Annotated in this window: 60 protein-coding genes (1 of these 60 running past the window's edge); 24 read left to right on the top strand and 36 right to left on the bottom strand. The window is 72.4% G+C overall.

The features are described from left to right. From ABD140_RS20435 to rimP, 4 genes are all read right to left on the bottom strand, one after another. Nucleotides 1-382: translation initiation factor IF-2 N-terminal domain-containing protein (locus ABD140_RS20435; protein ID WP_425544137.1), on the bottom strand; the 382-nt coding region annotated here is incomplete at its 3' end. A gap of 109 nt (nt 383-491) precedes the next feature. Next, nucleotides 492-734 carry a YlxR family protein gene (locus ABD140_RS20430; RefSeq protein ID WP_344242493.1) on the bottom strand — a complete coding sequence of 81 codons (243 nt, stop codon included), beginning with the start codon at nt 732-734 and terminating at the stop codon, nt 492-494. 34 nt (nt 735-768) lie between these two features. Beyond that, the gene (gene nusA, locus ABD140_RS20425) at nt 769-1,797 is read right to left on the bottom strand and encodes a transcription termination factor NusA (protein WP_344242488.1); all 1,029 of its coding nucleotides are present in this window, start codon (nt 1,795-1,797) and stop codon (nt 769-771) included. Further along, nucleotides 1,787-2,335, bottom strand: a complete 549-nt coding sequence (gene rimP / locus ABD140_RS20420; protein WP_344242487.1) for a ribosome maturation factor RimP — start codon at nt 2,333-2,335, stop codon at nt 1,787-1,789. Before rimP ends, nusA begins: the two co-directional genes overlap by 11 nt. 156 nt (nt 2,336-2,491) lie before the next feature. On the opposite strand from rimP, the gene ABD140_RS20415 reads away from it, so the two are divergent. Continuing rightward, entirely contained in the window at nt 2,492-2,974 is a 483-nt protein-coding gene (locus tag ABD140_RS20415) for a hypothetical protein (protein ID WP_344242486.1), read from the top strand. Next, nucleotides 2,971-3,405: a ferritin-like domain-containing protein gene (locus ABD140_RS20410; protein ID WP_344242485.1), complete on the top strand. Its 435-nt coding sequence runs from the start codon at nt 2,971-2,973 to the stop codon at nt 3,403-3,405. Before ABD140_RS20415 ends, ABD140_RS20410 begins: the two co-directional genes overlap by 4 nt. A gap of 106 nt (nt 3,406-3,511) precedes the next feature. Here ABD140_RS20410 and ABD140_RS20405 read toward each other — a convergent pair whose 3' ends face one another. The 3 genes from ABD140_RS20405 to ABD140_RS20395 form a co-directional block, all read right to left on the bottom strand. Then, a complete protein-coding gene (locus ABD140_RS20405) occupies nt 3,512-4,552 on the bottom strand; it encodes a TRM11 family SAM-dependent methyltransferase (RefSeq protein WP_344242484.1) in 1,041 nt (346 codons plus the stop codon). Between the two features lie 9 nt (nt 4,553-4,561). Further along, nucleotides 4,562-6,127, bottom strand: a complete 1,566-nt coding sequence (locus tag ABD140_RS20400; RefSeq protein ID WP_344242483.1) for a hypothetical protein — start codon at nt 6,125-6,127, stop codon at nt 4,562-4,564. A 190-nt stretch (nt 6,128-6,317) separates the two neighbouring features. Then, the gene (locus ABD140_RS20395) at nt 6,318-6,629 is read right to left on the bottom strand and encodes a hypothetical protein (RefSeq protein ID WP_344242482.1); all 312 of its coding nucleotides are present in this window, start codon (nt 6,627-6,629) and stop codon (nt 6,318-6,320) included. 184 nt (nt 6,630-6,813) lie between these two features. Here ABD140_RS20395 and ABD140_RS20390 point away from each other — a divergent pair, with 184 nt between their 5' ends. Next, a complete protein-coding gene (locus ABD140_RS20390; protein ID WP_344242481.1) occupies nt 6,814-7,992 on the top strand; it encodes a hypothetical protein in 1,179 nt (392 codons plus the stop codon). Here ABD140_RS20390 and ABD140_RS20385 read toward each other — a convergent pair. Beyond that, nucleotides 7,961-8,641: a peptidyl-tRNA hydrolase gene (locus ABD140_RS20385; RefSeq protein WP_344242480.1), complete on the bottom strand. Its 681-nt coding sequence runs from the start codon at nt 8,639-8,641 to the stop codon at nt 7,961-7,963. The genes ABD140_RS20390 and ABD140_RS20385 overlap by 32 nt on opposite strands. 33 nt (nt 8,642-8,674) lie before the next feature. Here ABD140_RS20385 and ABD140_RS20380 point away from each other — a divergent pair, with 33 nt between their 5' ends. From ABD140_RS20380 to ABD140_RS20370, 3 genes are all read left to right on the top strand, one after another. Further along, nucleotides 8,675-9,205, top strand: coding sequence for an NUDIX domain-containing protein (locus ABD140_RS20380; protein ID WP_344242479.1), 531 nt, complete (start codon nt 8,675-8,677; stop codon nt 9,203-9,205). Between the two features lie 79 nt (nt 9,206-9,284). Next, nucleotides 9,285-10,334 (top strand): Rv1352/Rv1906c domain-containing protein, encoded by a 1,050-nt coding sequence (locus ABD140_RS20375; protein WP_344242478.1) that lies wholly within the window; start codon nt 9,285-9,287, stop codon nt 10,332-10,334. A gap of 71 nt (nt 10,335-10,405) precedes the next feature. Next, nucleotides 10,406-10,795 (top strand): VOC family protein, encoded by a 390-nt coding sequence (locus ABD140_RS20370; protein ID WP_344242477.1) that lies wholly within the window; start codon nt 10,406-10,408, stop codon nt 10,793-10,795. 202 nt (nt 10,796-10,997) lie between these two features. On the opposite strand, the gene ABD140_RS20365 is transcribed toward ABD140_RS20370, so the two are convergent. The 11 genes from ABD140_RS20365 to ABD140_RS20315 all read right to left on the bottom strand — a co-directional run bounded on the left by ABD140_RS20365 (nt 10,998) and on the right by ABD140_RS20315 (nt 20,758). Next, nucleotides 10,998-11,681, bottom strand: a complete 684-nt coding sequence (locus ABD140_RS20365; protein WP_344242476.1) for a helix-turn-helix domain-containing protein — start codon at nt 11,679-11,681, stop codon at nt 10,998-11,000. Nucleotides 11,682-11,699: 18 nt separating this feature from the next. Then, nucleotides 11,700-12,695, bottom strand: a complete 996-nt coding sequence (locus tag ABD140_RS20360; RefSeq protein ID WP_344242475.1) for a LacI family DNA-binding transcriptional regulator — start codon at nt 12,693-12,695, stop codon at nt 11,700-11,702. Continuing rightward, a complete protein-coding gene (locus ABD140_RS20355; RefSeq protein WP_344242474.1) occupies nt 12,692-14,071 on the bottom strand; it encodes a GH1 family beta-glucosidase in 1,380 nt (459 codons plus the stop codon). The genes ABD140_RS20360 and ABD140_RS20355 overlap by 4 nt, the downstream gene beginning before the upstream one ends. Continuing rightward, entirely contained in the window at nt 14,068-14,889 is an 822-nt protein-coding gene (locus tag ABD140_RS20350; protein ID WP_344242473.1) for a carbohydrate ABC transporter permease, read from the bottom strand. The genes ABD140_RS20355 and ABD140_RS20350 overlap by 4 nt, the downstream gene beginning before the upstream one ends. After that, entirely contained in the window at nt 14,886-15,833 is a 948-nt protein-coding gene (locus tag ABD140_RS20345; RefSeq protein WP_344242472.1) for a carbohydrate ABC transporter permease, read from the bottom strand. Before ABD140_RS20345 ends, ABD140_RS20350 begins: the two co-directional genes overlap by 4 nt. Nucleotides 15,834-15,893: 60 nt before the next feature. Continuing rightward, entirely contained in the window at nt 15,894-17,189 is a 1,296-nt protein-coding gene (locus tag ABD140_RS20340; RefSeq protein ID WP_344242471.1) for an extracellular solute-binding protein, read from the bottom strand. 550 nt (nt 17,190-17,739) lie between these two features. Next, on the bottom strand, nt 17,740-18,390 hold the full coding sequence (locus ABD140_RS20335; protein ID WP_344242470.1) for a TetR/AcrR family transcriptional regulator: 651 nt from the start codon (nt 18,388-18,390) through the stop codon (nt 17,740-17,742). Between the two features lie 89 nt (nt 18,391-18,479). Continuing rightward, entirely contained in the window at nt 18,480-18,773 is a 294-nt protein-coding gene (locus ABD140_RS20330; protein ID WP_344242469.1) for a Dabb family protein, read from the bottom strand. 22 nt (nt 18,774-18,795) lie between these two features. Continuing rightward, complete coding sequence (locus ABD140_RS20325; RefSeq protein ID WP_344242468.1) at nt 18,796-19,365, bottom strand: hypothetical protein; 570 nt, start codon at nt 19,363-19,365, stop codon at nt 18,796-18,798. Between the two features lie 145 nt (nt 19,366-19,510). Next, nucleotides 19,511-20,095 (bottom strand): hypothetical protein, encoded by a 585-nt coding sequence (locus tag ABD140_RS20320; RefSeq protein ID WP_344242467.1) that lies wholly within the window; start codon nt 20,093-20,095, stop codon nt 19,511-19,513. 72 nt (nt 20,096-20,167) lie between these two features. Next, complete coding sequence (locus ABD140_RS20315; protein ID WP_344242466.1) at nt 20,168-20,758, bottom strand: hypothetical protein; 591 nt, start codon at nt 20,756-20,758, stop codon at nt 20,168-20,170. A gap of 274 nt (nt 20,759-21,032) precedes the next feature. Between ABD140_RS20315 and ABD140_RS20310 the strand changes: the two genes are divergently transcribed. Then, the gene (locus ABD140_RS20310; RefSeq protein ID WP_344242465.1) at nt 21,033-22,202 is read left to right on the top strand and encodes a serine hydrolase domain-containing protein; all 1,170 of its coding nucleotides are present in this window, start codon (nt 21,033-21,035) and stop codon (nt 22,200-22,202) included. A 108-nt stretch (nt 22,203-22,310) separates the two neighbouring features. Here the strand turns inward: ABD140_RS20310 and ABD140_RS20305 are convergent, their stop codons facing one another. Next, nucleotides 22,311-22,682 (bottom strand): SCO4225 family membrane protein, encoded by a 372-nt coding sequence (locus ABD140_RS20305; protein WP_344242464.1) that lies wholly within the window; start codon nt 22,680-22,682, stop codon nt 22,311-22,313. A gap of 88 nt (nt 22,683-22,770) precedes the next feature. On the opposite strand from ABD140_RS20305, the gene ABD140_RS20300 reads away from it, so the two are divergent. After that, the gene (locus ABD140_RS20300) at nt 22,771-23,490 is read left to right on the top strand and encodes an endonuclease V (protein ID WP_344242463.1); all 720 of its coding nucleotides are present in this window, start codon (nt 22,771-22,773) and stop codon (nt 23,488-23,490) included. On the opposite strand, the gene ABD140_RS20295 is transcribed toward ABD140_RS20300, so the two are convergent. After that, entirely contained in the window at nt 23,426-24,823 is a 1,398-nt protein-coding gene (locus ABD140_RS20295) for an amidase (protein ID WP_344242462.1), read from the bottom strand. The genes ABD140_RS20300 and ABD140_RS20295 overlap by 65 nt on opposite strands. A gap of 65 nt (nt 24,824-24,888) precedes the next feature. Between ABD140_RS20295 and ABD140_RS20290 the strand changes: the two genes are divergently transcribed. Beyond that, entirely contained in the window at nt 24,889-25,467 is a 579-nt protein-coding gene (locus ABD140_RS20290; RefSeq protein WP_344242461.1) for a TetR/AcrR family transcriptional regulator, read from the top strand. A gap of 58 nt (nt 25,468-25,525) precedes the next feature. Here ABD140_RS20290 and ABD140_RS20285 read toward each other — a convergent pair whose 3' ends face one another. Continuing rightward, entirely contained in the window at nt 25,526-25,990 is a 465-nt protein-coding gene (locus ABD140_RS20285) for a CBS domain-containing protein (protein ID WP_344242460.1), read from the bottom strand. A 162-nt stretch (nt 25,991-26,152) separates the two neighbouring features. On the opposite strand from ABD140_RS20285, the gene ABD140_RS20280 reads away from it, so the two are divergent. After that, nucleotides 26,153-26,785: a PaaI family thioesterase gene (locus tag ABD140_RS20280; protein WP_344242459.1), complete on the top strand. Its 633-nt coding sequence runs from the start codon at nt 26,153-26,155 to the stop codon at nt 26,783-26,785. Here ABD140_RS20280 and ABD140_RS20275 read toward each other — a convergent pair. Then, nucleotides 26,772-27,650 carry a TIGR03619 family F420-dependent LLM class oxidoreductase gene (locus ABD140_RS20275; protein ID WP_344242458.1) on the bottom strand — a complete coding sequence of 293 codons (879 nt, stop codon included), beginning with the start codon at nt 27,648-27,650 and terminating at the stop codon, nt 26,772-26,774. The two genes, ABD140_RS20280 and ABD140_RS20275, sit on opposite strands and share 14 nt — an antisense overlap. Before the next feature lie 89 nt (nt 27,651-27,739). Here ABD140_RS20275 and ABD140_RS20270 point away from each other — a divergent pair, with 89 nt between their 5' ends. The 5 genes from ABD140_RS20270 (at nt 27,740) to ABD140_RS20250 (ending at nt 31,417) form a co-directional block, all read left to right on the top strand. Then, nucleotides 27,740-28,786 (top strand): hypothetical protein, encoded by a 1,047-nt coding sequence (locus tag ABD140_RS20270; protein ID WP_344242457.1) that lies wholly within the window; start codon nt 27,740-27,742, stop codon nt 28,784-28,786. Between the two features lie 166 nt (nt 28,787-28,952). Next, complete coding sequence (locus ABD140_RS20265; RefSeq protein WP_344242456.1) at nt 28,953-29,411, top strand: hypothetical protein; 459 nt, start codon at nt 28,953-28,955, stop codon at nt 29,409-29,411. Between the two features lie 16 nt (nt 29,412-29,427). Beyond that, nucleotides 29,428-30,174 carry a HipA family kinase gene (locus tag ABD140_RS20260; protein ID WP_344242455.1) on the top strand — a complete coding sequence of 249 codons (747 nt, stop codon included), beginning with the start codon at nt 29,428-29,430 and terminating at the stop codon, nt 30,172-30,174. Nucleotides 30,175-30,209: 35 nt separating this feature from the next. Then, a complete protein-coding gene (locus ABD140_RS20255) occupies nt 30,210-30,593 on the top strand; it encodes a DUF3037 domain-containing protein (RefSeq protein ID WP_344242454.1) in 384 nt (127 codons plus the stop codon). Then, nucleotides 30,590-31,417, top strand: a complete 828-nt coding sequence (locus ABD140_RS20250) for an NAD(P)H-binding protein (protein WP_344242453.1) — start codon at nt 30,590-30,592, stop codon at nt 31,415-31,417. Before ABD140_RS20255 ends, ABD140_RS20250 begins: the two co-directional genes overlap by 4 nt. Here the strand turns inward: ABD140_RS20250 and ABD140_RS20245 are convergent. Genes ABD140_RS20245 through ABD140_RS20215 form a run of 7 tightly spaced genes read right to left on the bottom strand, consistent with a single transcriptional unit; the run spans nt 31,401 to nt 36,659 of the window. Continuing rightward, on the bottom strand, nt 31,401-32,414 hold the full coding sequence (locus ABD140_RS20245; protein ID WP_344242452.1) for an SDR family oxidoreductase: 1,014 nt from the start codon (nt 32,412-32,414) through the stop codon (nt 31,401-31,403). The two genes, ABD140_RS20250 and ABD140_RS20245, sit on opposite strands and share 17 nt — an antisense overlap. Next, entirely contained in the window at nt 32,411-32,968 is a 558-nt protein-coding gene (locus tag ABD140_RS20240; RefSeq protein WP_344242451.1) for a TetR/AcrR family transcriptional regulator, read from the bottom strand. Before ABD140_RS20240 ends, ABD140_RS20245 begins: the two co-directional genes overlap by 4 nt. 44 nt (nt 32,969-33,012) lie before the next feature. Then, nucleotides 33,013-33,861 (bottom strand): ABC transporter permease subunit, encoded by an 849-nt coding sequence (locus ABD140_RS20235; RefSeq protein ID WP_344242450.1) that lies wholly within the window; start codon nt 33,859-33,861, stop codon nt 33,013-33,015. Further along, complete coding sequence (locus tag ABD140_RS20230) at nt 33,858-34,823, bottom strand: ABC transporter ATP-binding protein (protein WP_344242449.1); 966 nt, start codon at nt 34,821-34,823, stop codon at nt 33,858-33,860. The genes ABD140_RS20235 and ABD140_RS20230 overlap by 4 nt, the downstream gene beginning before the upstream one ends. After that, on the bottom strand, nt 34,820-35,905 hold the full coding sequence (locus tag ABD140_RS20225) for a hypothetical protein (RefSeq protein WP_344242448.1): 1,086 nt from the start codon (nt 35,903-35,905) through the stop codon (nt 34,820-34,822). Before ABD140_RS20225 ends, ABD140_RS20230 begins: the two co-directional genes overlap by 4 nt. Beyond that, nucleotides 35,889-36,416 carry a sigma-70 family RNA polymerase sigma factor gene (locus ABD140_RS20220; RefSeq protein ID WP_344242447.1) on the bottom strand — a complete coding sequence of 176 codons (528 nt, stop codon included), beginning with the start codon at nt 36,414-36,416 and terminating at the stop codon, nt 35,889-35,891. The genes ABD140_RS20225 and ABD140_RS20220 overlap by 17 nt, the downstream gene beginning before the upstream one ends. 57 nt (nt 36,417-36,473) lie before the next feature. After that, nucleotides 36,474-36,659 carry a hypothetical protein gene (locus tag ABD140_RS20215; protein WP_344242446.1) on the bottom strand — a complete coding sequence of 62 codons (186 nt, stop codon included), beginning with the start codon at nt 36,657-36,659 and terminating at the stop codon, nt 36,474-36,476. Nucleotides 36,660-36,935: 276 nt separating this feature from the next. Here ABD140_RS20215 and ABD140_RS20210 point away from each other — a divergent pair, with 276 nt between their 5' ends. Continuing rightward, a complete protein-coding gene (locus ABD140_RS20210) occupies nt 36,936-42,389 on the top strand; it encodes an ATP-binding protein (RefSeq protein ID WP_344242445.1) in 5,454 nt (1,817 codons plus the stop codon). 245 nt (nt 42,390-42,634) lie between these two features. After that, entirely contained in the window at nt 42,635-43,312 is a 678-nt protein-coding gene (locus ABD140_RS20205) for an HAD family hydrolase (RefSeq protein WP_344242444.1), read from the top strand. A 28-nt stretch (nt 43,313-43,340) separates the two neighbouring features. On the opposite strand, the gene ABD140_RS20200 is transcribed toward ABD140_RS20205, so the two are convergent. Continuing rightward, nucleotides 43,341-44,312, bottom strand: coding sequence for a TIGR03620 family F420-dependent LLM class oxidoreductase (locus ABD140_RS20200; protein ID WP_344242443.1), 972 nt, complete (start codon nt 44,310-44,312; stop codon nt 43,341-43,343). 105 nt (nt 44,313-44,417) lie between these two features. Between ABD140_RS20200 and ABD140_RS20195 the strand changes: the two genes are divergently transcribed. After that, nucleotides 44,418-45,029 (top strand): TetR/AcrR family transcriptional regulator, encoded by a 612-nt coding sequence (locus ABD140_RS20195; protein WP_344242442.1) that lies wholly within the window; start codon nt 44,418-44,420, stop codon nt 45,027-45,029. Between the two features lie 223 nt (nt 45,030-45,252). Here ABD140_RS20195 and ABD140_RS20190 read toward each other — a convergent pair whose 3' ends face one another. From ABD140_RS20190 to ABD140_RS20180, 3 genes are read right to left on the bottom strand one after another with little or no spacing between them, the layout of a single operon-like run. Further along, on the bottom strand, nt 45,253-45,459 hold the full coding sequence (locus ABD140_RS20190; RefSeq protein ID WP_344242441.1) for a DUF397 domain-containing protein: 207 nt from the start codon (nt 45,457-45,459) through the stop codon (nt 45,253-45,255). Beyond that, nucleotides 45,456-45,839 (bottom strand): Scr1 family TA system antitoxin-like transcriptional regulator, encoded by a 384-nt coding sequence (locus ABD140_RS20185; protein ID WP_344242440.1) that lies wholly within the window; start codon nt 45,837-45,839, stop codon nt 45,456-45,458. Before ABD140_RS20185 ends, ABD140_RS20190 begins: the two co-directional genes overlap by 4 nt. Further along, entirely contained in the window at nt 45,836-46,138 is a 303-nt protein-coding gene (locus tag ABD140_RS20180) for a helix-turn-helix transcriptional regulator (RefSeq protein ID WP_344242439.1), read from the bottom strand. The genes ABD140_RS20185 and ABD140_RS20180 overlap by 4 nt, the downstream gene beginning before the upstream one ends. 161 nt (nt 46,139-46,299) lie before the next feature. Here ABD140_RS20180 and ABD140_RS20175 point away from each other — a divergent pair, with 161 nt between their 5' ends. After that, complete coding sequence (locus ABD140_RS20175; protein WP_344242438.1) at nt 46,300-46,737, top strand: ATP-binding protein; 438 nt, start codon at nt 46,300-46,302, stop codon at nt 46,735-46,737. Between the two features lie 68 nt (nt 46,738-46,805). Here the strand turns inward: ABD140_RS20175 and ABD140_RS20170 are convergent, their stop codons facing one another. Beyond that, nucleotides 46,806-47,975 (bottom strand): hypothetical protein, encoded by a 1,170-nt coding sequence (locus ABD140_RS20170; RefSeq protein ID WP_344242437.1) that lies wholly within the window; start codon nt 47,973-47,975, stop codon nt 46,806-46,808. A gap of 203 nt (nt 47,976-48,178) precedes the next feature. Here ABD140_RS20170 and ABD140_RS20165 point away from each other — a divergent pair, with 203 nt between their 5' ends. The 3 genes from ABD140_RS20165 (at nt 48,179) to ABD140_RS20155 (ending at nt 50,933) form a co-directional block, all read left to right on the top strand. After that, entirely contained in the window at nt 48,179-48,631 is a 453-nt protein-coding gene (locus tag ABD140_RS20165) for a hypothetical protein (protein WP_344242436.1), read from the top strand. Further along, nucleotides 48,618-49,406, top strand: coding sequence for a DUF3995 domain-containing protein (locus ABD140_RS20160; RefSeq protein ID WP_344242435.1), 789 nt, complete (start codon nt 48,618-48,620; stop codon nt 49,404-49,406). Before ABD140_RS20165 ends, ABD140_RS20160 begins: the two co-directional genes overlap by 14 nt. Nucleotides 49,407-49,514: 108 nt before the next feature. Further along, nucleotides 49,515-50,933 carry an aldehyde dehydrogenase family protein gene (locus ABD140_RS20155; protein ID WP_344242434.1) on the top strand — a complete coding sequence of 473 codons (1,419 nt, stop codon included), beginning with the start codon at nt 49,515-49,517 and terminating at the stop codon, nt 50,931-50,933. Between the two features lie 174 nt (nt 50,934-51,107). On the opposite strand, the gene ABD140_RS20150 is transcribed toward ABD140_RS20155, so the two are convergent. Further along, nucleotides 51,108-52,016, bottom strand: coding sequence for a trypsin-like serine peptidase (locus ABD140_RS20150; protein ID WP_344242433.1), 909 nt, complete (start codon nt 52,014-52,016; stop codon nt 51,108-51,110). 81 nt (nt 52,017-52,097) lie between these two features. Between ABD140_RS20150 and dxr the strand changes: the two genes are divergently transcribed. Both dxr and ispG read left to right on the top strand, forming a co-directional pair. After that, nucleotides 52,098-53,315 carry a 1-deoxy-D-xylulose-5-phosphate reductoisomerase gene (dxr, locus tag ABD140_RS20145; RefSeq protein WP_425544136.1) on the top strand — a complete coding sequence of 406 codons (1,218 nt, stop codon included), beginning with the start codon at nt 52,098-52,100 and terminating at the stop codon, nt 53,313-53,315. 4 nt (nt 53,316-53,319) lie between these two features. Further along, a protein-coding gene (gene ispG, locus ABD140_RS20140; protein WP_344242431.1) for a flavodoxin-dependent (E)-4-hydroxy-3-methylbut-2-enyl-diphosphate synthase crosses the window boundary here: on the top strand, nt 53,320-54,233 show its 5' portion. 262 nt of this gene lie beyond the right edge of the window; 914 of the gene's 1,176 nt are visible here — the first part of the coding sequence; its start codon is at nt 53,320-53,322; its stop codon lies beyond the right edge, outside the window.

Raw genomic sequence — 54,233 nt, 5'->3', positions numbered from 1 at the left:
CCCCGTACAAGGGCAGGAACAAACCCGCAGGCCAGAAGCAGGCCAACCGCTCCCATGCCAAGCTCCGCGGGCCCGGCTTGGGCGCCGGAGCCGCGGGGCCGGGGCGCGGGCCCGGCTTGGGGGCCGCCGACTGCGCGGGGCCCGGCTTGGGCGCCGCGGGACCCGGCCGGGGGCCGGGACGCGGCGCTGCGGGACGGGGGCCGCCCTTGGGGCCACCCGAAGGAGACTTACCGAACGCCTCGGTGAGTCGACGTACTACGGGCGCCTCGATCGTCGAGGACGCCGACCGGACGAACTCGCCCATCTCCTGGAGCTTGGCCATGACGACCTTGCTCTCGACACCGAACTCCTTGGCGAGTTCGTACACCCGGACCTTGGCCACTGCACTCCCAATCTGGCCCGGGGCGTGTCTCCGGGCCGTCGCTAACCAGTCATCGCGTACTGCTCATCGAGCGCTCATAGCAATCTCGACCTGCTTCCGACTAGATCTCTTACTCATTCGATGCTGCCTCGTAGAAACGCAGCAGACCAGAAGTATCGGGCATAGCTCCCAAGCGCAAGGCCCGGGAGAAGGCCCGACGGCGAATCGCCTGCTCCAGACATCCGGGATCGTGGTGCAGCCAGGCACCACGCCCCGGAAGTCGCTTGCCGGGGTCGGGGAGGAGCGCGCCCTCCACCGCCACGACGCGCAACAAGTCAGCTCGGGCCGCACGGACCCGGCAGCCCACGCACATGCGCTGCGGGGCCGAGTGGCCACCATCCACCAGTCTACCCCGCCGGAGCCTCGGCGGGGTCGGCGGTCCCTTCGCCCGGCCCCGGAGGGGTGTCCGGGCGGATGTCGATCCGCCAACCGGTGAGACGGGCGGCGAGCCGCGCGTTCTGGCCTTCCTTGCCGATCGCCAGCGAGAGCTGGTAGTCCGGCACGATCACCCGCGCCACCCGCTGCTCGGCGTCGACGACCTCGACACTGTTAACCCGCGCGGGCGAGAGCGCATTCCCGACGAACGCCGCCGGGTCCTCCGACCAGTCGACGATGTCGATCTTCTCGCCGTGCAGCTCGGTCATGACGTTGCGCACCCGGCTGCCCAGCGGGCCGATGCAGGCGCCCTTGGCGTTCACCCCGGGCTTGCGCGAGCGCACCGCGATCTTGGTGCGGTGGCCGGCCTCGCGGGCGACCGCGGCGATCTCGACGGTGCCGTCGGCGATCTCCGGGACCTCCAGCGCGAAGAGCTTGCGCACCAGGTTCGGGTGGGTGCGGCTGAGCATCACCGACGGGCCGCGGTGGCCCTTGCGGACCTGGACCACGTAGGCCTTGAGCCGCTCGCCGTGCTCGTAGGACTCGGTCGGCACCTGCTCCTGGGGCGGCAGCACCGCCTCCAGCTTGCCCAGGTCGACCTGGACGTTGCGCGGGTCCTTGCCCTGCTGGATCACGCCGGCGACGATGTCGCCCTCGCGCCCGGCGTACTCGCCGAAGGTCAGCTCGTCCTCGGCGTCCCGCAGCTTCTGCAGGATGACCTGCTTGGCGGTGGTCGCCGCGATCCGGCTGAAGTCGTCCGGGGTGTCGTCGTACTCGCGGGGGGCGCCGCCCTCGGCCCCCTCGCCCTCCTCGGCGGCCTCGGTGGCCCACACCGTCACGTGGCCGCTCGCCCGGTCCAGCTCCACCCGGGCCCGCGTCGCGGCGCCCTCGGTGCGGTGGTAGGCGATCAGCAGGGCGTCCTCGATCGCCCTGACCACGACCTCGAACGAGATGTCCTTCTCCCGCTCCAGGCTGCGCAAAACGTTGATGTCAATGTCCATGAGGCTCCCCGTCCCCACCTTCCTCTTCGTCGTGGAGCAGGTCATCTGCCTCGATACGGCGGAACTCCACCTGCACCCGGCCGGGACCCGCGGACGGCAGCGGATAGGCCCGCTCCTCGCCCGACACCTCCAGCCGGATCTCCTCCTCGTCCGCGCCGAGCACCCGTCCCTGCACCTCGGCGCCCTCCGCGGTGGTGAACTTCACCAGACGCCCCGCCGCCCGGCGCCAGTGGCGCGGCTGCGTGAGCGGGCGGTCCACTCCCGGAGAGGTGACTTCGAGCACATACGGGCTGCCGCCCAGGACGTCCGCCTCGTCGAGCGCCGTCGAGACCTCGCGGCTGATCACCGCGATGGCGTCGAGGTCGACGCCGCCGTCGGCGTCGACGACCACCCGGACCACCCGGCGCCGGCCCGCCTGCGAGACGGAGATGTCCTCCAGATCGTAGCCGGACGCCTCGATCACCGGCGTCAACAGCTCGACCAGCGCGGCCCTGTGGCGGTCCCCCCGGACGCTTCCGTCTCGCGCTGCCGCACTCACGGGACCTCCCTATTGGCTCTTTCGGGCGTTATACCTACGCTCTGACCAGACAAGACTATCGACAGCCCGACCCCAGGGTGTGTATTCACGCACTCCGACCCCCTGTGTGGGATGCTGTTCGCCGCCTTCAGAACGGTCTTTTCGAGGGAGTGCCGCTTGCCCGTCACCGTCTCCCGCCGCGCCTTGCTGGGCGGCGCGGCCGGGCTGGTCTGCCTGTCGGGCTGCGCGGAGCCCGCGCCGCGGGACCTCGCGCCCGGTCCCGAGGTCGCCGTCCTGCTCGGCGCGATCGCCGACGAGGAGCGCCTGATCGCCCTCTACGAGCAGGTCACCACCGCCTACTCCGGCCTGTCCAGCGCCTTCACCGACGCCCTGCGCGACCACCGTGAGCATCTGGAGGTCCTTCGCCGCCACTACGTGCCCGGCACCGGCGGCGCCACCGCCACCCCGACGCCCTCGGGCACCCCCCTCACCCCGCCCTCCGGCGCGTCCGAGGCGGTCCCGGCGCTGCGCGCCGCCGAGAAGGCCGCGGCCGCCGCGCGGGTCGCGGACATGGCGGGGGCTCCGGCGGGCCTGGCGCAGCTGCTGGCCAGCATCGGCGCCTGCGAGGCCGGCCACGCCACCGCCCTGGGGCTGGCATGAGCGACCTCGGCCTCCTGCAGGCGGTCCTGGCCGCCGAGCACCGGGCGGTCTACGGCTACGGGCTGACCGGCGCCCGCCAGAGCGGCGCGGCCCGCCGGCAGAGCACCGCCCTGTGGCAGGCGCACCGCGCGCGCCGCGACCGGATCGCCGAGATGATCACCGAGCGGGACGGCGAGCCCGTCGCCGCCGAGCCCTCCTACCTGCTGGGCGAGGGCGTCCCCGCCCAGCTCGCGGTCGGGCTGGAGGAGGCGCTGCTCGCCGCCTACCTGGGCCTGGCCGGGGCCTCGGACGCGGCGCTGCGCCGGTTCGCCGCCCAGGCGATGCAGGAGGCGATGACGCGCCGCGTGCGCTGGGCGCGCACCAGCCCGCCCAGCGCCTTTCCCGGCCTGCCCGAGGGGCGCCTCTCCCCCGGCACCGAAGCGGGCTCCTGAGCCCGTCCAGGGCCCGGCCCCGCCGAGGCCCGGACCGGTCAGGACCTGAGCCCGGTCAGGACCTGAGCCCAGTCAGGGCCTGAGCCCGTCCGGGGTCTGAACCCGCTCAGGGTTTGCGGGCGACGATCACGTCGCGGACGATCGCCTGGTCGACGCGGTGGCGGAACTTCAGGTAGGGGCCCTCCTCGAGCGGCTCCAGGCCGGCCGCCGCCAGGGCCTCCACCGCCTCCTCGCGGCCGGTGACGCAGGTGTTCCAGGAGATGCCGACGGCGCCTCCCGGGCGCAGCAGCCGCACCCAGCCCGGCAGGGCGCGGGTGAGCAGCTCCAGGGGGCTGCGGGTCAGCGCCTCGCGGTTGCGCGCGCCGTGCTGGACGCCGTAGGGGGCGTCGGTGGCGATCACGTCGAAGGACTCCGCGGCGAAGAACTCCGCGGCCCGGACGGTGTCGGCGTTGACCACGGTGAGCCTGTGCCTGTCGCCGGACCTGTACTCCTCCTTGGACAGGCCGTAGACGACGTCGAGCCGGCGGCCCACGACCTTGCGGTCCCGCCGGACGGGGGAGGTCTCCGCGGTGTGCTTGAGCCGCTTGCGCTTCAGCCAGGTGCGCAGGAAGCCCGCGTACGCCTCGAAGTCCTTGCCGTCGATGTCCACGCCGTCGGCGTCGTAGCCGTACATCATCGCCTGGTTGAGGGTCGTGCCCCGGCCGCACATCGGGTCCAGGACCCGCAGCCTCCGGTCGGTCATGTGCGGTCCGGAGGCCGAGGACCACAGGGTGACGTTCAGCAGCAGCTTGGTGAAGTACTCGTTGGTCTTCCCCGCGTACTTCTGGATGGTGAGCAGGTCGTCGTCGAGCCGCTCCAGCGGGTTCAGCCCCACCGGGTGCAGGGCCGTGCCCTCCCCCAGGCGGAACAGCGCGTAGAGGGAGGAAAGGTTCGACAGGAGGGCGACGTCGCGCTCGGACAGGCCGTCGGCGGAGAAGGTCAGGTAGGGGACGCCGCCGATGGTGCGGCTCGCCACGTCCCCCACCCTGCCGCCGAGGAGCGTCCGGTCGAGCACCTCCAGCTCCGCCTCCAGGAGGGCCACCGACGACTCGGCGTACACCCGGTTGGCGGACGGCCTGATGAGGATCCCGAAACGCTGCGTGTTCACCGGAGAATTCTAGGGAGTCCGGACCCCGTCCCGGACGGCCACGAGCCCGCCGACCACGCCGATGTAGGCGGTGCCGTCGGGGCCGAGGTTGATCGGCGCCCAGTTGTTGTCGAACAGCTTGCCGGTACCGGCCAGGACCTTGTAGACGGTGCGTCCGGTGTGGAAGTCGATCGCCGTCAGGTACCAGGCGTCGATGCGGTCCTCGCGCGGCTCCTTGGTGTAGGCGTAGACGAGGCCGGCCGCGACGCTGGCCTTGGCGACGGTGGAGGGGCTGCGCTCCTTGCTCGTCCAGACCGTGCGGCAGCCGTCCTCGGTGACGTCGACGCGGCTCATCCCGCCCACGGAGGAGCCGCCCGCCGGCAGCTTGAGGAAGTTGGCGTAACCGGAGTTGTTCTCCACGACGAGGCTGCGACCGAAGCCGATCAGGGAGTTGTCGGTGGCCGAGGCGCCGTCCTGGAACACCGGCTCCCGGCAGACGACCTCGCCGTCGCTCGCCCGGTGGACCTGCACGTTCATGCGGGGCTCGGCGTTGTCGGTGATGGCCACGTACTCGCCGTCCAGGAACGTCGGGGTGCTGCCGGAGCCCTGGTCGAGCTGGCCGGACTTGCGGCCGGTGCCGCGGTCGTAGGTCTTGCGCCAGAGGATCTCGGGCTTGCCCTTCGCGTCGGCCTTGAGCTGGTAGAGGGCGTGGTTGCTGACGACGGAGACGCCGTCGCGGCTGGCCGCGAAGGAGTTCTGGATCTCCTCGCCGTCGAGCCTGATCACCTGGATCCGGCCGGTGCCCGGGTCGATGGTGCCGATGCGGCCCTGGCGGGTGACCCACCAGATATTGCCCTCCCAGTCGGGCTGCACCGAGGTGACCGGGTCGCACTCGCCCTTCGGCCGGGGCCTGGTCCACGTCGGGCAGTCGTTGGGGACGTACTCGCGCAGGTCCCAGTCGTCGGTGACCTGGAAGCTCCACTTGCCGTCCTTCTTCACGTGCGCGAAGCGGCGGACGTGGAAGGCGGAGTCGGCCAGGACCGCGCGGTCGCGGTCGTCGAGGTAGAAGTAGGCGCCGCCGGACGTGTCGGACATGATCTTGTCGAAGTCCAGGCCGGTCACCGCGGTCACGGTGGAGGAGCGGGCCGGGAGCTCGTGAACGGCCAGGTCCTTGAGGGTCACCGGGTCGATCAGGCGCAGGGCGAAGGTGCTCGCCCTGGTGCACTGGGCGACGATCAGGCCGGTGCTGCGGGCGTAGTTGACGGTGGAGCACATGCCCGGCAGGCCGAAGGCCTTGGCGTCGGAGAGCACCTGCGGGTCGCGGCCCAGCGGACCGAGGAACGGGTAGGTGTCGGAGGCGTAGCTGTCGGCGTGCATGGCCGCGTACCCGGGCGCGGCCATGTGCGGGTTCGCCGGCACCGGGTCGCCCGGAATGGGGTTCGGCACGGCGGGCGCGCCCAGATAGGCGGGCACCTTCTTCGCCCCCGGCCCTCCGGGCACCGGTCCGGCGGCCTGCGCCGCGGCGGGCAGGGAGCACAGCGCCAGTACGGCGGCCGCGGCTCCCAGGCCGCTCCTTCTCCAGATCGGCTTCATCATCCCGTCCTCCCTCCCCCCGAGCACGATCGGTCGCACCACACGTCCCCTGGGGAACGCGCGGTGTGGCCAATCTAACAAGCGATCGCTTGGTTACAAGAGGGACGGAGCAACGAAAAGCGGCGATGAGCCATGAAAACGCGGTGTTCCACCACTGCGCACGTTCCGTGCCCGTGGAACACCGCTTCTCACTTCACGTGACGGGACTCGCCGCGAGTACTTGCGCGACCCGGTCCGCGGCGGCAGGGACGTCGTCGGCCGCCGAGATGCGCTCGGCCCACGACCACCAGAACCACCAACCGTCCACACCGCGCTCCGCGAGGATGTTCTCCGTCAGAGCCGACGCTTCCGGATTCATCACGTGCAGGCAGGGCGCCGTGCCGAGCGGCATGGTCAGCCTCACCCTCAGACCGCGCCCGACGAGTTCGTCGCCGAGCCGTTCCAGATAATCGATCCGCGTCTGCATGGACTGCAGGGGCGCGGTCGTTCCCGTGTCGTCAGGCATTCCCGTTGCTCACTTTCGCAGGGATCGCGTGGCCCGACGGGATTCACCCTTCCCCGCCGCCCGGCGGCCCGCAAGGGGCAGCACCGGATCTAGTCCGGCGACTGTCCTTATGGACTAGATCGCCATGCCGTCCCTTGGGGATCGGGATAGATTTTCCACTAGCCGACGATGAGAGGTATGGACGATGCCGCAGGACCCGTACACCACCCGGCGGGACTTCGCCCTGCCGGGCCAGGCCTCGCCCGACGCGGCGGAGGGCGGGCAGGACGGGTCCGACGTGACGCCGCCCCTGGGCGCCGCCTATCCCGAGCAGCGTCCGCCCGCCATCGACTTCGCGCAGACCGTGCGCGACCCGGCGCCCTCCGCCGGTGACGCGGAGGACGCCGGCGACGCCGGGGACTCCGGAGGCGAGCAGACGCTGCTGGACCGGACCCGGCCCGTGCCGCTGCCGCAGCAGGACCAGACCGTCGCCGACGTGCCGCGCGACGTCCCCGTCGCCCCGCTGCCGCTCCCGCAGTCCCAGGCCGCGCAGGAGCCTCCGCCCGCGGCGCCCCGGGCCCCGCGGTCCCAGCCCCCGCAGCAGCCCGCTCCCGCACAGGCTCAGCCCGCACAGGCTCAGCCCGCGCAGCCGCAGGCTCCGCAGCAGGCGCAGCCCGCGTACGCTCCGCAGGGCTTCCCGCCGCCGCAGGCACCTCCGCAGCAGGGCTTCCCGCCGCAGGGCCACCTTCAGCCGCCCGCGCCTCCGCCCGCGCCTCCGGCGGCGCAGGGCGGCGCCTGGCACCGGCAGCACTACGCCGTCGGCGTCTTCCTGGTGCTGTACGGGCTCGTCAACCTCGCCACCGGCCTGCTGGGCTTCAGCAACCGGAAGGTGGAGGCGGCCGTCTACTTCGGCGACGGGCTCGCCGCGCCGATCCTCATCGCCGTCAAGTGCGCGGAGGCGCTGCTGCTGGCGGTCGCCGCGGCGGGCCTGCTGCGCAGGCGCGACCTGTGGTTCCTGCCCGCGCTGCTGAGCTGGGTCGCGGGTTTCGCCGTGCTGTGCGTTCTGGACGTCGTCAAGGGCGAGTTCCTCGCCCTGGCCGAGCACGCCGTCTACACGCTGCTCTTCGGCTTCCTGCTGTTCCTGTCCTACGCGCTCAGCGCCAAGGTGCGCGCCGCCCGGCTGCAGGCGGCCACCGCGCCGGGGCAGCCCGCTCCCCCGGCCCAGCCCGGCGCTCCCGGTGCTCCCGGCATGCCCGGCGCACCCGGCGCTCCCGTTCCGATGGCGCCTCCCCAGCCGGGCGGCACGCCGCCCGCGGGCCTGTCGCGCACCCAGGAGATCGCGCTCAACACCCTCAACCGCTGGCAGCGTCCGGGCGGCCGGTGACCAGCCAGGCCACGGCCGTCATCGTGCCCGGCGCGACCTCGGTGTAGCCGGCGTCGCGGATGCGCACGGCCGCGCGGGCGACGGCGTCGCGCCACGGCACGTCCGCCAGGTGCACGGGCGCGCCGTTCGCCAGCCAGTCCGCGCGTTCGGCGGGGGCGAGCGAGCGGTAGAGCAGGTGCGCGGCGTGCCCGGACTGGGCCGCGGCCTTGCCGGTGCTCATCCCCGCGCCGGGATTGAGCACGACCGCCGCGTACGTCCCCTCGGGCGCCGCCTCCGTGCCGTGCTCCAGGTCGGTGCCCGCGACCTGGAGCTTGGCGATGGCCGCCGGCACCTCGGTCACCGGGCCGGGCGCGAACGCGCGGGCCTCGGCACCCCGCCAGGAGACGGTGACGCCGGGCAGCTCCTGCGCTTCCTTCCAGCGCGCTCCCCTGGCCCGCCGCACGACCTTGCGGATCCGCCCGTCCTCCCAGCGCCGCACCTCCTCGGCGAAGTCCGGGTCGGCCAGCAGCCGCACGACGGCGCCGGCCGCGGCCTCGCAGACCGCCTCGTGCGCGGGGGGCCCGGACTTCTCGACCCGTACGGCCAGCTGCAGTGCCCAGGGCGCCTCGTCCACAGGGTCGTCGTGCACGATGGGCGGATGCTCGATCATGGATGGAAGGCTAGCCACAACGGGGAGGGCGCGATGCAGCCGGTTTCGTCGCGGGAGGTGTACCGCAACCAGTGGATGAGCCTGCGGGAGGACGAGATCAGGCATCCGGACGGGTCGCCGGGGCTGTACTCGGTGGTGGACAAGCCCACGGCCGCGTGCGTCATCCCCTACGAGGACGGAGGCTTCCACCTCATCGAGCAGTACCGCTATCCGCTGCGCCGCCGGTCGTGGGAGTTCGTGCAGGGCACCTGGCCCGGTGACGGCCCGCCCGGGGAGGAGCTGGCCCGCGCGGAGCTGGCCGAGGAGACGGGGCTGCGCGCCGCCTCTCTCGTGCCGCTGGGGCGGGTCGCCATCGCCCCGGGGCTGACCAGCCAGGAGTGCGACGTCTTCCTGGCCACGGGGCTGTCCCGCGGCCCGCTGGCCCGCGAGCACACCGAGCAGGGCATGGAGCAGCGCTGGTTCGCGCGCGCGGAGTTCGAGGAGCTCGTCCGGGACGGCGGCGTCTTCGACTCCGTCACGCTCGGCGCGTTCACCCTGTTCCTGCTCTCCGGTGAGCGAGTCTGAATCGCCGGTCATATTCCGGCCGTCCCCGGGTAGGTCACCATGCGACGCCGGGTGGCGCGATCGGGAGCGGAGCGGGCTGGTGACTCTCACGCACACGATCCCCGGTACGGGGACGTATTTCGTCGGCATCGACATGCCTGCCGGCAGATACCGCTGCGACGACGGGCGCGGCGGCTGGTGGGTGCTGTTCCAGGGCGAGGCGGGCGCCCGGCCGGTGGGCGCATGGCCGCTGGACCCGGGTCCGGCGGAGGTGGACATCGCCCCCGGCGACTTCGCGTTCGAGACGCACGTGCCGTCCTCCTGGACGCTGGTGGCCCGCACGGGCGAGCCGGCCGGCACGCCGCGCGCGGTGGCCGATCCGACCCTGCGCACCGAGCTGGACTCGGTGGTGGCCCGGCGCGGCCCGCTGCTGCGGATCGCCCCGGCCGCGGCGGTCGCCGCGAGCACCGCGGCGTTCCTGCCGCTGGGCGGTTTCTGGCCGTGGCTGGTCCTGCCGCTGGCGGCGGCGGCCTTCGGCTCGCGGCGGCTGCTGGACGACGTGCGCCGCGCCCGCGCGCTGGGCGACCGCGCCGACCGCTACCTGGTGCCGGAGGACTTCGACGCCGAGGCCGCGGCGCTGCTGGTGCGCGTCCAGCGGGCCGTGGAGCAGGTGTGCGACGCCCAGGTGGTGCGCGAGGGCGTGCTGGAGGGGCTCGACGCCGAGGTGGAGCTGCCCCGCCAGGAGTGGGAGATCGCCCAGGTGCTGGCCCGCCACTCCCGGCTGCGCCGCGACGCCGAGGCGCTGCGTTCGGCCGCCTCCGCCGAGCTCGCCGAACTGCAGGCGGCCCAGCGGGAGAAACTGCAGATCTCGATCCGCGCCGTCACCCGCAGGGTGGAGGCGCTGGAGCGCTACGCGCGCAGCACGCTGGAGGCCGACGCCGCCCACCGCGCCTGCCGCCTCCTGGAGGATATGGCCGACCACGACCGGGAGTACGACGAGCTGCTCGCCGCCACCGTGCGGGACGAGCTGGCGGTTCCCGCCATCGAGCGCCTCGCCGCGCAGAGCGACGAGCTGCTGGCGAGCCTGCGGCACCGGCTCGACGAGGCGGCCGAGGCGGCCCGCGACACGCTTCCCTCCGAGCACGGATGAGAGCCCGCCGATCTCCTCCGATGTCTGTTTCCTTCAAGGCTTCGGAGAGGCGGTCGCCTTAGCGTGGAGCCATGAAGCCGCAACTCGATCTCATCGGCCTCGTGGTCGCCGACATGGCCGCCTCGCTGGCCTTCTACCGTGCCCTGGGCCTGGACCTCCCGGCGGAGGCCGACGCCGAACCGCACGTGGAGACCACTCTGCCCGGCGGCCTCCGCCTCGCCTGGGACCGCGTCGACGTGATCCGGAGCTTCCACCCGGACTGGACCGCCCCGAACGGCTCGGCCCGCGTCAGCCTGGCGTTCCTGTGCGGCTCCCCCGCCGAGGTCGACGCCGTCTACACCCGCATGGCCGCCGCCGGACACGCCGGCTTGGAGCCGTGGGACGCCCCCTGGGGCCAGCGCTACGCCGTCCTCCACGACCCCGACGGCAACGCCGTCGACCTGTTCAGCCCGCTGACCTGAACGCCGAGCGTTCGGTCGGCCGGCTGAAGCCGGAAGTTCAGCCCGCCGGCCTGAACACCGCAAGTCCAGTCGGCCGGCCTGGAGCCGAAGGTTCGGCCCACTGGCCTGAACACCGCAAGTCCAGTCGGCCGGCCTGGAGCCGAAGGTTCAGCCCACTGGCCTGAACACCGAAAATCCAGTCGGCCGGCCTGAAGCCGGGAGTTCAGCCCGCCGGTCGGAACGCCGAGGGCGGGGCGCCGGTCAGGGACCTCAGTTCGCGGGCGAGGTGCGCCTGGTCGGCGTATCCCGCCAGGAAGGCGGTCTCGGCCTGCGGGGTTCCGGCCGAGAGGAGCTCGGTGGCGCGGGCCATCCGCCGGATGCGGGCCAGGGTCTTGGCGCCGTAGCCGAAGGCGTCCAGGCAGCGCCGGTGCAGTTGGCGCTCGCTCAGCCCCGCCCTTCCGGCGATCATGTGCACGGGCTCGCCCGCGTCGGTGCCGGCCAGCACCGCCTCGACCACCGGGTCGGCGTGGCCGGATGCGGCCAACCGCGCGCCCGCGGCCTCCACCAGGACGCGGCCGGGCGCGTCGGACGCCTCCAGCAGGCCGGTCAGCCGCCGTGCCGCCGCGCCTCCCCACACGTCCGCCAGCGCGACCCTGCGGTCGGTGAGCTCCCGCGCCGGGACGCCCAGGACGCGCGGGCCCACGCCCGAGGCCAGCCGCAGCCCGGTGTAGGTCTCGCCCGCGCTCTCCCCCGGCCGGGGGCCGGTGTCGGGCCCGGCGACGAACACCTCGCCGCCCGCCCAGACCAGGTCGAGGCAGCCGTCGGGCAGGACCCGGTAGGGGCCCGGCGGCAGCCGGTTGCGCCAGAGCGTCCCGCGGACCTCCGGCACCGCGCGCTCGGTGTACATGCCCCCAGTCTGCCCCGGTCAGCTGGACTCGCGGACCACCAGCCGGGTGTCGAGGACGATCACCATGGACTCCGGCTCGCGGCCCTGGATGCGGGCGACCAGCAGTTCGGCCATCGCCCTGCCCATCTCCTCGACCGGCTGGTGCACGGTGGTCAGGGGAGGCTCGGTGTGGCGCGCCATCTGGGAGTCGTCGAAGCCGACCACCGCCACGTCGCCGGGGACGCTGCGGCCCGCGGCGCGCAGCGCGCGCATCGCGCCGATCGCCATCGGGTCGGAGGCGGCGTACACCGCGTCGAGCCCCGGGTCGCGCTCCAGCAGCTCGCGCATGGCCGCCGCGCCGCTCTCCTCGGAGAAGTCGCCCTGGGCGACCAGGTCGGGGCCCGGGTTGAGCTCCCGGTAGCCCCGGAGGCGGTCCACACCCACCTGCATGTCCTGCGGGCCCGCGATCGCCGCGATCCGCCGCCTGCCCCGGTCCACCAGGTGCTGGACGGCCTGGCGCGCGCCGGCCCTGTTGTCGGCGTCCACGCAGGCCACCGGGGTGCTGCCGAGCTGCGAGCCCGCCATCACCGTCGGCAGGCCGCGCTCCTCCAGCCGCCGGGGAAGCGGGTCGTCGCCGTGCAGCGACAGCAGCAGCGCCCCGTCCACGTGGTGGCCGGTGAGGTAGTGCTCCAGCCGTTCGTGCTCGGCCGCGGTCTGCGCCATGGCCAGCAGCAGCTGGAGGCCGGTCTCCGACAGGCCCGCGCTGATGCCGCGGATGATGCCCGCGAAGAACGGCTCCCCCCAGACCCGCTCCTCCGACTCCGAGACGACCAGCGCGACGGTGTCCGTCCGCCGTGTCACCAGTGTCCGGGCCGCCGGGTTGGGGACGTACCCCAGTTCCTCGATCGCCTGGAGCACCGCCTCGCGGGAGCGTTCGCTGACCTTGGGGGAGCCGTTGATGACCCGGGAGACGGTGCCGCGCCCCACACCTGCGCGCGCGGCCACCGCCTCGAGGGTCGGGCGCTGTTCAGTCACGGCAGACCATTTTGCCGTGCCGCGCGGCCGTACCAGAGGGCGCTGCTCTTGGGCGTGCGCTTCTGGGTCTCGTAGTCGACGTGGACCAGCCCGAACCGCTTTCCGTAGCCCCAGCCCCACTCGAAGTTGTCCATGAGGGACCAGGCGAAGTAGCCCTTCAGCGGCACCCCGTCGGCGATCGCGTCGCGGCAGGCGGCCAGGTGCGCCTCGATGTAGGCGACGCGTTCGGGGTCGTCGACCGCGCCGTCCACGACGGTGTCGACGTACGCCGCGCCGTTCTCGGTGATGTAGAGCGGCACGGACGGGTACTCCTTGGCGACCCAGGTGAGGATCTCGTGCAGCCCGCCGGGGTCGACCTCCCATCCCATGTCCGTCACGGGGCGTCCGCCGTGCACGAACGACACGTGCGAGGCGCCGGGCCAGGGCGAGGCCGAGGCGAACGGCGAGGTGGCGACCAGGCCGCCGTCGCTGCTCGCGCTGACGGTGTGGCGGGAGTAGTAGTTGACGCCGAGGTGGTCGAGCGGGCCCCCGATCAGCTCCATGTCCCCGTCCTGGATCACCTCCTGGAACCCGAACGGCGCGAGGTCCTGCAGGACGTCGGCCGGGTAGGAGCCGCGCAGCAGGGCGTCCAGGAAGAAGCGGTTCTGCAGGCCGTCGATGCGGCGGACGGCGTCGAGGTCGGCCTCGTCGTCGCTCGCCGGCGAGACCGCGTACAGGTTGGGCGCCGCACCCGCCAGTCCCCCGCCGCCGCGCAGGAGCGGGGCGGCCAGGCCGTGCGCGAGCAGCAGGTGGTGGGCGGCGCGGACCGACAGCTCCGGCGAGCGCAGGCCCGGCGCGTGGTCGCCGGAGGCGTAGCCGAGGAAGGCCGCGCACCACGGCTCGTTCACGGTGAACCAGTGCTTGACGCGGTCGCCGAGCGCCTCGTGGACGGCCGCCGCGTACTCGGCGAACCGGTACGCGGTGTCGCGGGCGGGCCAGCCCCCGGCGTCCTCCAGCTTCTGCGGAAGGTCCCAGTGGTAGAGGGTGGCGAACGGGGTGATGCCCTCCTCCAGGAGGGCGTCGACCAGCCGCCGGTAGAAGTCCAGGCCGCGCTGGTTGACCTCGCCGCCGCCGTCGGGCATGACCCGCGGCCAGGAGATGGAGAAGCGGTAGGCGCCGAGGCCCAGTGAGGCCATGAGCGCCACGTCCTCGGCGTAGCGGTGGTAGTGGTCGTTGGCGACGTCGCCGTTCTCGCCGTTCATCACCCTGCCCGGCGTGTGGGCGAAGGTGTCCCAGATGGACGTGCCGCGCCCGTCGGCGGCGACGGCGCCCTCGATCTGGTAGCCCGAGGTGGCGGTCCCCCAGGTGAAGCCGTCCGGAAACCCCCGAGTGGTCATGCCTTCACGGCTCCTTCCATGATGCCGCCGATGATCTGGCGGCCGAAGAGAACGAAGATGGCGATCAGCGGGACGGTCGCCAGCGCGGTCCCGGTGAACACGAGCGTGTAGTCCTGGAAGTGGGCGCCGTTCAGCGCCGAGATGGAAAGCTGGACCGTCGGGTTCGACTGGTTCAGCACGGCCATCGGCCAGATGAACTCGTTCCAGGTCTGCATGAAGGTGAACAGCGCCAGCACCGCGACGGCCGGGCGCAGCGCCGGCAGCACGACGCTCCAGTAGATGCGCAGCGTGGAGCATCCATCGACGCGCGCCGCCTCGATGAGCTCGTCGGGCACCGCCTGGACGGCGTACTGGCGCATCAGGAACACCCCGAAGGCGTTCACCAGGAACGGCATGATGACGGCCTTGAGCTCGCCGACCCAGCCGAACTTCACCATCATGATGTAGAGCGGGATGATGCCCATCTGCTGGAGCGGCACCATCATGCTGATCAGGACGGTCAGCAGCAGCCCGTCGCGGCCGCGGAACCGCAGCTTGGCGAAGGCGAACCCGGCGAGGCTGCTGAGGATGACGACCGACAGCGTCACGGTCGTCGCCACGATCGCGGAGTTCAGCATGCCCGTGGCGAAGTTGGCGTCCTCGGTGGCGAACAGCCGCTCCAGGTTCTCGCCGAGGTTGCCGCCCGGCAGCATCGGCGGCGGGATCATGCCGACGACGTCGTTGGAGCGGGTGGCGACGACGAACATCCAGTAGATGGGGAACGCCGACAGGATGAGCGTGACGACGAGCGTCGCGCGAGTGAGCAGGTTGGCCTTCACTTCTCGCCCCCGATCCGCCTGGTGAACAGGAAGCTGAAGAAGCACACCAGCAGGATCATCATGAACAGCATCCAGGCGACCGCCGAGGCGTAGCCGTAGTCGAAGTGCCGGAACGCGTTCTCGTACATGTACATGGCGACGGTCTGGAACTGGCCGAGCGAGCCGCCTCCGACGTCGCCCTGGGCGAACATCACCGGCTCGGTGAACAGCGACAGGCCGCCGATGGTGGAGGTGATCGTGGTGAAGACGATCGCGGGCTTGAGCATGGGGATGGTGATCTGCCAGAACTGCCGTCGGGAGGAGGCGCCGTCGATCGAGGCGGCCTCGTACAGGTCGCGCGGGATGGCCTGCATGGCGGCCAGGTAGATGAGGGCGTTGTAACCGGTCCAGCGCCAGTCGACCATCACGGAGATCGCCGTCCAGGAGCTCCACTTGTCGGCCGTCCAGTCCAGGCCGTCGGTGCGCAGCAGCCAGTTGACGAACCCGTAGTCGCGGGCGAACAGCTGGCCGAAGACGACCGCCACCGCGACGACCGAGGTGACCATCGGGACGAGGACGCCCAGCCGGTAGAGCAGGCGGAGGCGCATGCGCTTGTTGAGGGCGTTGGCCAGCATCAGCGCGAGGATGAGCTGCGGGATGGTCGCCAGGACGAACATGCCGACGGTGTTGAGGACCGAGTTCCAGAACTCGCCGTCCTGGAGCAGGGCGGTGTAGTTCTCCAGGCCGATCCACTCGCGGTCGCCGGCCAGCTCCCAGTCGTGCAGGGACACCCAGACGGTGAAGCCCAGCGGGAAGAGGCCGAAGACCGAGAAGAGGATGAAGTACGGGGAGACCAGCAGGTAGGGGGTGGCCTTGAGGTCGAACCAGGTGGACCGGCGGGACCTGGGCGCCTTGTCGGCCGGCGGTGCGGGCGCAGCGGCGGGGCGCTTGCTCACGTCGAGCATGGGACTGCCTTTCGAGGGCGGGGGCGGCGCCGCCGGTGCGGCGCCGCCTCGCGGAATCGTCTATTCGGCCTTGTCCCGGCCGTCCTCGACGGCCTTCTTCCACGCCTCGTCCGCGCTGAGCTTGTCCTGGCCGAGCGCGACCAGGATGTCCTCGAACACGGTGCGCACGTCGACGTTCTTCACGCCGAGCTGGACCGGCTGCAGCGACGTCGCGGTGGTCGCGAAGATCTCACCGACCGGCGCGTCGTTGAAGTACTCGTTCTTGGCGTCCTTGACCTCCGGGTCGGCCAGCGCCTCGGGGGAGGTGGGCAGCGCGTTGACCGCCTTGAACGCGGTGATCTGCGACTTGGCGCTGGTCAGGAACTTGGCGAGGTCGGCCGCCTCCTTGGGGTGCTCGGACTGCTTGGGCACCGCCAGGAACGAGCCGCCCCAGTTGCCGCCGCCGCCGGGCACCGCCGCGACGTCCCACTTGTCGTCGTAGGTGTCGCCGGAGTTCTCCTTGATCACGCCGAGCATCCAGGCCGGGCAGGCCATGGTGGCGAAGGAGTCCTTCTTGAAGCCGGTCTGCCACTGCGGGGTGAAGCTCTTCAGGCCCGCCGACAGCTGCTGCTCGTCGAGGCCGGAGACGAAGTCGAACGCCGACTTCACCGCCGGGTTGGTGTCGGCGATGTACTTGTCGGAGGCGTCGAAGTAGGTGACGTTGCCGTTCTTGGGCGCCTCCTGGGACAGGACGGCGTTGAAGAGCGTGGTCAGGCCGTCCACGAACTTGGTGTTCGGGACCTTCTCCTGGAACTTCTTGCCGGTGTCGACGTAGGACTCCCACGTCGGCCACAGCTTGGCGACCTCGGTGCGGTCGGTGGGCAGGCCCGCCTTCTCGAACAGGTCGGTGCGGTAGCACATGGCCAGGCCGCCGACGTCGGTGCCCAGGGCCATCAGCGACTTGCCGTCCAGGCTCTGGCCCAGGCTCCACTTCCACGGCAGGAAGTCGTCCTTGAGCTCGGCGCCGCCGTACTGGTTGAGGTCGACGAACTTGGTCGCCTGGCCGCGCAGGTTGGTCAGCACGCCCTCCTCCAGCGCGACGACGTCGCCCGCGCCGCTGCCGGTCTCCAGGTACTTCAGGAGGTTGGGCACGTAGACCTTCTCGTGCTCCTTCTCGTTGCGGTGCTCGATCTTGATGCCGGGGTTGTCCTTCTCGTACTGCGTGAAGAGCTCTTCGTAGCCGAAGCTGCCGAAGGTGTCGACGGTCAGGGTGATCTCCCCGGACCCGCCGGAGTCGTCGGACGAGCAGGCGGTGCCGGCGGCGAGCACGCCGGCGAGGACGGCAGCGATCGCGGCGGATCGGCGCGTGGACTTCATGGTCGTTCCTCCCAGGAAGGGGGTGGGGAGAAGCGGGCTCTTCGTCGAGCCCTCGGGGGGGTTGTGGGAGCGCTCCCACGCATCTCAGCTCCGGGCGCACCACCTCGTCAAGTCCTCGAAACACAACCGTTATGCACAGTTCACCCGGAACGGCTGCCGAAAAGAGACCAAGCAAGCGCTTGCGTATGAAAGGTTTTCGGGTTAGCTTTCCTGACATACCACCGGGAGCACTCCCCCTTCCACCTGCGCTCCCGGTCCGGAGCCCGCCGCCGGGCGGGAGGGATCGCGCCCCCTCCCGTTCGGCAGCGTCGGCGCACGCCGAAGAGCCGGCGCGGTGACCGCGCCGGCTCATGGCGGAAGATCTCGCACGCCCGACCCGCGCTCGGCGCGCGCCGAGCCACGGCGAACGCACCGCCGACCGAACGTGTCCCCGTGCGTCGCGCAACGCGTCAGCGTACGTCAGGTCACGAGCGGCACGTCACGGGCGTGCTTCAGGGGAACGTGCAGCGCACGTCGGGCCACGGGCGGCATGCCGCCGGGCGTGCGCGCTTCAGTGGATGTGGATGCCGTCGAGCAGGACGTTGAGGTAGTGGGCCGTCAGCGCCTCGGTGTCGAAGCCGTCGGTGTGGAACCAGCGGACGGTGACCCAGATGGTGTCGCGGATCATCCGGTAGGTGAGGCGGGGCTCCAGGTCGGCACGGAAGAGGCCGGCGTCCTGGCCGCTGCGGATGGCCGTGATCCACATCTCCTCGACGTCCTCTTCGGCCTTGATGAGGTAGGCGAAGCGGTCGAGGCCCTTGAGGTAGTTCCAGTCGTTCTGCAGCACCGTGATGGCCGCGCGGTGCGGCTCCAGGGTGCCGAAGGCGATGCGCACCAGGGCGCCGAGCGCCTCGTCGGGGCCGCCCTGCTCGATGGCGGCGCGGTTGGCGGCCTTCAGCTCGGTGTAGAAGTTCGACAGGATCTCGTCCACGATCGACTCCTTGGAGTCGAAGTGGTGGTAGAGGCTGCCGGAGAGGATGCCCGCCTCGTCCGCGATCTCGCGGACCGTGGTCGCCTGGAAGCCCTTCTTGGCGAACAGTTCCGCCGCCAGCCTGACCAGATGGTCGCGGCGTTCGGAAGCCGGGGCCGCGGCGCCCCTGGCGCGCCTTCGGCCACCGCCCTCGCGGGACCGGGCCCGTCCGCTGTTCGTCGTGGTAGTCACCCCTTTATTATGCGCCCCCGCCCAACCGCTTGCTCAGTCACCCAGGTTGTCATCTCGTCAAATTCTGAGCAAGCGCTTGTTACAAACAGTCAACCGTGCAGCCGGTACTGCACCCTGGCCAGGTCCGCGGCGATCGGCGCGACGCACCGGTCGATGAACTCCCGGTGGTCCGGGTGATCGCGATAAGTGACGAAATCCTCATGGTCGTCGAAGTCCGCCACCAGCACGAAGTCCTTGTTGCCGGGGTTGACCCCCGGCCCGTACTCGTACCGCCTGATCTGCGGGATCCGCCCCGGCAGCTCCGCCAGTCCCGCCGGCACCGCCGCCTTCTGCTCCTCGGTGGCCTCGGGGTTCCAGGTGAACATCACCACATGTCTGATCATGCCCCCAGCCTAGGGCGCATCGTCACAGGCGGTGGTAGGTGGCGGTGACGGTGGCGGGCGCCACGGGGTCGGTGAGGGTGGCGGTGAGCTTGAGGGTCTTTCCGGCGCAGGTGAAGGTGTGGCGGGCCGGGACGAACGGGTCGACATTGCCGTTGCGGTAGTGCCCGGCGAGCTTGACCGCGCGCAAAGGCGTCTTGTTGAAGAGGGATTTCACGGTCGCGTCACCGGTGGCCGACCTGCGCTTGAGGGAAAAACTGCCTTTCTTCGCGCCCTTCAGGGTGGATGCGAAGTGGAGCTTCTTCCGGTAAGTACTGGTCATGGTGTATTCGTCGCCATTGTCGGCGCCTTCCGTGACGACTTTCTTCGCCCGGGTGAAATCGTAGGAGAGCGCCTTCTTCGTGATCGAGAGGCGGGCGCCTTCACCGCCTCTGGCGCTGATCACGACGTCCTGCCCGGTCGCCGTCATGCGGTACCGGGTGAGCTTCCAGTCGTCGGTGACGCAGGCCTTGGCCGAGGCCGGAGCGGGCAGGGCCAGGACGGCTCCCGCGGCCAGCGCGGCGGCCGTCAGCAGACGGACCCGGATGGCGGGCAAGTCGACCTCCTCCGTGGGACGGCGGATGATCGTCAAACGTATCCGGCGCCCATGACGGAGGATCGGATTTCGGGAGAATTTCAGCGTGCCGCCCGGCGGGCGCGGGGAGACGTCCGGCGCCCCGCCGGGCGGTCCCGAGCGGCGGTCAGAGGCGCCGGTAGGTCACCACGATCGTGCCGGTGCCGCTCTCGTCCGTGTGCGTCATCCGGAGCCTGGCGGTCCTGGCGGTGCAGGTGTAGGAGGAGCGGAGCGGGGCCACGGGCTCCCATTCCCCCTGGCGGTACACGCTCTGCGCCAGGTTGTAGCTGATGACGGGCGCCCCGTTCCTGACGACGGTGGCGCCGGCGCTCCCCTTGGCGCTCTTCGCCTTGAGCGCGAGGGTCCCCTTCTTGGCGCCCTTCAGGGTGGACTTCAGCGTCAGGCGCTTGCGGTACGTCGTCCTCAACTCGTACTTCTCACCGTCGGAGCGGCCCTTGACGACGAGCTTCCTGGCGCCGTCGAAGTCGTAGGTCACGGACTTCCCGGTGACCGTCAGGACGGTGCCCTGGCCGCCCCGGCCGGTGGCGTAGGACCCGGGGCCCTTGGCGTCGAGGGTGTACCCGGTGAGCTTCCACTTGCCGAGCAGGCAGGACCTGGCCGCGGCGGAGGCGGGGGCGGGGAGCGTGAGGACCGCGGCGGCCAGCGCGGCCGTGAGGGCGGCGGACGCCGTGCGGGGGGTTGCAGCGAACAAGGTCGACCTCCGTGCAGGAATGATCGACAAAAGTACAAGAGGGCGGCGGCGGGAGCCGCCGCCCTCCTGTGTTCAGGAGCGGCGGTATTCGATCCTCACCGTGCTGGTGCCGAAGAAGTCGCGCTTCTTGGCCTGGAGCACCAGGGTGCGGCCGTTGCAGCGGAAGTCGGCGCGCGGCGGGGTGAGCGACACCCATTCGCCGCGGCGGTAGGTCTCGACGATGCTGTACTTGGCGAGCAGCTTCTTCTCCGGCTTCAGCTGGCCGAGCAGCCCGTTGGCGTCGCCGCGGGCGCTGGAGGGCCTGGTGGTCAGCACGCCCGAGCGGGTGCCCCGGAACTTCGACTTCAGCGCCAGCTTGCCCCGGTAGCTGGACCACAGCCCGACCTTCTCGCCCGAGCGGGTGCCGTTGGTGACGGCGGGCTTGGAGCGGTTGAAGTCGTAGACGGCGCCGCCGCGGGTGACGCGCAGCCGGGTGCCCTGGCCGCCGGTGGTGCGCAGCGCGACGTCCTTGCCCTTCAGGTTCATCGTGTACTTGGTCAGCGTCCAGTTCCCCACCAGGCAGGGACCTCTGCCTGGTGCGGCGGCGGCGGAACCGGGAAGCGCGGCCACCGCCCCGGCGGTCAGGGCCGCGGCGATCGCGAGACGGGCGTGATCGATGAGCATCGTCGACCTCCTGGGTTGATTGGTCGACCAAATTACAAGGAAAGAACGCAGAGCCGAGCGGAAACTCCGGTTGTTTTTAAGGTATCTCCGCCACCACCGCCCAGAACCATTCCCATTAATAGTAAGAATTGCGGATTCAAGGGAGATTCCCTACTTGATGGGACCATTCACACCATCACCGAAGTTCCCCCCACCCCGGAGCCGCACGGAAATCCGGCGGCTGCCATGATGTGACGGACCTTTCCTAGGGTTTCTGGTGCTTTGTGGAGGAATGATGGGATCTGGCCAGGTGGTCCAGGGGCACTGCGATCCGGCGTTCCGCGGTGTCCGCGAGGTCTTCGAGGCGCAGTTCGCCCAGGGCCGCAACCTCGGCGCGAGCGTCGCGGTGTTCGCCGGGGGGCGGCCCGTCGTCGACCTGTGGGGCGGAATCGCCGACGCGCGGACCGGGCGCGTCTGGGAGCGGGACACGCCCTGCCTCGCCTTCTCCTGCACCAAGGCCGTGACCGCCGCCGCCGCGCTGCTGCTGGCCGAGCGCGGCGAGGTCGCGCTCGACCGGCCCGTGTCCGGCTGGTGGCCGGAGTTCGGCGCGCACGGCAAGGAGGAGATCACCGGCGAGCACCTGCTCACGCACCGGGCGGGGCTGCCCGCCTTCGCCCGGCCGGTCAGCGCCGAGGAGGCCGCCGATCCCGCCGCGATGGCGGACCTGCTGGCGGGCCAGGCGCCGGAGTGGGCGCCGGGCGACGGGCACGGCTACCACGCCCTCACCTACGGCTGGCTGGCCGGGGAGATCGTGCGGCGCACGGCGGGGATGCCGGTCGGGGAGTTCGTCCGGCGCGAGTTCACCCCGGGCCTGTGGATCGGCACGCCCCCGGAGATCACGGCCAAGGCGGCGAGGCTCTCCGCGACGGGCCGCCCGCCGGCCGGCGCCACCGACCCGCAGCCCGACGAGCGCTCGGGCGCCGACCTGCTGACCCGCCTGGCCGAGGCCTACCTCGACCCTCAGTCCCTGCTCAACCGCGCGCTCCACAACCCCTCCGCCTCCTACAACAAGCCGGTCGTGCTGCAGGGCGGCTGGCCCGCGGCGGGCATGGTCGCCACCTCCCGCGACCTGGCCGCCTTCTACGACGCGCTGATCGGCGGACGGATCCTGCGCAAGGAGACCCTGGCGGAGGGCATCCGGGAACGGGTGCGCGGCGCGGACCGGGTGCTGCTCGTGGAGAGCGCCTTCGGCCTGGGCTTCATGCGCCCCGCCATGACGTTCATGACGCCCGGCGCGGGCAAGGCCACCGCGTTCGGCCACACGGGCGCGGGCGGCGGCATCGGGCTCGGCGACCCGGACAAGGAGCTGGCCGTGGCGTTCATCCCCAACCAGATGGGCGGCGGCATGGCCGGGGACCGGCGCTCCTACGAGCTGGTCAAGACGGCGTACGCGGCCCTGTCCTGACCCCGCCGCAGACGCGAACCGCGCGGCCGGTCCCCGCTGGACGGCTTCGGAAAACCAGCGGGGATGCGGCCGCGCGGCCCTCGTGGAGGGGGAGGCGAACCGCGCCGGTCACGCCCCCCGGTCACAGGAGAGGACGCGCGTCCGCGCCTTCCGGGTGCCTGTCCGGGAGGTGACATCCGGGGTACCCCCCTCCCCTCCCCCGGGTCCGGTCCGCCGGAGCAGCGGGCTGTCGAAGATCCTTCCGGCCAGCCAGACCAGCAGCGCCTGGAGCAGACCCGCCGAGGTCATGGCGGCCAGGAAGACGTCGCGGCTCTCGGGGAGCGGGAGCATCAGGGGCAGGAGCCCGGTCGGGAGGCTCGCCAGCAGCAGCCAGACGCCCTCCAGGCCGGGGTCGGCGCCGGGCGCCGTGTGCAGCCGGTGGGCCAGGAAGAGGATCAGCGCCGCGTACGCCAGGGCCGCGGGGGTGGCGAGCTTGACCATGCTCCGAGGCAACCAACCCGATCACCCCGGGGGTATCCGTAAAAGTACTTAGATCTCGCGTTCCGCGTACTCGGTTACCCTCGCCCCCATGGACATCGAGGACCTCCACCCCTGGCCGTCCTCCGCCGAGGAGGGCCTGGCCCTGCAGGAGCGGCTGCGCGGGCTGGTCCGCGAGGAGCCGGGGCCCGCCGAGGTGCGCACCGTCGCGGGCCTGGACGTCTCCTACGCCGACGACCGGGTGGCCGCGGCGGTCGTCGTCCTGGACGCCGCGACGCTGCTCCCCGTCGAGTCGGCCGTCGCCGTGGAGCGGCCGTCCTTCCCCTACATCCCCGGGCTGTTCGCCTTCCGGGAGCTGCCGGCCCTGCTGTCGGCGCTGCGGAGGCTGGAGACCGTGCCGGACCTGCTCGTCTGCGACGGCCACGGCCGCGCCCACTTCCGCAGGTTCGGGCTCGCCTGCCATCTGGGGCTGCTCACCGGGCTGCCCGCGATGGGCGTCGGCAAGACGTTCCTCGTCGGCGAGCACGTCGAGCCGGGGCGGGAGCGCGGCTCCTTCACCGACCTCGTGCACGAGGGCGAGGTCGTGGGGCGCACCGTGCGGACGCAGACGGGCGTCAGACCCGTCTACGTCTCGGTGGGCCACCGCGTCGACCTCGACGCGGTGACCCGCCACGTCCTGGCGCTCAGCCCGTCCTACCGGCTGCCCGAGACGACGCGGCGGGCCGACCGGCTGTCGCGCGAGGCGCTCAGAGCGCCGGAGTCCGGTCCTGCCAGCGCTCCGCCTCCTGCATCTGCGCCGCCAGGGAGATGAGCTTGGCCTCCTCGCCGTCGTGGCCCAGCAGCTGCGCGCCGATCGGCAGGCCGTCGCGGCTGAAGCCCGCGGGCACGCTCATGCCCGGCCAGCCCAGGACGTTCCACGGCCACGCCAGCGGGCACAGCGCCGCGACGCCCGACTGCGTCCGCTGGTAGCCCGCGCCGTCGAACGCGCCGACCTTCGACGGCAGCTGCGCGGTGGTCGGGGTGAGCACCACGTCGGCGTAGCGGAAGATGGCGCCGACGCGGCGCCGCAGGTACGGGTCCATGCGGCGGGCCAGGGGCAGCAGCCGCCTGCCCAGGGTCCGGCCGATCCGCGCCTCCACCTCGGTGCGCGCCTCGGGCCGCGCGCCGGGGATCGAGTCGAGCCAGTCGGCGACGCCGACCGTGCCGCGCGGGACGAGGCCGAGGGCGACGACCCCGTAGTCGGGGTCGGCGGGGAAGACCTTGTGCCCGAGGTCGGTGAGCAGCCGCGCCGTGCGCTCGACCGCCAGGCGGATCTCGGGGTCGATCCTGCCGGGGACGCCGAGCGCCGTCTTGAAGGAGACGGCGATGCGCAGCCTCCCGGGGTCGCGCCGCGCGGCGTCGGCGAAGGGGGTGCGCGGCGCGTCGAGGCGGTAGGCGTCCTCGGGGTGGCTGCCGGTGAGGACGTCCAGGAGCAGCGCGGCGTCCTCGACCGTGCGGGCCAGCGGGCCCCAGACCGTCAGGCCGTTGAAGGGGTCGGTGTGCGGGTATCCCGAGACGCGGCCGCGCTGGGGCTTGATGCCGACGAGGTTGGTCCAGGCCGCGGGGATGCGGATGGATCCGGCGCCGTCGGAGCCGACGGCGGCCGGGACCATGCCCGCCGCGACCGCCGCGGACGAGCCGCCGGAGGAGCCTCCGGGGGTGAAGCCGAGCTTCCACGGGTTGCGCGCCGCGCCGTAGCCGGGCGACTCGCTGAACGGCCACAGGCCGATCTCGCACGTGCGCGTCTTGCCGACGATGACCGCCCCGGCCTCGCGCAGCCTGCGCACCTGCTCGGCGTCCCGCTTCACCGGCTCGTGGTCGCCCTGGACCGCGAACGGCGTCGTCTCGCCGCACACGTCGGTGTCGTCCTTGACGGCGACGGGCACGCCCAGCAGCGGCAGCCGCTCCCCCGCCGCCAGCCGCCGGTCGGCCTCGGCCGCCTCGGCGCGGGCCGCCTCGTACCGCACGATCCGGAAGGCGCCCACCCGTCGGTCCACCTCGTCGATCCGGGCGAGGGAGGCCTCCACCAGCTCCTTGGCGCTCACCTTCCCCGACGCCGCCAGCTGCGCCTGCTCGGCCAGCCCCTTGTACGCGAGTCCGCTCACCGTCTCCCTTTCTCGTTCGTTCGAACGAACGATAGGCTGGAGCCCGCCGCCTTGGGAAGAGGGTCATGATGAACGAAGCACGCGAGCGCATCCTCGACGCCGCCCTGCGGCTCATCGGCGAGCGGGGCGTCGGCGGGCTCAGCAACCGGGCGGTCGCCGCCTCGGCGGGGGTCTCCCTGGGCACCCTGACCTACCACTTCGGCTCCCAGACCGACCTGCTGCGCGAGTGCCTCGACCGCTTCGTCGACACCGAGCTCGACCGCATCACCCGGACCGCCCTCGCCCTGGCCGGCGACGTCCGCTCCCCCGAGCAGGCCGCCGACGAGGCCGAACGGGCCATCGTCGCCTTCACCAACGAGCCCGAGCAGATAGCCAACCTCGAACTCCACCTGCAGGCGGCCCGTGATCCGGCCCTGCGGCCCGCCGCCGAACGCTCCCTCGCCGCCTACGACCGGCTGGCGACGTCGATCCTCACCGCCCTGGGCGTCCCCGAGCCCGAGCGCCACGCCCCCACGGTCGTCACCCTGCTGTACGGCCTGGCCGTCCGCCGCCTCGCCACCGGCGACGCCGCCGCCACCGGCACCGCCGAGGCCCTGCGCACCGTCCTCACCGGCGTCCTCGCCGAGGCCGCGCGGAGCTCCTGAGAGCCGCCGGGCACGCGGAAGGCCGCGGGCGTGCGCCCGCGGCCTTTCCGCGCCGCTCCTACTTGCCGCCGCCGGCGCCGCGCTTGCCGCCCGCCCGCGCGTAGATGCGGTGGACGAACTCGGCGAGCTGGGCGTCGGGCAGGTTCCGCGCCAGGTCCGCCTCGCTGATCATGCCGACCATGCGGTTGTCCTTGATGACCGGCAGGCGCTTGACCTGGTTCTTCTCCATCACCTCCAGCGCCTCCTGGACGGTGGTGTCCGGGGACACCGAGTACAGGCCGGAGGAGAGGTCCCCCGCGGTCACCTGGGACGGGTCGTGCCCGGCCGCGACGCACTTCACGACGATGTCGCGGTCGGTGACGATGCCCTCGAAGCGCTGGTCCGCGCCCATGATCGGCAGCGCGCCGACGCCCTCCTCGCGCATGAGCTGGGCCGCGCGGTCCAGCGTCTCGTGCGCCGGGATGGTGCAGCAGCTCTCCGTGCTCATCAGGTCGCGGACGTGGTCCTGCATCTTGGTGGTCATGGATCTCCCCCCGAGAACGGTCGTGACACCAGGGGGAGCACTACCCTCAGGAATCTTTACAAAAACACACAAATCACCCAAACCCCACCCACCTCCACGAGCAGGCGGGCGGGTGGTTTTAGAATGATGTTCTAAAACCCCCAGGACCCTGCAGGAGTGCCGATGTCGGGTACCCGTACCCACCCGATCTTCACCATCCAGCCGCGCGAACCCGTGAGCGAGCGGCGCATCGCGCACCTGTCGCGCCTCGCGGCCCGGGTGCGGGAGCTGAACGAGTCGGTCGTCCTCACCGAGCTCCCCGAGGAGGAGCTCGACGAGATCGCCGCGCAGGCGGAGGCGCTGACCGCCCGGCTCCGCACGGCGCGCCGCGCCGCCCCGCCCGTCGTCACCAACGGGGCGGGCGGCATCATGCAGCAGCTCGCCGGCCCCGTCAACGGCGTCCTCAACCCCATCGCCCCGCCCTGCGAGGTCCAGTTCCTCCCGGACGGCACGGTGCGCTCGGAGTTCACCCTCAACTCCGTCTACGAGGGCCCGCCCGGCATGGTCCACGGCGGCGTCAGCGCCATGATCCTCGACCAGCTCCTCGGCATGGTCGCCGACCACAACGGCACCCCCGGCCTGACCGCCTCCCTGGAGCTGCGCTACCGCCGCCCCACCATGCTCGACGAGCCCCTCGTCGCCGAGGCCCGCATCGACCGCGTCGAGGGCCGCCGAGCCCACGCCGCCGGCCGCATCCTCAACACCGAGGGCAAGCCCACCATCGAAGCCACCGCCATGTTCATCATGCCGATGTGAGGTACTTCCGGTAGGAGTCGAGGAGGGGGAGGACCTCTTCGCGGGTGCCGCCCTGGACGCGGAGGACGACCTCCTCGATGCCCAGGGAGGCGTAGTACTCCAGCTTGGCGGGGGTGGGCAGGGTGCCGAAGGGGATGATCGAGAGGGTCGAGGGGTCGCGGCCCGCCTTCTCGCAGGCCAGGCGGAGGCGGGGCTGGGCCTCTCGGATGCCCGCCCCGCCGATCGGGAGCCAGCCGTCGCCGTATTCGGCGATCGCGTCGAACAGCTTCGGGCCGGCCGCGCCGCCGAGGAGGACCGGCACGTCCGCCTTGGGCCAGGCCCAGCTCGGCTCGAAGGAGACGTGCTCGCCGGTGAACACGGCGACCTCGTCCCGCCACAGCGCGCGCATGGCCAGGACGTGCTCGCGTGCCTGGTCGCGGCGCGCCGACCACACGACGCCGTGGTCGGCCGCCTCCTCCTTGTTCCAGCCGAATCCCATGCCCAGCGTGAAACGGCCCCGCGCCAGGTGCTGGAGCGTCGCCACGGCCTTGGCCGTCACCAGGGGCTCGCGCTGGGCCGGCAGCAGGATGCCCGTTCCCAGCGTGATCGTGCTCGTCACCGCGGCCGCCGCGGCCAGCGCCACCAGCGGGTCCAGCGTCCGCGCGTACTCCTCGGGCAGCGTCGCGTCGCCCGAGGTGCCCTTCAGGCGGCCCTCTCCGGTTCCGGACGCCTCCGGGGACGCCGGGGCGGACGTCCGCCGCGACACGGGAATGTGCGTGTGCTCGGGCAGATAGAGGGACGAGAACCCGCGCTCCTCCGCCGCGACCGCCAGCTCGTGCGCCGCCACCGTCCGATCGGTGGCGAACATCGTGATTCCCAGCCGCATGAGTCCCTCCAACGATCTTGACGCCGTTCCGGCGAGCCGAAATCATACGGCGGCACCCCCGACCCCCTTTTCCCCGGAAGGCCGTTCCGTTGGCCCCGCAGCTCAAACGAGCCCTCATCGGCGGCATCGCCGCCCTCTCCCTCGCCGTCTCCGGTGGTTACGCGATCACCCGGATCGACGGGGCTCCCGCCACCATCCAGAACGTCGCCCACCTCAAGGCCAAGCCCGGGCTCGCCGGGCTGAAGCTCGGCAGGCGCAAGCAGATCGGCGGGAAGAAGACCTACGGCACCGTCACGCTCACCTCGCCCGCGCCCATGGGCGGCGTGAAGGTGAAGCTCGCCGCGAAGAGCCCCAAGTACATCAAGGTCCCCAAGTCGGTGACGGTCCCGGCGGGCAAGAAGCGCATGCGCTTCGCCATCGGCACCGCGGCGATCCCCCGGGTCGGCACCGGCGTCGTCGCCGCCGGGCTGAACGGCAAGGTCGTCAAGCGGAAGCTGACGCTCACCCCCCGCCACTACCTCACCCAGCTCACCCTCGACGACTACGTCGTCCGGGAAGGCGACGCCACCGGCGGCACCGTCGCACTGAACAAGTCGGCGCCCGCGGGCGGGGCGATCGTCGTGCTGGCCAGCGGCAGCGCCAAGGCGAAGGTCAAGGCCCAGGTGAAGATCCCGGCGGGCCGCAAGAAGGCGCACTTCCGGATCACGACCGGTGACGTCGGCGCCGAGACCGAGATCAAGATCGCCGCCCGCTACGGGCAGACCCTCGCCGAGAGCTTCGTGCTCGCCCCCAAGGCCGCCGAGGTCACCTACGTGCCGACGAAGTTCACCCTGCACTTCAACGAGTTCGTCGACTCCACGAAGGTCAGGACCCTCGAGGCGCACATCGACATCAACCTGCCCGCCCCCGAAGGCGGCCTCACCGTGCAGGTGACGTCCGACAAGCCGGACCTGCTCGGGCTCAGCAACGGAGGGAAGGTCACCATCCCCGCCGGGCAGACGGCCACGCCCTTCTACATCACCTACAAGGAAGTGAACCAGGTCACCCCGTTCCACTTCACCACCACCTACAACGGCGTGACGGTGAACTCCATCGTGCGCAACCTCGTCCCCAAGGGCTTCGAGGGCGCCTGGTAGGCACCGCCGACGAAGAACGATCTTTACCGAACCACTCCGTCCGGCCGCGCGTCGGACGGAGTGATCGTTTCCGAAGGGACTGCGCTTCGAGAAAAAGGGGAAGATCATCCTCGCTTACCAGTTGTGGACGGCCTGACAGCTTGGTCCGGAAAGGACGAGTACAACCATGAAGAAGAAGATGCGCATCCCCTTGGCGGCCTCGGCCGTGCTCCTGGCACCCCTGCTCGTCGCGGCCCCCGCCCAGGCCGCCGCCGGGAACATCTGCTCGGTGAAGGTGAAGGCGCCCAAGTTCCAGAAGGTCATCGACGTCCGGCCCGGCGGCGTCCGTTCCGTCTCGGCGAAGCGGCCGCACGGCGCGCTCACGGGGCGTTGGGCCAAGTACAAGAAGGCCGAGTACAACGACGGCTACTACCAGCCCTATGGCAGGAAGCACACGCGCGCCTTCGCCGAGAAGGCGACCATCTGCGTCTTCTACACCAGCGCCCAGGGCGGCATCAGCATGCGCAAGACCGGTTTGAAGGGGCTGCGCAAGGCCGTGGACAAGCCGAAGATGAACCCGCAGTGGGGCCTGCGCTTCGACAAGCGCGGAAAGATCACCCTCGCGTTCCAGATCTACCACCCCTGACGGATAGCCTGAGCGCGTGTTGCCTGTAGTCAAAGCCACCCGGTACGTCCTGCCGCTGCGCGAGGGCGGTTCGCTCCCCGGCCTGGTGGAGGCCGCCGACCTGGGCACCTACGTCGCCAAGTTCACCGGGGCCGGCCAGGGGCGCAAGGCGCTCATCGCCGAGATCCTGGCCGGCGCCCTCGCCCGCGAGCTGGGATTCCGCACGCCCGACCAGGTGGTCCTGGAGTTCGATCCGGTGATGGCCCGGCACGAGCCGGACGAGGAGGTGCAGGACCTCCTGGACGCCAGCCCCGGCTGGAACCTGGGCGTGGACTTCCTGCCCGGCTCCCTGGGCTACGACCCGCTCGGCTGGACGCCGGACGTCGGCTTCGCCAGCCGCGTGCTGTGGTTCGACGCCTTCATCGGCAACGTGGACCGCAGCTGGCGCAACCCCAACATGCTGGTCTGGCACGGCGACGTCTGGCTCATCGACCACGGCGCCAGCCTGTACTTCCACCACGCCTGGGCCAGCGCCGCCAAGCTGGTGCACCGCCCCTACGACGTGGACGACCACGTCTTCCAGCCCTACGCCAAGGACCTCCGGGGCGCCGAGGCCGAGCTGCTGCCCCGCGTCACCGAGGAGGTGCTGCGCGGGATCGTCGAGCTGGTGCCCGAGCGCTGGCTGGCGGGCGAGCCCGGTTTCGCCGGGCCGCGCGACGTCCGCGAGGCGTATGTGGCACAGTTGCTCGCCCGTGCCGCGGCGCCGAGGAGCTGGCTGCCGTGAACCAGCCCCGATCCCCCCTATCCCCAACAGAGCCCGTGGAACACACCGAACTGGACCTCTACGAGTACGCGCTGCTGCGGCTCATCCCCGATCTCGAACGCGGCGAATCACTCAATGTCGGCGTGGTCGTCTTCTGCCAGAAGCGCGACTACCTGCAGGTTCGCATCTCGGCGGACGAAAGCCGGTTGCGTTCGTTCTCACCGGGCATGAATCTCGAGCAGCTGCGCCGGGCGCTGAACGGAATCGCCGCCCACTGCGCGGGCGACGACCACGCCGGTGGAGACTCGCTCGGGCGGCGGTTCCGCTGGCTCACCGCGCCGCGCAGCACGATCGTCCAGGCCGGCCCCGTGCATCCGGGCCTCACCGGCGATCCCGGCGCGACCCTCGACCGCCTCTTCGAAAGGCTTGTTCAGCTATGACCCTGAGCCTCGGCGTCACCGGTGCGACCGGTGCCGTGGGCACGGAGACGGTCCGTCTCCTGGTGAAGGAGGGCCACACCCCCCGCCTGATCGTCCGCGACGCCTCCCGCGCGCCCGAGCTGCCCGACTCCCGCGTCGCGCCCGTCGCCGGCGGCTACCTCGACACCGAGGGCATGCGCACGGCGTTCGAGGGCCTGGACGCCGTCTTCCTGGTGTCGGCCGGGGAGTCGCCGGACCGGGTCGCCGAGCACCGCTCGGCCGTGGACGCCGCCGTCGCGGCGGGCGTGCGCCACCTGGTCTACCTGTCGTTCCTGTCGGCGGCCGAGCACGCCACCTTCACGTTCGCCCGCGACCACTGGGCCACCGAGGAGTACATCAAGGCCTCCGGCCTGGACTTCACCTTCCTGCGCCCCAGCCTCTACCAGGACCTGCTGCCCCGCCTCGTCCAGGACGGCGAGATCCGCGGACCGGCGGGCCAGGGCCGCTGCGCCTGGGTCGCCCGCACCGACGTCGCCGCCGTCGCCGCGGCGGTCCTCCCCCGCGCCGACCACCACCGCGGCCGCCGGTACGACGTGACGGGCCCCCAGCCCCTCAGCCTCGCGCAGACCGCCGAGATGATGGGCGCCCGCTACGTCCCCGAGACCGTGGAGGAGGCGTACGCCTCCCGCGCCCGCTACGGCGCCCCCGACTGGGAGGTCGCCGGCTGGGTCACCTCCTACGAGGCCATCGCCACCGGCGAGATGGACATCGTCAGCCCCACCGTCCAGCGCGCCACCGGCTACCCCGCCACCAGCCTCCAGCAGTTCCTCAACTCGCTCGGGTGAGGTGATCCGCCCAGGCGCGCAGGGCCGGCAGGACCGGCGGGGGCGTCAGGCCCGCCGCCGCCTCCAGCCTCCGTGCCGAGTCCGTCGGGTAGCGGTCGGCGGACAGGAAGCTCAGCGTCTCCGGGTCGGCCCCGGTGAGGCCGGCGGGCAGGCGGCGCAGGAGGCCGGCGGGCACGCTCAGCCGCGGGGCGCGGACGTCCAGGTGGGCGGCGACGAGGCGGATCAGGTCGTGCAGCGGCGGGGTCCCCTCGTCCAGGGCCCAGAGCGCCTCGCCGGGGGCGGCGTGCTCGGGGACGGCGGCGAGGAGGCGGGCGAGGTGGTCGACGGTGACGACCGGGACCCAGGTGCGCCGGTCGCCGGGGAGCGCGGGCAGCGCGCCCCGGTGCAGGTCGCGCACCATCTGGCCGAGGCCGAGCGTCTGGGTGGTCTCCCCGGTCGCGGAGTCGCCGATGACGCTGGACGGGTTGACCGTGTTGTACGGGACGCCCAGCTCGCGGGCCGCGGCCCGTACGGCCTGGTCCGCCTCGACCTTGCTCGCCTCGTAGGCGCCCGCCTTGCGGTAGAGCGCCGCCAGTTCCGCCGCGCCCAGCCCGTCCCGTACGGCGGCCACACGGTATCCGCTGAGGTGCACGAGCCGCCGCGCGCCGGGCAGCCCGGACGTCCAGCGCACCACTTCGAGCGCCCCGTCGACGTTGACGCGCCGCGCCTCCGCCCGGTCGAGGCCGAAGTCGAACCGCGCGCCCAGGTTGTAGACGTCCCGGACGGTGTCGAGCCCGCCGGGCAGTCCCAGGCCGGGTTTCGTGAGGTCGCCGTCCAGGACGCTCAGCCGTCCGGCGTCCCCGCCGTGCGCGGTGACCCAGGACCGCAGCTCGGCCTCTCGTGCGGCGGCCCGCCGCACGAGGACGGCGACGCCGCGGCCCTGCCGGGTGAGCTCGGGCACCAGCCAGCGGCCGATGAGTCCGGTGGCGCCGACGACGAGCGTGTCGGGGTCTTTCACGGGTGCTCCAGGAGGGTGCGGACGGCTCGGGCCGCCGATTCGAGGGGGAGGCGGGAGCGGCGGACCCGGCTGAGCAGGAGCGCGCCTTCGATGAGGGCGAAGATCTGGCCGGCGAGCTCGGCGGGGCGGCCTTCGGCCCGGACCAGGTCGGCGATGACGCCCTCCCAGGCGGCGTAGATCTCGGCGCAGGCGGCGGCCAGGTCCGACTCGGGCGGTGCTTCGACCGCCACGGCCGCCACCGGGCAGCCCTTGGTGTAGTGCGCGGCCTCCTGGCGGTCGGCCAGGCCGCGGATGACCCGCTCGATCACGTCGGCGGCGCTCCCGCCCTCGGCCGCGGCCCGGCCCATCAGCTCCTCGACGCGTCCGGCGCCGAAGCGCACCGCGGCCTCCACGAGCTCGTCCTTGCCGCCGGGGAAGTGGAAGTACAGCGATCCCCGCGGGGCGCCGCTGCGCCGGAGCACCTCGTTGATCCCGGTTCCGGCCAGGCCCTTCTCCTCCACGGCGTCGGCGGCGACGCCGATCATCCGCTGCCGTGTCTCTCGCCCTTTGCTCATGCCGAAATAATAGACCGGTCTGCATATTCCTGTCACGCCGGGGCTCACAGGTCGCGCCGGCGGAAGGACACCGCCGCCAGGGCGAGGGCGAGGACGATCCAGAGGCCGACCCAGAGGAGGTAGGCGGGGGTCGGGGACGCCGAGCTCAGGAAGGGGTGGCCCTCGAAGGCCTCGCTGAACCGCCCCAGGAGCGTCGGGTCCTGGAAGGCGTTCATGGCGCCGCGCCACAGGCCGTCGCTCGGCAGCAGGATCCGGGAGACGGTGCCGACGCGCGCCACGTCGTCGTTGCCGAGGGCCTCGCCGAGCGTGCCGACCACCCCGGCGATCCAGGTGGCGCCGAAGAGGCCGACCGCGACGACGCCCGAGGCCATCGGGGAGACGGCGGTGGACAGCAGCAGGCCCAGCGTGAGCAGCACCGCGGTCTGCGCGGCGAGCAGCGCCAGGCCGGCCGCCGGCTGCGGCGGCCAGTAGCCCGAGGCGGCGCGGACGATGAGGAACTGGGCGAGCCCGGCCACGACCACGAAACCGCCGCCGAAGGCGACGAGGCCCAGCCACTTGCCCAGCAGCACCGCCGAGCGGCGGACCGGGCGGGCCAGGACCGCCAGCACGATCCCCGACTCGGCCTCCCCGGCCAGGGTGGGCCCGGCGAGGAACGCCGTGCCGAGCGCGGCGATCAGGCTCAGCCCGAACATCACCAGGTTGAGGACCATGGCCGCGGCCAGCCGCGCCTCCCCGCTGGTGAGCCCGCCGAACTCCGAGGAGATCCGGGAGAACCCCCAGGCGCTGAGCGCCAGCAGCAGGACCGTCAGCACGGCGAGCGAGCGCAGCACCCGGCGGCGCGCGGCCTCCTGGAGGGTGAGGCGCGCGAAGGTGAGCACGGTGCGGGCGGTCATGGGCGCTCCTCGTCGTGACCGGTGCGGAGGATGTCCAGCAACCGCTCTTCCAGGCTGATCCGTACGGGTTCGACGGCGTGGACGCGCACCCCGAGGCCGACCAGGTCCGCCACGAGGCCCGGCACGGCGCCGCTCTCCTCCTCGGCGGGGAGCACGACGGTGAAGGCGTCCCCGCTGCGGGTCGTCCGGCCGACGGCGGCCAGCCGCGCCGCCGCCCGCTCGCCCACCCCGTCGAGCCGCAGCCGCAGCTCGCGCCGGCCGAGCAGTTCCGGGAGGGTGCCGGACGCGGCGATCCGCCCCTGGTCGAGGATGACGACGCGGTCGCAGACCCGTTCGACCTCGCCGATGAGGTGCGAGTTGAGCAGGACGGCGACCCCGCGCTCCCGGAGGGAGAGCAGCAGGTCGCGGACGTCGGCGCGGCCGACCGGGTCCAGGGCGCTCGTCGGCTCGTCGAGGACGACCAGCTCGGGCCGGGCGACCAGCGCGACGGCCAGCCCGAGGCGCTGCTGCATGCCCTTGGAGAAGCCGCCCACCCGGTCCCCCGCGCGGTCGGCGAGGCCGACGGTGCCCAGGCACTCGCGCCGCTCCGCCTCCGGCACCGCGACGCCCGCGAGCCGGACGTGCAGGGCCAGCACCTCGGCGGCGGTGAGCCACGGCTGGTACCGGAAGAGCTCCGGGAGGTAGCCGACGCGGGAGCGGGAGCGCGGGTCCCGCGCGGAGCGTCCGAGCAGCAGCACCTCCCCCGCGTCGGGCCGGACGAGGCCGAGCAGCATCTTGATGACGCTGGTCTTCCCCGCCCCGTTGGGGCCGAGGAGCCCCATCACCTCTCCGCGTCCGACCGTGAAGGACACGCCGTCCACCGCCGTCCGCCGCCGGTAGCGCTTGTGCAGGCCCGAGCACCACACCGCGGGCGAGGGCGGCAGGTCGGAGATCATCGCCTCCGCGTCGTGGAGTTCGGTCACGGCTCCCACCTCAGTCCGCGGGCCACCGCCAGCACCTCGTCGGCGCTCAGCGAGCCGACCACTCCGGTGACGAAGCCGCCGTCCACCCACAGCACGCCCGCCATCACGCCGTCGCGCGTGGTGAGCACCGTGCCCGGCACCCCGTTGACGTCCGCGGTGCGGGTCGTCTGCTTCCACGCCTTCACGACCAGGGGCAGCGTCGTCCCCTGGCCGGAGAAGCCGCGCAGCTGCGACGCGACGGTCTCCGGCAGGCCGGGCATGGCGAGCAGGTAGTCGCGGGCCGTCTCGAACGGGACGCCCGAGGAGTAGGCGCGGGGTGCGACCGCGCGGCCCACCATCAGCGCCGGTACGCCGCGCGCCTCCGACCAGATCGCGACGAGCCCGGGACCGGCCGTCAGCCGGAACCGGCTGCCGTCGAGGCCCGGAGGCGGTGGCGGCAGCTTCTCGCCGACGGCCTCGGCGGTCCGCGCGGCCTTGCTCGTCGAGAAGGTGAAGGTCGCGCTCACCTTGTCGCCGACCTGGAACGTCGGCTCTCCCGTCACGCCGCGGGGCGGATCGGCCACCAGGGGGACGGGGAGGCCGGTGGCCTCGCGGGCCGCGTCGGCGTCGGGGACCGCGCGCCGGTCGGCCTTCTCCTTGATGGCGACCTCGCCGTAGGCGGAGAGTTCGGGCAGCTGGAGGAAGTCGGCCTGGCTGATCGTGACCGGCGCGACCCGCTCGGTGCGGAAGACCTGCAGCCAGTCCGCGGCGGCCGCGGCGCCGACCCCGGTCAGGATCGCGGCGGCTCCGGCGACGGCGGCGACCGGGCTGCGCAGCCACGCGCGCCACCGGGAGGCGCGGGCGGCGGCCACCCGCCGCGGCTCGTCGGCGGCGGCCGCGCGGGACAGGCGGGGCCACCCTTCGTCGACGTCGGGGGCGACCTCGAAGCGCACCGCCGCGCCGACGGCCACCGCGTCCTCCCGGACGGCCGCCAGCCCGGACAGGCACGCCTGGCATCCCGCGACGTGCTCGCGGTCGGCGTCGGCGACGCCGTCCGGCTCGTCGAGGAGCCGGCGCAACGTGCCGTCAGTCGGATGACGCATGACGGTTCAACTCCTTGCGTAGGGCGGACTCGGCGCGCCGCACGGTGGTGCCCACGCTGCCGGGGGAGAGATCGAGGGCGGCCGCCACCTCGGCGTAGCTCAGGCCGCTGTGCCGCAGCACCAGCGCGACCGCCTGCCTCCGGGGCAGCCGTGCCAGCGCCGCCCGCACGCGGCGGCGCTCCTCACGGGTCACGACGGTGTCCGCGATGTCGGGTGAGACGGATTCGTCTTTCCCGGCCGCCTCCTCGCGGGAGGCGCGGCGGCGGCCGGAGCGAAGGTGGTTCAGCGCGGTGTGCGCCGCGGCGACGGACAGCCACCCCGCCGCCTCCCCCGCCGGGACCGCGGAGCGCCCGAACGCCAGGAACACCTCCTGGGCCACGTCCTCGGCCTCGTCCCGGGCGCCCAGGACCCGGGCCGCCACCGCGACGACCCGCGGGTAGGCGGCACGGAACACCTGCTCGAGATCGGGCCGGACGGCCGGCGCGGTATCACCGCGCTCTGCGGACTCCACGTCTTTCACACCTTCGAAGCACCGCCCGGGCCCCGAATGTGACAACCGCCCCCGGGGTCACCTTCCGCCCGAACGCCGCCGCCCCCAGTACCGCACCGCGTACGCCGCCCCCAGCAACACGGCGAACCCGACGAACCAGGCCAGGACATCGGGTTCCTCCCAGCGGAAGATCCCCACGAACAGCGACACCATCGACGCCCAGAACAGCGCCGCCACCACTCCTCGGACCGCTCCCTCGCTCATGTCTCCTACCTACCACCCCGGCTCGCCGGGGAAGCCCGCGGCCGGTCGGCTGCCACCGTCGAGATGCGACAAAAAAAGCTGACCACCCGGTCGCGCAGGCCCTTGCTCAGCGCACGGGCGGCCGACGGCTTTGGACGTTTTCTACAACTGAAGCCGCGTAGCGTGCGCTGTCTCCGACATGGCGCCGAGCGCCGGTAGGCGGGAAGGTGGTGAACACTGCCGGGACCGCCGTGCCCCGGATTCGCACATCGTTGGTCTGCAGAAGGGCGCTCTCGCGTGTTCAGTCGCATTGCCATCGTCAACCGCGGTGAGGCCGCCATGCGGCTCATCCATGCCGTACGGGACCTCGCCGCGGAGACCGGAGCGCGGATCGAGACCGTGGCCCTGCACACCGACGTCGACCGGACGGCGGCCTTCGTCCGGGAGGCCGACCTGGCCTACGACCTCGGTCCCGCGTCCGCGCGCCCGTACCTCGACCTGAAGGCGCTGGAGCGCGCGCTGGTGGCGACCAAGGCCGACGCCGCGTGGGTCGGCTGGGGCTTCGTCGCCGAGGACCCGGCCTTCGCCGAGCTGTGCGAGGAGATCGGCGTGGCCTTCGTCGGGCCGAGCCCGGACGCCATGCGCAAGCTCGGCGACAAGATCGGCGCGAAGCTGATCGCCGAGGAGGTCGGCGTGCCGGTCGCGCCGTGGAGCCGCGGCTCGGTGGACACCCTGGAGGCCGCCCTGGCGTCGGCCGCCGAGGTCGGCTACCCGCTGATGCTCAAGGCGACCGCGGGCGGCGGCGGGCGCGGCATCCGCGTGATCACCAACGAGGCCGAGCTCGCCGACGCCTACGAGCGCACCAGCCAGGAGGCGGCGCGGGCGTTCGGCAGCGGCGTGGTCTTCCTGGAGCGCCTGGTCACCGGCGCCCGGCACGTCGAGGTCCAGGTGATCGCCGACGGGCAGGGCACCGCGTGGGCGCTGGGCGTGCGCGACTGCTCGGTGCAGCGGCGCAACCAGAAGATCATCGAGGAGTCGGCCTCGCCGGTGCTCTCCCCCGAGCAGACCGCCGAGCTGAAGTCCTCGGCCGAGCGGCTCGCCGTCGCGGTCGGCTACCGCGGCGCGGCGACCGTGGAGTTCCTCTACCACCCGGGCGACCGGCTGTTCGCGTTCCTGGAGGTCAACACCCGCCTCCAGGTCGAGCACCCCATCACCGAGTCGACCACCGGGTTCGACCTGGTCCGCGCCCAGCTGCACGTGGCCTCCGGCGGCAGGCTCGAGGGCGAGCCCCCGGCCGAGCGCGGCCACGCCGTCGAGGCGCGGCTGAACGCCGAGGACCCCGACCGCGACTTCGCCCCCTCCCCCGGCCGCATCGCCCGCCTCGACCTCCCGGCCGGGCCGGGCATCCGGGTGGACACCGGCGTCGGCGAGGGCGACACGATCCCCGCGGACTTCGACTCGATGATCGCCAAGATCATCGCCTACGGCCGCGACCGCGACGAGGCGCTCGCCCGGCTGCGCCGCGCGATGACCGAGACCACCGTCGTCATCGAGGGCGGCACCACCAACAAGAGCTTCGTGCTGGACCTGCTGGACCAGCCCGAGGTCATCGACGCCTCCGCCGACACCGGCTGGATCGACCGCGTCCGCGACCAGGGCGGCCTTGTCTCCCACCGGCACTCCGCCGTCGCGCTGGCGGCCGCCGCCATCGAGGCCTACGAGGAGGAGGAGCGCGCCGAGCGGCAGCGGCTGCTGTCCACGGCCTTCGGCGGGCGCCCGCAGGTGCAGCACGAGAGCGGCCGCCCGCTGGACCTGAAGCTGCGCGGCGCCTCCTACCGGGTGCGCGTCGCGCGGGTCGGGCCGCACCGCTTCCGGGTCGGCGTCGAGGCCGGCGAGGACGTGCGCACCGCCGACGTCGAGCTGGAGCGCTTCGACCGGCACACCGGGCGGATCTCCGTCAACGGCACCCGCTACCGCCTGCTCACCGGCACGCACGGGCCGATCCACCTCGTCGAGGTCGACGGCGTGACGCACCGGGTCAGCCGCGACGAGGGCGGCGTCGTGCGCTCCCCCGCGCCCGCGCTGGTCGTCGCCACCCCGCTGGAGGTCGGCGCCGAGGTCGAGGCGGGCGCCCCGGTGCTGGTGCTGGAGAGCATGAAGATGGAGACGGTGCTGCGCGCGCCGTTCAAGGCGCGGCTGAAGGAGTGCGCCGTCTCCGTGGGCAGCCAGGTGGAGACCGGCGCGCCGCTGCTGCGGCTGGAGCCGCTCGCCGACGAGGAGGCCGAGGAGTCGGCGGCCGTGGCGTCCGTCGAGCTGGACCTGCCCGCCGAGCCCGCGACGATCCCCGCGGCCGAGCGCGCCGCGCGCGGCCGGGAGGACCTGCGCAGCCTGCTGCTGGGCTTCGACGTCGACCCGCACGACGAGCGCCGGGTCCTGGACGGCTACCTCGCCGCGCGCCAGGCGTCCGCCGAGGAGGGCCGCCCGACGCTCGCCGGCGAGCTCGAACTCGTCGGGGTGTTCGCCGACCTGGCCGAGCTGAGCCGCAACCGCCCGTCGGGCGAGGACGACGAAGGCCACGTGCACAGCGCCCGCGAGCACTTCCACACCTATCTGCAGAGCCTGGACGTCGAGCGCGCCGGGCTGCCGGAGGCGTTCCGCTCCCGGCTCGCCAAGGCCCTCGGCCACTACGGCGTCACCGAGCTGGAGCGCTCTCCCGAGCTCGAAGCCGCGGTGTTCCGCATCTTCCTCGCCCAGCAGCGCGCGTCCGCCGACGCCGCCGCCGTCACGGCGCTGCTGCGGGCCTGGCTGGCCGAGCCCGCGCCGGACGCGCTGCTGCGCGAGCCCGCGAGCGTCGCGCTGGAGCGGCTGACGTCCGCGACGCAGGTGCGCTTCCCCGCGATCGCCGACCTGGCGCGCGGCGTGCTGTTCGCCTGGTTCGGCCAGCCGCTGCTGCGCCGCAACCGCGCCCGCGTCTACGCCGACGTCCGCAGGCACCTGCGCCACCTGGACGCCGACCCGCGGTCGGCCGACCGCGCCGAGCGCGTCGCCGAGATGGTGCGCAGCACCGAGCCGCTGGTGCGGCTGCTGGGGCAGCGGCTCGTCCGCGACGACTCCGACAACGCCGTCATGCTGGAGGTCCTGACCCGCCGGTACTACGGCAACAAGGGCCTCACCGGCGTCCGCACCCGCGAGGCGGGCGGCTGCTCGTTCGTCGTCGCCGAGCGCGCGGGCTCGCACCTGGTCTCCGCCGCGGTGCGCTTCGAGGCGCTGGGCGGCGCGCTGCGCGGCCTGGCAGAGCTGGCGGACGGCGGCGCCCCCCTCGACGCCGACGTCTACCTCTCCTGGGAGGGGCAGCCGGAGGACTTCGACGCGATGGCGGCGGCGCTGCAGGAGGTCGTCGGCGCCCACCCGCTGCCCGGGCAGGTCCGCAGGCTCACCGCCACCGTCGCGGGCAGCCACGGCGCGGTGATGCACCACCACTTCACGTTCCGCCCGTCGGCCACCGGCATGGTCGAGGAGCGGCTGATCCGCGGCCTGCACCCGCACATCGCCCAGCGGATGCAGCTGGAGCGGCTGCACCGGTTCGACCTGACCCGGCTGCCGTCCCTGGACGAGGAGGTCTACCTCTTCCGCGCCGTGGCGCGCGAGAACGCCTCCGACGACCGGCTCGTGGCGTTCGCGCAGGTGCGCGACCTGACCGCGCTGCGCGAGCAGGACAGCAGGCTGCTGTCGCTGCCCACGGCCGAGTACACCGTCTCGGCCTGCCTCGACTCGATCCGCCGGGCGCAGTCGCGGCGGCCTTCCAAGACCCGCTTCAACACCAACCGCGTGGTCGTCTACGTCTGGCCGCCGAGCGACCTGTCCCGCGAGGAGCTGGGCATGCTCGCCGAGCGGATCCTGCCGCGGGCCGCGGGCTCGGGCGTGGAGGAGATCCTCTTCATCGCCCGCGAGCGCGACCCGCAGACCGGCGAGCTGGTCAAGACCTCCATGCGGATCTCCTTCGACGCCACCGGCGGCGCCGAGCTGACCTTCGGCGAGCCGCCGACCGAGCCGGTCGAGCCGCTCGACGACTACCGCCTCAAGGTGCTGCGCGCCGCCGCCCGCAACACCGTGTACCCCTACGAGCTGACCGGTCTGCTCGGCCACTTCACCGAGCACGACCTCGACGAGGACCACGCGCTGGTGCCCGTCGACCGGCCCAAGGGGCGCAACACCGCGGCGATCGTCGCGGGCGTCGTCACCACGCCGACCACCCTGCACCCGCAGGGCGTCACCCGCGTGGTGCTGCTGGGCGACCCGACCAAGTCGCTCGGCGCGCTGTCGGAGCCCGAGTGCCGCCGCGTGATCGCGGCGCTGGACCTCGCCGAGCGGATGCGGGTGCCGCTGGAGTGGTACGCGCTGTCCTCCGGCGCCCGGATCTCCATGCAGTCCGGCACCGAGAACATGGACTGGGTGGCCGCGGCCCTCAAGCGGATCGTGGAGTTCACCCAGGACGGCGGCGAGATCAACATCGTGGTCGCGGGCATCAACGTCGGCGCTCAGCCGTACTGGAACGCCGAGGCGACCATGCTCATGCACACCAAGGGCGTCCTGGTGATGACGCCGGACTCGGCGATGGTGCTCACCGGCAAGCAGTCCCTGGACTTCTCCGGCGGCGTCTCGGCCGAGGACAACTTCGGCATCGGCGGCTACGACCGGGTGATGGGCCCCAACGGCCAGGCGCAGTACTGGGCCCCGAACCTGCTGGCGGCGCGGGACGTGCTGATGGAGCACTACGCCCACTCCTACGTCGCGCCGGGCGAGGACGCGCCGCGGCGGGCGCCGAGCCACGACCCCGTCGACCGCGACATCTCGGGCTTCCCGCACGCGGTGGAGGGCAGCGACTTCACCACCGTCGGCGAGATCTTCTCCGCCGAGGCCAACCCCGACCGCAAGAAGCCGTTCGACATCCGCACGGTGATGCGGGCGCTGTCCGACCAGGACCACCCGGTGCTGGAGCGCTGGGCGGGCATGGCCGACGCCGAGACCGCGGTCGTGCAGGACGTGCACCTGGGCGGCGTCCCGGTGTGCCTGCTGGGCATCGAGTCCCGCTCGGTGCAGCGGCGCGGCTTCCCGCCCACCGACGGCCCCGACGCCTACACCGCGGGCACGCTGTTCCCCCGCTCGTCCAAGAAGGCGGCGCGGGCGATCAACGCGGCCAGCGGCAACCGGCCGCTGGTGGTCCTGGCGAACCTGTCGGGCTTCGACGGCTCGCCCGAGTCGATGCGCAGCCTCCAGCTGGAGTACGGCGCCGAGATCGGCCGCGCGATCGTGAACTTCCGCGGGCCCATCGTGTTCTGCGTGATCTCGCGGTACCACGGCGGCGCGTTCGTGGTCTTCTCCAAGGCCCTGAACCCGAACATGACCGTGCTGGCGCTGGAGGGCTCGTTCGCCTCGGTGCTCGGCGGCGCCCCCGCGGCCGCGGTGGTCTTCGCCGGCGACGTGGGCGCCCGCACCGCCTCCGACCCGCGCGTCCGCGAGCTGGAGGCGCGCCTGGCGGCCGCCTCCGGCCCCGAGCGGGCCGCGCTGCTCGCCGAGCTCGGCGAGCAGCGCACGTCGGTGCGCGCCGAGAAGATCGGCGAGGTCGCCGCGGAGTTCGACGGCGTGCACGACATCCGCCGCGCCGTCGAGGTCGGCTCCGTCGACGCCGTCATCAGCGCGGCGGAGATGCGCCCGCGCATCATCGAGGCGATCCGGTCGCGCCTGGACTGATCCGCGCGCGCCCGGTCGGGGGGGGGGGGGGGGGGGGCGCGGCCCGGCGGCGTCCCTGCGCAGGGGCGCCGCCGGGCCTCGGCCGTTCTGGGCTCCGGCCCGTTCACGGGCCGCTGGCCGCTCACGGGCGTCGGCCCCGTTTGCGGGCCGCTCTGGTCGAGGTGTGCTTCGACTTCCTTGCCGGTCAAGGTGTTCTTCACCTTCTCCGGTGTCTCCGGTGACCGCGCGGAGGGTACGGCGACGGGGTGAGTGATACGCCGCGCGCCCTGCTGTTCGATGTCGACGGGACCCTGGTCGACAGCAACTACCTGCACACCGTGACGTGGTGGCAGGCCTTCCGGCAGGCGGGGCACGACGTGCCGATGGCCGCGATCCACCGGTCGATCGGGATGGGCTCGTCGCTGCTGGTGGACTCCCTGCTCCCCGACGACCGCGACAAGGACCGGGACTCCGCCGTCAAGGCCTCCCACACCGCCCTCTACGCGACGTACTGGTCGCGCCTCCAGCCGCTGGAGGGCGCCGCCGACCTGCTGCGGGCCTGCAAGAGCCGCGGCCTGCGGGTGGTGCTGGCCAGTTCCGCCGACGAGGCCGAGTTCACCCACCTCCTGCGCGCCCTGAACGCCGACGACGTCATCGACGCCTCCACCTTCAGCGGGGACGTCGAGCACGCCAAGCCCGCCCCCGACCTCGTCCAGGTCGCCCTGGAGAAGGCGGAGGTGCCCCCGTCGCAGGCCCTGTTCGTCGGTGACACCGTCTGGGACGTCCAGGCCGCCGGGAAAGCCGGTGTCCCCTGCGTGGCGGTCCTCAGCGGCGGCATCGGCCGCGACGAGCTGAAGGCCGCCGGCGCCGTCGCCGTCTACGACGGCCCCGCCGACCTCCTGTCCCACCTCGACACCGCCCTCAACACCCTCAACGCCCGGTGACGAAACCTGAAGAGCCCGCCATGACCGTCTACGGCGTCGAGGAGGCCGCCGCCTTCTTCCGGGAGCGGTCGGCGGCCAAGGGCGCCAGTTCGCGCCACTGCTCCATCGGCGAGGCGGCCGGGTCGGCGGTCAGGACCTGGAGGCAGACGTGGTCGGCGCCGGCCGCGAAGTGCTCCTGGACACGCTTGTCGATCGCCTCGAGGTCGCCGCGGACGACGATGGCGTCCACGAGCCGGTCGCTCGGCCCGCCGCCGGGACCGCCGAAGAAGTCGTCCTCGCCGAAGCCGAGCCGTTCCAGGTTGGCGCGCTGGTGCGGAGCCAGGTCCGTGTAGCCCGCGACGTGGGCGCGCGCGGTCATGCGCGCCCGGTCGGGATCGCCGTCCAGGACGACCGCCTGCTCCACGCCGAGGAAGGCGTCGGGGCCCATGATCCGCCTGGCCCGCGCGGTGTGCTCGACCGGAACGAAGTAGGGGTGGGCGCCCCACGCCCGTTCCGCCGCCAGCTCCAGCATCCTCGGCCCGAGCGCCGCCAGCACCCGGCGGGGCGCGGGGTCGGGGACCGGCCCGTGGGCGGGCACCGCGTCCATGGCGTCCAGGTAGGCGCGCATGGTCGCCACCGGACGGCCCATGGCCGGCACCGCGTAGCCGTCGACCTGCATGGGCCGGTCGTCGACCCTGTGCCCGCCGAGGCCGAGCAGGTAGCGGCCCGGGAACGCCTCGCCCAGCGCCCGTTCGGCGGTCGCCATCGCGATCGGGTTCCGGAAGGCGATGTTGGCGATGCCCGCCGCGACGGTGATCCGCCGCGTCGCGCTCAGCAGCAGCCACGCCTGGCCGACGCTGTCCCTGCCGAACGCCTCCCCGAACCAGATCGCCCCGTACCCCAGCTCCTCGATCTCGGCGGCAGCCTCCCGGACCCGCGCCGCCGGCCACCCCTCGAACGCGAAGGTCCAGATCCCCACCCGCCCCGGCTTCCCCGAGCTCCCCTGCTTCTCCTGCGCCATCACCAGCCCCCCTCCAATTCCGGAGAACTTCTCCGTTTACATCTCGGGATAATACGGAGAACCTCTCCGTTTGGCTACCCACCCTCTTGCCCGGAGGATGGAGAGGTGACAGCCGACGGCCGGACACCCCCGGCGCCAGGACCCCGCAAACGCGCCGACGCCCGCCGCAACCGCGAACGCCTCCTGGCGGCCGCCCGCGAGACCTTCGCCGAGGAGGGCCCCGACGCCTCCCTCAACGAGATCGCCCGCCGCGCCGGCGTGGGCCCCGGCACCCTCTACCGCCACTTCCCCACCCGCCAGGCCCTCCAGTCCGCGGTCCTCGCCGACCGCATCGCCCGCCTGCGCGCCCAGGCCGACGACCTCACCGCCACCGCTTCACCCCACGAGGCGCTCACCACCTGGCTCCACGCGTTCCTGGCCCACGCCCGAGGCGACCACGGCCTGACCGGCTCCCTCCTCACCGCCCCCCTCGACCCGGGCTTCGACTGCCACGCGGCCATCCGGGAGGCGGCGGAGAACGTCCTCTCCCGCGCCCAGCACGCGGGCACGGCCCGCCCGGACGTCTCAGCGGACGACCTGATCCGCCTCACGGTCGGCATCGCCCTCTCCACCGGGCAGGGCGATGCCGACCCCGCCCGGCCCGACCGGCTCCTCGCCCTCGTCCTGGACGCCGTACGCACCCCGCCCGGCCTGAAGCACACGCCCGACCCGACCTGAAGCCGCCGCCAGGCCCCGCCCCAGGACGCACGCGTTCGGCCCACCAGGCACACGACCGGTGTCGCCCCTTCCGAGGTCGGCGGCACCGGCTCCTCAGCCCACGTGGCCCTCCGGCCCGTGGAGACCGTGTCACCGGTGGACGGAACAGTGAGGAAGGCGGGCAGCCGCGACGACGGCGACCACAGGCCGTGTCGGCCGGTGGGGCCGGGTTCGCCCACCGCGGTCAGCCCGCGAGCCCGCCCCGCCTGATCCCGCCGACCAGCACGCCGAACGCCCGGCGGCTCACCACGAGCCTCGGGCCTTCCGGATCCTTCGAGTCGCGGACGCCCACGGCCGACGGCAGAGCGGCGAGCTCGACGCAGTTGGCGTGGTCACCGCCGGTGTGGCTGCTCTTACGCCACCTGGCGGAGGAGAAATCCCTGTCGTTCACATCGACTCCAAGATGCCGCGAACGCATTCTTCGGATTCCGTCCCCGATAGCGCCATCGACGCAATCATGTCGAACTCCACTCTCAAATTCGTTACCCGGGGACCCGCCCCAGTGAGGTTTCCCTGACCGCTCGCCCCCTCCTCACTCGAGCTGGTTTTCATGGTCTCGCGGCCGCCCGCGGCCTTGCGGATGGCGTTCTCTTCGAGAAGGACGGAGACCCCGGGCGGATCCTCCCGGTCGAAGACCTCTTGACGGACCATGCGGTTCGCCACCAGCGCGTCCACCTTGTTCGCCCTTTTGCCCGAGCGGAGAACGTGGCGGGCGTGGTCCTCGGTCTGGAACAGACCGGCGACGAGGAATTGGGAATAGATCTTGATCAATGACGCGCGCGTGCTTCTTCGTCGGAGTACTCCGCGAATCCCGGCGGCAGGCCGGTCTCCTCGATAAGACGCGGAAAGAGGCCCTCGAAGAACTCGTCCGGGCCGAGGGCTGCGTCGAGGGCCCGGGAGAGGCGCAGGGCGGGACGCCGGACGGCGTTCTCGAGGTGCCCGATGAGCTGCGGGGAGACGCGGACCATCGCGGCGAGGGCGGGTTGGCTGAGCCCGGCGCCCTCACGGTGGCGTTTGAGGTGGAAGGCATAGAACTCCCTGATCGAACGGGCGGGATCGATCTGGGTCATCGGTGCCCGCCATGGTCTCCGGAACGCCGTAGAGGCAGGTGCTCACATGTAGACGCGATTTCGCTCCAGAGCGTAATCGCCTCGGTTCACGATGAGAGCGGAATCCGGACGGCCGTCTCACCGATGGGCACCCGATGACGAACCACGTTTCTTCACTCCATGTGCGGACTTATCCGCCCACGCCGTCCGCCGCCCGCGCCTGCCGGGACCTCCTGCGCGACCTGCTGGAGCGGTGGGGGCTGGCCGAGTTCTACGAGTCCGCCGCGCTGGTGCTGACCGAACTCGTCTCCAACCCGATCCGCTCCGAAAGCCCCGTCGAGGTCGCGTTCTGCCGGTGCGGCGCCGCGACGGTGCGCGTCGAGGTCCACGACCGTGCTCCCGGGCGTCCCGAGGCGGTCGCCGCCGAAGACGACGAGGAAAGCGGGCGCGGGCTGCTCCTCGTGGGGGCGCTGGCCGTCGAGTGGGGCTGGCGCCCGGCTTCGGACGGCAAGGTCGTCTACGCCGTTCTCTCCGGGGAGTCGCTCCATGCGGAGGATGCGGCCGCCCTGCTTCGGGGAGGGTTTCTCTCCTGCGGTTCTCAGATGGACGAGTACGGCTGATGCCGTCCGCCCGCCGTCTGTTCGCGGCGGGCGGGCGGCATCCGGCCGGGCCGGCGGCCGCGGGCGGGTCAGTCGGAGGTGGTGAAGGCCCGGACGTTGCCGTTCTTGTCCTGGCCGGTGGCCAGGAGACCGCCGGGGAGAGCGGTCAGCCGGATGTTCCGGAAGGCTTGGGAACCGGGGTGGTCCCGCACCCAGGCGGTGCCGTTCCAGCGGTGGAGGTAGTAGTCACTGGAGCCCAGCGGGGCGTCCATGACGGTCCACAGGTCGCCCTGCGCGGTCCCCGCCGTGGGGAGGGGCGCGGACGGGAACCGCTGCCAGGACGAGCCGTCCCAGTGCAGGTTCATTTCTTTGTCCTCGTAGGTCGGCTCTTCGGGGATGACCTGGACCCAGGGGCCGGAGGGGTCGGCGTTCGAACTGGTGCCGCCGCCCTTGTATCCGGCCGGGTAGGGGGTCGTCGTCCAGGACGAGCCGTCCCACCGGGCGAGGCCGCTCCCCGCGGCGGTCCAGCCGGTGTCGGGGCCGGTCGCGTGGAAGACGGGGCCGAAACCACCCGGCGGGGGCGCGATGCTCTTCCACGCGGTGCCGTCGAAGTGCCTCAGCCACCTGCCGCCCTGCGCCCACGCCCCACCTGAGGGGTAGGTGTCCAGGTCCCAGACGTCGCCCAGCTCGTAGGTCGTCCAGGCGCCGTCCTTGCGGCGGGAGACCTTGCCGTCCTCCATGAGCCAGAGGGCATCGGCCTCGGCGGACAACTGGCGGCGGCGCGCCCGTTCGAACGGGGCGGGCGGGTCGACCGTGTTCCACTTCGTCCCGTCCCAGTGGGCGAGGTAGGTGGTGCCCTCCCGGCCGTTGGTGTGGCGGTAGCCGCTGATCCAGACGTCCGAGGCCGACACGGCGTCCACGTCCTGGAGCGCGCCGTCGCCGTCCAGGCCGTGAGTGGCGACGTTCTTCCACTTCGTGCCGTCGAAGCGCTGCAGCACGGGCTTGGGCGGCACGTCGAGGAGGACGATCTGGGAGGCGTCCGGCGAGATGCCCGTCGGGACACTGACGTACTTCGTCCGCTGGAAGCCGACGGCCCACGCTCCCCCGTCCCCGGTGCCCTCCACGTCGGCGAAGTGGCGGTCCGGCCAGGTGAACGCCGGAGCCACCTGCGTCCACTCCTCCGCCGCCTGCGCCGTTCCGGGAGCGGCCAGCAGCCCCACGGCGATCACCGCCGCACTTGCAATTCTCTGCATTCTCATGCTCACCACCCTGGTGAGTGGAACGTCGCGTTTCTTGTCACTTCGCATACGATCAGGGGGTCCCGAATTCCCGTCAGCTGGACAAACGGGTTCGTTCTGTATGCCTCGCTCGGGCGGGTGAGCAGTGTCCTCATCCCCGCGGCGGAGGTGTTTCCCCCTTTGCGGGGAGGGAATTGCGGTCCGTGATTTCTACACTCACCGGCATGGACGTTGCTGGTCGCGGGCGGAGTTGGCCCGCCTATACGTTGGCGGTTCTGTTCCTCGGTTACGCCGCGGGAAAAGCGGCTTTCGCTCTGCAGGACCGACTCGGGTTTCCGGGCGGCCCGCCTGTTTCCGCCGCCGAGACCGAGAGCTATTTCCTGGACGCGGCCACCGCGCAGTGGTTCGCGTGCGCGTCCGGGGTGCTGGGCGCGTGCGTCGTTCTCGCGACGGTCACGACGGCGGGGCGCGGGGTGCCGAGGCCGCTGATGCTGCTCGTGCTGGCCGGGATGCTGGTGGCGGTCGGGGGCGGGACGGGGATCATGATCCTGGACGGGTTCGTCGGAGTCGGCGTGGGCTGGCGGTGGTATCACGGGGTCCTGGGCGTCCTGGTGCTCGGGCTGTTCCTGGAGACGACCCGGTCCTACGTGGCGGTGACGCGGCGTGTCGCGGGCTGACCGGGCGCGGGTGGGCGCGTACGGGGCGGCGGTGTGCGCGGCGGCGTACGGGTCGATGAAACTCTCTCAGGCGCTGGGGGCCAACGCGCTGGCCGACAAGGACCCGCTGCCTCCGCACCTGCGCGAGATGCTGCTCGACCGCCACCCCCTGTTCGTGGCGAGCCACTGGCTGCTGGCCTGCGCGGCGGCCGTCGGTGTCGTCGTCGCGCTGGCCTCCGTGCGGCCCTGGGGCGCGCGGTTCCCGCGCCTGCCGCTGCGCGTGATCGCCTGGACACTGGGCGTCTTCATGATCGTCCGAGCGGTCGGAACGTGGGAGTCCGGCCTGGTCGGCGACTCGCTGCTGCTGGCCGGACTCCGCGACGCACCGGCTGAACACACCGAGCTCGCGTTCATGCTGGCACGCTGGGACCTGCTGCTGTGGTCCCCGTTCTTCCTGGTCTGGGGCATCTGCTGGGCGATGACCGGCCGACGGCTGGGCCGCCGCGACCCGGCCGACGGCGGACACGGCCCGGCCACCATCGAGCACAACCCGACCACCGTCGGACACGATCCGACCGCCGTCGGGCAAGGCCCGGCTGATGACGGGCAGGGCCCGAACTCCAACGAACGCGACCCAGCCGTTGTCGGACAGTGCCCGAACTCCGACGGGCACGGTCCGGAGGCCGACGAGCGCGACCCGGACACCGACGGATGCGGCCCTGCCGACGACGGGCATGTCATGGGCGACGGCGACGGGCATGGTCCGGGCGGCGGTGGCTTCGCGGGGGCGCGGTGATCGGGCTCCACGCAGGGGGTTGTCGGGGGTTCGGGTTGGACACAGTGGCAGGTGGGTTTTCCACAGCGTCCAAGGGTCGTGGGTGGGGGGCGGGGTTAGCGTGGGGGTATGGACGTGACTCCTTTCTGGGTGGCCGGGAAGGCCGCCACCGGTGATGAGCGGGTGAGCGTGGCCCACCCTTATGACGGGCGGGAGGTCGGGGTCGTCTCGGTGCCGACCGAGGCGCAGGTCGAGGAGGCGCTCGCGGCGGCGTACGCGGTGCGGCGGGAGGCGGCGGCGCTGCCGTTGCATGTGCGGGCGGAGGCGTTGGCGCACGTGTCGCGGCGGTTGGAGGAGCGCAAGGAGGAGCTGGCGCGGCTGATCACCGGGGAGAACGGGAAGCCGCTGCTGTGGGCGCGGGCCGAGGTGGGGCGGGCGGTGTCGGTGTTCCGGTTCGCGGCCGAGGAGGCGCGGCGGTGGAGCGGGCAGGTGCAGCGGCTCGACACCGATCCGGGCGGGGCCGGGCGGATGGCCTACACGGCGCGGGTGCCGTACGGGCCGGTGCTGGCGATCACGCCGTTCAACTTCCCGCTGAACCTGACGGCGCACAAGGTGGCACCGGCGATCGCGGTGGGGGCGCCGGTCGTCGTCAAGCCGGCGCCCGCCACGCCGCTGTCGGCGCTGGTGCTCGGGGAGCTGCTGGCCGAGACGGGGCTCCCGGAGGGCATGTTCTCCGTTCTTCCGGTGCCGAACGAGCGGGCGTCGGCGCTCGTCCAGGACGAGCGGCTGCCGATCGTCTCCTTCACCGGGTCGGGGCCCGTCGGATGGTCGATCAAGGACTCGGCGCCGCGCAAGCACGTGGTGCTGGAGCTGGGCGGGAACGCGGCGGCCGTGGTCTGCCCGGACGCCGACCTCGACTGGGCGGCGCAGCGGATCGCGCTGTTCGCCAACTACCAGGCGGGGCAGTCCTGCATCGCGGTCCAGCGCGTCTACGCCGTCGGCGACGCCTACGACGCGCTGCTGCCCAAGGTCGTCGCGGCGGTCGAGGGCCTGGTCACCGGCGACCCGTGGCGGGAGGAGACCCAGGTCGGCCCGCTGATCAGCGAAGACGCCGCGAAGCGCGTCGAGAGCTGGGTGGCCGCGTCCGGCGGCGAGGTCCTGACCGGCGGCGTCCGCGACGGCGCCGCCTACTCCCCCACGGTCCTGACCGGTGTGGCCGCCGACTCGCAGGTCTCCTGCGAGGAGGTCTTCGGCCCCGTGCTGTTCGTCGAGCGCGTCGCCGACGTCGACGAGGCGTTCGCGAAGGTCAACGACTCCCGCTACGGCCTCCAGGCGGGCGTGTTCACCCGCGACCTCGCCACCGCCTTCCAGGCCCAGCGCGACCTCGACGTCGGCGGCGTGATCATCGGCGACGTCCCCTCCTACCGCGCCGACCAGATGCCCTACGGCGGCGTGAAGGACTCCGGCACCGGCCGCGAGGGCGTCGCCAGCACCATGGCCGACTTCACCTACGAGAAGGTCATGGTCCTGACCGGCCTCCCCCTCTGACGAAAGGAGACATCACCGACCGCCCTGGCGTGAAGGAACCGACGCCCGGACCGGCCTCCCGCTGCCGAGAAGAGGCGGTGCCGACAGGCCCGCCGCTCCGGACCCCTGGCATGCCGACAGGCCCGCCGCTCCGGACCCCGGCGTGCCGTCCTTCCGCCGTGTCCGTTTTCGGGGTCAGCCCTTCTCGGCGCGGTCGTAGAGGCGGCGGACGGCGTCGCCGAAGTAGGGGCCGTACATGACGCGTTCCTCGTCGGCGTATTTGAAGCTGCTGACCGAGACGATGGTGCCGGTGCCGGTGAGGGGGTCGAAGCCGCTCATCCAGGGGCCTCCGCTGGAGCCCTGGGTGAGGTCGCAGCGCAGGCCCTGGGCCTTGGTCTCGCCGTAGGGGTCGTCGGCGGGGCGGCCGCTGCAGTACGCCAGGCGGCGGCCGTCGTACTTCTCGTAGGAGGGGTAGCCGAAGGTGTACACCTGGCGGCCGCGGGGCTGGGCGAAGGCGATGTCGTTGAAGCCGACGACGTCGGCCACGTGGCGGCCGGCGGAGGGGGCGAGCACGACCATCGCGACGTCGTAGCCGTCGTCCGCGCCGGTCGACCACTGGTCGGGGACGAACATGCGGCGGGCGGTGAAGCCGCCGTGCGGGCCGCCGCCGTCCCGGTAGGCCGGGACGAACACCCAGTTCTCGGCCCACGAGCCGCTGCCGTTCTTGGCGCAGTGCCCGGAGGTGACGACGAGGTCGCGGTTGCTGCTGCGGACGGTGGCCGCCGAGCACAGGAAGTCCTGCCCGTCCATGCTGAAGAACACGCGGCCGACGGTGGCCAGCGCCGAGCCGGGCCACAGCGCGCCGACGTTGGCCAGGTCCGGGACGGCCGGGGCGCCGCGGCCGCGCGCGCGCACCTGCCGGGCGGAGGCGCGGCGGTCGGCCGTCCAGTAGCGCAGCACCCGCTGCTGCTGGATCTGCCCGGCGGGCAGGTCCCGGTAGACGACCGTGTCCGCCGGCGGCTGCACGCTCGCCCCGGTGAGCGCCACCGGGGCGAGGCCGACCAGGCCCGCCAGAAGGCGTGCGATCCAGCTGTCGGTGACCATGGTGCAGCAGTCTGCATCACATGAAGTGATGTCGTGGCTACTTTTGGTGAACTTGCATCTCCCCGGCGTGCCCCGGACACAATGGGCGCCGTGACAGAAGCCGCGGTGGTGACAGACGTGACAGAGATCGTCGTGCTCGGTTCGACGGGCTCGATCGGTACCCAGGCCCTCGACATGGTCGCCCGCAACCCGCGGCGCTTCCGCGTCCGCGCGCTGGCCGCGGGCGGCGGCCGGGTCGACCTCCTGGCGAAGCAGGCGCTGGAGTTCCGGCCGGACGTGGTGGCCGTCGCCAAGGCGACCGCCGCGCAGGACCTCCAGCTCGCCTTCTACGCCGAGGCGAGCAGGCGCGGCTACGCCAAGGGCGAGTTCCGCATCCCCAGGATCGTCGCCGGTCCCGAGGCGGTGGCCGAGGTCGCCGCGCACCCGTGCGACGTGGTGCTGAACGGCGTGACGGGCGCGCTCGGCCTGGCCTCGACGCTGGCCGCCCTCGACGCCGGGCGCACCCTGGCGCTGGCCAACAAGGAGTCGCTGATCGTCGGCGGCCCGCTGGTGAAGGCCAAGGCCAAGCCGGGCCAGATCGTCCCCGTGGACTCCGAGCACTCGGCGCTGGCCCAGTGCCTGGTGGGCGGCACGCACGCGGAGGTGCGGCGGCTGGTGCTGACGGCCAGCGGCGGCCCGTTCCGCGGCCGTTCGCGCGCCGAGCTGGCCGAGGTGACCGTCGCCGACGCGCTGAACCACCCGACGTGGGACATGGGCCCGGTGATCACGGTGAACTCCGCGACGCTGGTGAACAAGGGCCTGGAGGTGATCGAGGCGCACCTGCTGTTCGACATCCCCTTCGACCGCATCGCGGTGATGGTGCACCCGCAGTCGGTGATCCACTCGATGGTGGAGTTCACGGACGGCTCCACGCTGGCCCAGGCGAGCCCGCCGGACATGCGGCTGCCGATCGCGCTGGGGCTGACGTGGCCGGAGCGGATCGAGCGGGCCGACTACGGCATCGACTGGACGAAGGCGCACACGTGGGAGCTCTTCCCGCTGGACGACGAGGCGTTCCCGGCCGTGCAGCTCGCCCGGGAGGTGGGTGAGCGGGGCGGCACCGCACCCGCGGTTTATAACGCGGCTAACGAAGAGTGCGTCGAAGCTTTCCTCTCCGGCACCCTTACATTTCCCGCCATTGTGGATACTGTGGCCGATGTCGTCTCGACACACCAGACAATCCGGACGCCGACGCTTGAAGATGTGCTCGCGGCTGATCAGTGGGCACGGGAGAGCACGCGGCAACGACTGACACAATAGGAACATGAGCGTCGAACTCGGTCTGCCGAAGATCCGTCCCCAGGCTCCCCAGCTCGCCCCGCGCCGCAAGTCGCGCCAGATCATGGTGGGCTCCGTGCCGGTGGGCGGCGACGCCCCCGTGTCCGTGCAGTCCATGACCACGACGCTCACCTCCGACGTCAACGCCACGCTGCAGCAGATCGCCCAGCTGGCCACGGCCGGCTGCCAGATCGTCCGCGTCGCCTGCCCCTCGCAGGACGACGCGGACGCGCTGCCGCAGATCGCGCGCAAGTCGCCGATCCCGGTGATCGCCGACATCCACTTCCAGCCCAAGTACGTCTTCGCCGCCATCGACGCCGGCTGCGCGGCGGTGCGGGTCAACCCCGGCAACATCAAGAAGTTCGACGACAAGGTCGGCGAGATCGCCAAGGCCGCCTCCGCCGCCGGAGTGCCGATCCGCATCGGCGTCAACGCCGGCTCCCTGGACAAGCGCCTGCTGGAGAAGTACGGCAAGGCCACCCCCGAGGCGCTGGTGGAGTCCGCGCTGTGGGAGTGCTCCCTGTTCGAGGAGCACGGCTTCCGCGACATCAAGATCTCGGTCAAGCACAACGACCCGGTCGTGATGATCAGCGCCTACCGGCTGCTGGCCCAGCGGTGCGACTACCCGCTGCACCTGGGCGTCACCGAGGCGGGTCCGGCCTTCCAGGGCACCATCAAGTCGGCCGTCGCCTTCGGCGCGCTGCTGTCGGAGGGCATCGGCGACACCATCCGCGTCTCCCTCTCGGCGCCGCCGGTGGAGGAGATCAAGGTCGGCGCCCAGATCCTGGAGTCCCTGGGCCTGCGCGAGCGCGGCCTGGAGATCGTCTCCTGCCCGTCCTGCGGCCGCGCCCAGGTGGACGTCTACACGCTGGCCGAGCGGGTCACCGCGGGCCTGCAGGG

This window comes from Actinocorallia libanotica, from assembly GCF_039525175.1.
In the GTDB taxonomy this organism is placed as follows: domain Bacteria; phylum Actinomycetota; class Actinomycetes; order Streptosporangiales; family Streptosporangiaceae; genus Actinocorallia; species Actinocorallia libanotica.
This window is presented reverse-complemented; position numbering and strand designations above follow the sequence as displayed.

What these genes read in the sequence shown, in the direction of transcription:
- ABD140_RS20385 (WP_344242480.1), bottom strand. Translation starts at nt 8,641, where the DNA reads ATGATCGAGCATCCGCCCATCGTGCACGACGACCCTGTGGACGAGGCG.
- ABD140_RS20290 (WP_344242461.1), top strand. Translation starts at nt 24,889, where the DNA reads ATGATGAACGAAGCACGCGAGCGCATCCTCGACGCCGCCCTGCGGCTC.
- ABD140_RS20365 (WP_344242476.1), bottom strand. Translation starts at nt 11,681, where the DNA reads ATGTACACCGAGCGCGCGGTGCCGGAGGTCCGCGGGACGCTCTGGCGC.
- nusA (WP_344242488.1), bottom strand. Translation starts at nt 1,797, where the DNA reads ATGGACATTGACATCAACGTTTTGCGCAGCCTGGAGCGGGAGAAGGAC.
- ABD140_RS20215 (WP_344242446.1), bottom strand. Translation starts at nt 36,659, where the DNA reads ATGAGCGAGGGAGCGGTCCGAGGAGTGGTGGCGGCGCTGTTCTGGGCG.
- ABD140_RS20390 (WP_344242481.1), top strand. Translation starts at nt 6,814, where the DNA reads ATGCCGCAGGACCCGTACACCACCCGGCGGGACTTCGCCCTGCCGGGC.
- ABD140_RS20250 (WP_344242453.1), top strand. Translation starts at nt 30,590, where the DNA reads ATGACCCTGAGCCTCGGCGTCACCGGTGCGACCGGTGCCGTGGGCACG.
- ABD140_RS20300 (WP_344242463.1), top strand. Translation starts at nt 22,771, where the DNA reads ATGGACATCGAGGACCTCCACCCCTGGCCGTCCTCCGCCGAGGAGGGC.
- ABD140_RS20180 (WP_344242439.1), bottom strand. Translation starts at nt 46,138, where the DNA reads ATGACCCAGATCGATCCCGCCCGTTCGATCAGGGAGTTCTATGCCTTC.
- ABD140_RS20150 (WP_344242433.1), bottom strand. Translation starts at nt 52,016, where the DNA reads ATGGTCACCGACAGCTGGATCGCACGCCTTCTGGCGGGCCTGGTCGGC.
- dxr (WP_425544136.1), top strand. Translation starts at nt 52,098, where the DNA reads ATGGGCGCCGTGACAGAAGCCGCGGTGGTGACAGACGTGACAGAGATC.
- ABD140_RS20315 (WP_344242466.1), bottom strand. Translation starts at nt 20,758, where the DNA reads ATGCTCATCGATCACGCCCGTCTCGCGATCGCCGCGGCCCTGACCGCC.
- ABD140_RS20355 (WP_344242474.1), bottom strand. Translation starts at nt 14,071, where the DNA reads ATGACCACTCGGGGGTTTCCGGACGGCTTCACCTGGGGGACCGCCACC.
- ABD140_RS20280 (WP_344242459.1), top strand. Translation starts at nt 26,153, where the DNA reads ATGTCGGGTACCCGTACCCACCCGATCTTCACCATCCAGCCGCGCGAA.
- ABD140_RS20310 (WP_344242465.1), top strand. Translation starts at nt 21,033, where the DNA reads ATGGGATCTGGCCAGGTGGTCCAGGGGCACTGCGATCCGGCGTTCCGC.
- ABD140_RS20265 (WP_344242456.1), top strand. Translation starts at nt 28,953, where the DNA reads ATGAAGAAGAAGATGCGCATCCCCTTGGCGGCCTCGGCCGTGCTCCTG.
- ABD140_RS20400 (WP_344242483.1), bottom strand. Translation starts at nt 6,127, where the DNA reads ATGATGAAGCCGATCTGGAGAAGGAGCGGCCTGGGAGCCGCGGCCGCC.
- ABD140_RS20240 (WP_344242451.1), bottom strand. Translation starts at nt 32,968, where the DNA reads ATGAGCAAAGGGCGAGAGACACGGCAGCGGATGATCGGCGTCGCCGCC.
- ABD140_RS20345 (WP_344242472.1), bottom strand. Translation starts at nt 15,833, where the DNA reads ATGCTCGACGTGAGCAAGCGCCCCGCCGCTGCGCCCGCACCGCCGGCC.
- ABD140_RS20380 (WP_344242479.1), top strand. Translation starts at nt 8,675, where the DNA reads ATGCAGCCGGTTTCGTCGCGGGAGGTGTACCGCAACCAGTGGATGAGC.
- ABD140_RS20395 (WP_344242482.1), bottom strand. Translation starts at nt 6,629, where the DNA reads ATGCCTGACGACACGGGAACGACCGCGCCCCTGCAGTCCATGCAGACG.
- ABD140_RS20200 (WP_344242443.1), bottom strand. Translation starts at nt 44,312, where the DNA reads ATGGCGCAGGAGAAGCAGGGGAGCTCGGGGAAGCCGGGGCGGGTGGGG.
- ABD140_RS20225 (WP_344242448.1), bottom strand. Translation starts at nt 35,905, where the DNA reads ATGCGTCATCCGACTGACGGCACGTTGCGCCGGCTCCTCGACGAGCCG.
- ABD140_RS20340 (WP_344242471.1), bottom strand. Translation starts at nt 17,189, where the DNA reads ATGAAGTCCACGCGCCGATCCGCCGCGATCGCTGCCGTCCTCGCCGGC.
- ABD140_RS20155 (WP_344242434.1), top strand. Translation starts at nt 49,515, where the DNA reads ATGGACGTGACTCCTTTCTGGGTGGCCGGGAAGGCCGCCACCGGTGAT.
- ABD140_RS20330 (WP_344242469.1), bottom strand. Translation starts at nt 18,773, where the DNA reads ATGATCAGACATGTGGTGATGTTCACCTGGAACCCCGAGGCCACCGAG.
- ABD140_RS20370 (WP_344242477.1), top strand. Translation starts at nt 10,406, where the DNA reads ATGAAGCCGCAACTCGATCTCATCGGCCTCGTGGTCGCCGACATGGCC.
- ABD140_RS20285 (WP_344242460.1), bottom strand. Translation starts at nt 25,990, where the DNA reads ATGACCACCAAGATGCAGGACCACGTCCGCGACCTGATGAGCACGGAG.
- ABD140_RS20305 (WP_344242464.1), bottom strand. Translation starts at nt 22,682, where the DNA reads ATGGTCAAGCTCGCCACCCCCGCGGCCCTGGCGTACGCGGCGCTGATC.
- ABD140_RS20410 (WP_344242485.1), top strand. Translation starts at nt 2,971, where the DNA reads ATGAGCGACCTCGGCCTCCTGCAGGCGGTCCTGGCCGCCGAGCACCGG.
- ABD140_RS20235 (WP_344242450.1), bottom strand. Translation starts at nt 33,861, where the DNA reads ATGACCGCCCGCACCGTGCTCACCTTCGCGCGCCTCACCCTCCAGGAG.
- ABD140_RS20165 (WP_344242436.1), top strand. Translation starts at nt 48,179, where the DNA reads ATGGACGTTGCTGGTCGCGGGCGGAGTTGGCCCGCCTATACGTTGGCG.
- ABD140_RS20430 (WP_344242493.1), bottom strand. Translation starts at nt 734, where the DNA reads ATGTGCGTGGGCTGCCGGGTCCGTGCGGCCCGAGCTGACTTGTTGCGC.
- ABD140_RS20170 (WP_344242437.1), bottom strand. Translation starts at nt 47,975, where the DNA reads ATGAGAATGCAGAGAATTGCAAGTGCGGCGGTGATCGCCGTGGGGCTG.
- ABD140_RS20275 (WP_344242458.1), bottom strand. Translation starts at nt 27,650, where the DNA reads ATGCGGCTGGGAATCACGATGTTCGCCACCGATCGGACGGTGGCGGCG.